At 73.0% G+C, this 56,039-nt stretch carries 54 protein-coding genes and 1 tRNA gene (2 of these 55 cut by a window edge); 35 read left to right on the forward strand and 20 right to left on the reverse strand.

Annotation, left to right across the window (positions count from 1 at the left end; genetic code table 11):
• Positions 1-74: the beginning of an MMPL family transporter gene (locus tag LQ940_RS02355; protein ID WP_231240778.1), read on the reverse strand. It extends 2,017 nt beyond the left edge of the window; 74 of the gene's 2,091 nt are visible here — the first part of the coding sequence; its start codon is at positions 72-74; its stop codon lies off the left edge, out of view.
• 137 nt (positions 75-211) lie between these two features.
• On the opposite strand from LQ940_RS02355, the gene LQ940_RS02360 reads away from it, so the two are divergent.
• From LQ940_RS02360 to LQ940_RS02370, 3 genes are read left to right on the forward strand one after another with little or no spacing between them, the layout of a single operon-like run.
• Positions 212-1,147 carry a proline dehydrogenase family protein gene (locus tag LQ940_RS02360; protein WP_231240777.1) on the forward strand — a complete coding sequence of 312 codons (936 nt, stop codon included), beginning with the start codon at positions 212-214 and terminating at the stop codon, positions 1,145-1,147.
• A gap of 9 nt (positions 1,148-1,156) precedes the next feature.
• The gene (proC, locus tag LQ940_RS02365) at positions 1,157-1,960 is read left to right on the forward strand and encodes a pyrroline-5-carboxylate reductase (protein WP_231240776.1); all 804 of its coding nucleotides are present in this window, start codon (positions 1,157-1,159) and stop codon (positions 1,958-1,960) included.
• A complete protein-coding gene (locus LQ940_RS02370) occupies positions 1,957-2,511 on the forward strand; it encodes a hypothetical protein (protein WP_231240775.1) in 555 nt (184 codons plus the stop codon). Before proC ends, LQ940_RS02370 begins: the two co-directional genes overlap by 4 nt.
• Here LQ940_RS02370 and trpS read toward each other — a convergent pair.
• Positions 2,508-3,518: a tryptophan--tRNA ligase gene (gene trpS / locus LQ940_RS02375; protein ID WP_231240774.1), complete on the reverse strand. Its 1,011-nt coding sequence runs from the start codon at positions 3,516-3,518 to the stop codon at positions 2,508-2,510. The two genes, LQ940_RS02370 and trpS, sit on opposite strands and share 4 nt — an antisense overlap.
• A 185-nt stretch (positions 3,519-3,703) precedes the next feature.
• On the opposite strand from trpS, the gene LQ940_RS02380 reads away from it, so the two are divergent.
• The 5 genes from LQ940_RS02380 (at position 3,704) to LQ940_RS02400 (ending at position 7,715) form a co-directional block, all read left to right on the forward strand.
• Positions 3,704-4,897, forward strand: a complete 1,194-nt coding sequence (locus LQ940_RS02380) for an acetoin utilization protein AcuC (RefSeq protein ID WP_231240773.1) — start codon at positions 3,704-3,706, stop codon at positions 4,895-4,897.
• 160 nt (positions 4,898-5,057) lie between these two features.
• Entirely contained in the window at positions 5,058-5,264 is a 207-nt protein-coding gene (locus LQ940_RS02385; RefSeq protein WP_231240772.1) for a helix-turn-helix domain-containing protein, read from the forward strand.
• A 127-nt stretch (positions 5,265-5,391) separates the two neighbouring features.
• Positions 5,392-5,493, forward strand: a complete 102-nt coding sequence (locus LQ940_RS02390; RefSeq protein WP_008356322.1) for a 30S ribosomal protein bS22 — start codon at positions 5,392-5,394, stop codon at positions 5,491-5,493.
• A 28-nt stretch (positions 5,494-5,521) separates the two neighbouring features.
• On the forward strand, positions 5,522-6,583 hold the full coding sequence (locus LQ940_RS02395) for an SDR family oxidoreductase (protein ID WP_231240771.1): 1,062 nt from the start codon (positions 5,522-5,524) through the stop codon (positions 6,581-6,583).
• On the forward strand, positions 6,576-7,715 hold the full coding sequence (locus LQ940_RS02400) for a lysophospholipid acyltransferase family protein (RefSeq protein ID WP_231240770.1): 1,140 nt from the start codon (positions 6,576-6,578) through the stop codon (positions 7,713-7,715). The genes LQ940_RS02395 and LQ940_RS02400 overlap by 8 nt, the downstream gene beginning before the upstream one ends.
• Positions 7,716-7,725: 10 nt before the next feature.
• On the opposite strand, the gene LQ940_RS02405 is transcribed toward LQ940_RS02400, so the two are convergent.
• The 4 genes from LQ940_RS02405 to LQ940_RS02420 all read right to left on the reverse strand — a co-directional run bounded on the left by LQ940_RS02405 (position 7,726) and on the right by LQ940_RS02420 (position 12,247).
• Complete coding sequence (locus tag LQ940_RS02405; RefSeq protein WP_231245224.1) at positions 7,726-8,940, reverse strand: IS110 family transposase; 1,215 nt, start codon at positions 8,938-8,940, stop codon at positions 7,726-7,728.
• 250 nt (positions 8,941-9,190) lie between these two features.
• Positions 9,191-10,348 carry a DUF5667 domain-containing protein gene (locus tag LQ940_RS02410; RefSeq protein ID WP_231245074.1) on the reverse strand — a complete coding sequence of 386 codons (1,158 nt, stop codon included), beginning with the start codon at positions 10,346-10,348 and terminating at the stop codon, positions 9,191-9,193.
• Positions 10,349-10,499: 151 nt separating this feature from the next.
• Positions 10,500-11,252 carry a sigma-70 family RNA polymerase sigma factor gene (locus tag LQ940_RS02415; protein ID WP_231245075.1) on the reverse strand — a complete coding sequence of 251 codons (753 nt, stop codon included), beginning with the start codon at positions 11,250-11,252 and terminating at the stop codon, positions 10,500-10,502.
• 113 nt (positions 11,253-11,365) lie between these two features.
• Positions 11,366-12,247 carry an HAD family hydrolase gene (locus LQ940_RS02420; RefSeq protein WP_231245076.1) on the reverse strand — a complete coding sequence of 294 codons (882 nt, stop codon included), beginning with the start codon at positions 12,245-12,247 and terminating at the stop codon, positions 11,366-11,368.
• A gap of 123 nt (positions 12,248-12,370) precedes the next feature.
• On the opposite strand from LQ940_RS02420, the gene LQ940_RS02425 reads away from it, so the two are divergent.
• The 7 genes from LQ940_RS02425 (at position 12,371) to hemB (ending at position 20,066) form a co-directional block, all read left to right on the forward strand.
• On the forward strand, positions 12,371-13,999 hold the full coding sequence (locus tag LQ940_RS02425; protein WP_231245077.1) for a class I adenylate-forming enzyme family protein: 1,629 nt from the start codon (positions 12,371-12,373) through the stop codon (positions 13,997-13,999).
• A gap of 1 nt (position 14,000) precedes the next feature.
• Positions 14,001-14,240 carry a glutaredoxin family protein gene (locus LQ940_RS02430; RefSeq protein WP_231245078.1) on the forward strand — a complete coding sequence of 80 codons (240 nt, stop codon included), beginning with the start codon at positions 14,001-14,003 and terminating at the stop codon, positions 14,238-14,240.
• Between the two features lie 156 nt (positions 14,241-14,396).
• Entirely contained in the window at positions 14,397-15,077 is a 681-nt protein-coding gene (locus LQ940_RS02435) for a redox-sensing transcriptional repressor Rex (RefSeq protein ID WP_231245079.1), read from the forward strand.
• Positions 15,078-15,087: 10 nt separating this feature from the next.
• The gene (locus tag LQ940_RS02440; RefSeq protein WP_231245080.1) at positions 15,088-16,380 is read left to right on the forward strand and encodes a glutamyl-tRNA reductase; all 1,293 of its coding nucleotides are present in this window, start codon (positions 15,088-15,090) and stop codon (positions 16,378-16,380) included.
• Positions 16,377-17,342 carry a hydroxymethylbilane synthase gene (gene hemC / locus LQ940_RS02445; protein WP_231245081.1) on the forward strand — a complete coding sequence of 322 codons (966 nt, stop codon included), beginning with the start codon at positions 16,377-16,379 and terminating at the stop codon, positions 17,340-17,342. Before LQ940_RS02440 ends, hemC begins: the two co-directional genes overlap by 4 nt.
• Positions 17,339-19,045, forward strand: a complete 1,707-nt coding sequence (locus tag LQ940_RS02450; protein WP_231245082.1) for a uroporphyrinogen-III synthase — start codon at positions 17,339-17,341, stop codon at positions 19,043-19,045. Before hemC ends, LQ940_RS02450 begins: the two co-directional genes overlap by 4 nt.
• Before the next feature lie 25 nt (positions 19,046-19,070).
• Positions 19,071-20,066 (forward strand): porphobilinogen synthase, encoded by a 996-nt coding sequence (hemB, locus tag LQ940_RS02455; protein WP_231245083.1) that lies wholly within the window; start codon positions 19,071-19,073, stop codon positions 20,064-20,066.
• Here the strand turns inward: hemB and LQ940_RS02460 are convergent, their stop codons facing one another.
• Positions 20,067-20,672 (reverse strand): 5-formyltetrahydrofolate cyclo-ligase, encoded by a 606-nt coding sequence (locus LQ940_RS02460; protein ID WP_231245084.1) that lies wholly within the window; start codon positions 20,670-20,672, stop codon positions 20,067-20,069. It lies immediately after the preceding gene.
• A gap of 23 nt (positions 20,673-20,695) precedes the next feature.
• On the opposite strand from LQ940_RS02460, the gene LQ940_RS02465 reads away from it, so the two are divergent.
• The 7 genes from LQ940_RS02465 to LQ940_RS02495 all read left to right on the forward strand — a co-directional run bounded on the left by LQ940_RS02465 (position 20,696) and on the right by LQ940_RS02495 (position 26,059).
• Complete coding sequence (locus LQ940_RS02465; RefSeq protein ID WP_231245085.1) at positions 20,696-22,084, forward strand: UTP--glucose-1-phosphate uridylyltransferase; 1,389 nt, start codon at positions 20,696-20,698, stop codon at positions 22,082-22,084.
• Positions 22,077-23,321: a molybdotransferase-like divisome protein Glp gene (gene glp, locus LQ940_RS02470; protein WP_231245086.1), complete on the forward strand. Its 1,245-nt coding sequence runs from the start codon at positions 22,077-22,079 to the stop codon at positions 23,319-23,321. Before LQ940_RS02465 ends, glp begins: the two co-directional genes overlap by 8 nt.
• A complete protein-coding gene (gene moaC / locus LQ940_RS02475; RefSeq protein ID WP_231245087.1) occupies positions 23,314-23,799 on the forward strand; it encodes a cyclic pyranopterin monophosphate synthase MoaC in 486 nt (161 codons plus the stop codon). The genes glp and moaC overlap by 8 nt, the downstream gene beginning before the upstream one ends.
• Positions 23,796-24,272: a MogA/MoaB family molybdenum cofactor biosynthesis protein gene (locus LQ940_RS02480; protein WP_231245108.1), complete on the forward strand. Its 477-nt coding sequence runs from the start codon at positions 23,796-23,798 to the stop codon at positions 24,270-24,272. The genes moaC and LQ940_RS02480 overlap by 4 nt, the downstream gene beginning before the upstream one ends.
• On the forward strand, positions 24,262-24,885 hold the full coding sequence (locus LQ940_RS02485) for a GNAT family N-acetyltransferase (RefSeq protein ID WP_231245088.1): 624 nt from the start codon (positions 24,262-24,264) through the stop codon (positions 24,883-24,885). The genes LQ940_RS02480 and LQ940_RS02485 overlap by 11 nt, the downstream gene beginning before the upstream one ends.
• Positions 24,886-25,090: 205 nt before the next feature.
• Positions 25,091-25,915: a divisome protein SepX/GlpR gene (gene sepX / locus LQ940_RS02490; RefSeq protein WP_231245089.1), complete on the forward strand. Its 825-nt coding sequence runs from the start codon at positions 25,091-25,093 to the stop codon at positions 25,913-25,915.
• Between the two features lie 71 nt (positions 25,916-25,986).
• Positions 25,987-26,059 (forward strand) — tRNA-Ala (locus LQ940_RS02495).
• Between the two features lie 108 nt (positions 26,060-26,167).
• Here LQ940_RS02495 and LQ940_RS02500 read toward each other — a convergent pair.
• Positions 26,168-26,575 carry a winged helix-turn-helix transcriptional regulator gene (locus tag LQ940_RS02500; protein ID WP_231245090.1) on the reverse strand — a complete coding sequence of 136 codons (408 nt, stop codon included), beginning with the start codon at positions 26,573-26,575 and terminating at the stop codon, positions 26,168-26,170.
• Between the two features lie 96 nt (positions 26,576-26,671).
• Here LQ940_RS02500 and LQ940_RS02505 point away from each other — a divergent pair, with 96 nt between their 5' ends.
• Both LQ940_RS02505 and LQ940_RS02510 read left to right on the forward strand, forming a co-directional pair.
• Positions 26,672-27,082, forward strand: a complete 411-nt coding sequence (locus LQ940_RS02505) for a RidA family protein (protein ID WP_231245091.1) — start codon at positions 26,672-26,674, stop codon at positions 27,080-27,082.
• Between the two features lie 304 nt (positions 27,083-27,386).
• Positions 27,387-27,938: a TetR/AcrR family transcriptional regulator gene (locus LQ940_RS02510; protein ID WP_231245109.1), complete on the forward strand. Its 552-nt coding sequence runs from the start codon at positions 27,387-27,389 to the stop codon at positions 27,936-27,938.
• A gap of 181 nt (positions 27,939-28,119) precedes the next feature.
• Here LQ940_RS02510 and LQ940_RS02515 read toward each other — a convergent pair whose 3' ends face one another.
• Complete coding sequence (locus LQ940_RS02515) at positions 28,120-29,796, reverse strand: FAD-binding protein (protein WP_231245092.1); 1,677 nt, start codon at positions 29,794-29,796, stop codon at positions 28,120-28,122.
• Between the two features lie 493 nt (positions 29,797-30,289).
• Here LQ940_RS02515 and LQ940_RS02520 point away from each other — a divergent pair, with 493 nt between their 5' ends.
• Positions 30,290-31,123: a protein phosphatase 2C domain-containing protein gene (locus LQ940_RS02520; protein WP_231245093.1), complete on the forward strand. Its 834-nt coding sequence runs from the start codon at positions 30,290-30,292 to the stop codon at positions 31,121-31,123.
• A 151-nt stretch (positions 31,124-31,274) separates the two neighbouring features.
• Here the strand turns inward: LQ940_RS02520 and LQ940_RS02525 are convergent, their stop codons facing one another.
• Positions 31,275-32,948, reverse strand: a complete 1,674-nt coding sequence (locus tag LQ940_RS02525) for a glycosyltransferase family 61 protein (protein WP_231245094.1) — start codon at positions 32,946-32,948, stop codon at positions 31,275-31,277.
• Between the two features lie 130 nt (positions 32,949-33,078).
• Here LQ940_RS02525 and LQ940_RS02530 point away from each other — a divergent pair, with 130 nt between their 5' ends.
• Complete coding sequence (locus LQ940_RS02530; protein ID WP_231245095.1) at positions 33,079-33,837, forward strand: SDR family NAD(P)-dependent oxidoreductase; 759 nt, start codon at positions 33,079-33,081, stop codon at positions 33,835-33,837.
• Here the strand turns inward: LQ940_RS02530 and LQ940_RS02535 are convergent.
• The gene (locus LQ940_RS02535; protein WP_231245096.1) at positions 33,825-34,673 is read right to left on the reverse strand and encodes a glycosyltransferase family 2 protein; all 849 of its coding nucleotides are present in this window, start codon (positions 34,671-34,673) and stop codon (positions 33,825-33,827) included. The two genes, LQ940_RS02530 and LQ940_RS02535, sit on opposite strands and share 13 nt — an antisense overlap.
• Positions 34,670-35,638: a glycosyltransferase gene (locus tag LQ940_RS02540; protein ID WP_231245097.1), complete on the reverse strand. Its 969-nt coding sequence runs from the start codon at positions 35,636-35,638 to the stop codon at positions 34,670-34,672. The genes LQ940_RS02535 and LQ940_RS02540 overlap by 4 nt, the downstream gene beginning before the upstream one ends.
• Before the next feature lie 122 nt (positions 35,639-35,760).
• On the opposite strand from LQ940_RS02540, the gene LQ940_RS02550 reads away from it, so the two are divergent.
• From LQ940_RS02550 to LQ940_RS02580, 7 genes are read left to right on the forward strand one after another with little or no spacing between them, the layout of a single operon-like run.
• Complete coding sequence (locus LQ940_RS02550; protein WP_269217227.1) at positions 35,761-37,401, forward strand: carbamoyltransferase family protein; 1,641 nt, start codon at positions 35,761-35,763, stop codon at positions 37,399-37,401.
• The gene (locus LQ940_RS02555) at positions 37,398-38,906 is read left to right on the forward strand and encodes an HAD-IIIA family hydrolase (protein WP_231245098.1); all 1,509 of its coding nucleotides are present in this window, start codon (positions 37,398-37,400) and stop codon (positions 38,904-38,906) included. The genes LQ940_RS02550 and LQ940_RS02555 overlap by 4 nt, the downstream gene beginning before the upstream one ends.
• Complete coding sequence (locus LQ940_RS02560; protein ID WP_231245099.1) at positions 38,903-39,928, forward strand: glycosyltransferase family 9 protein; 1,026 nt, start codon at positions 38,903-38,905, stop codon at positions 39,926-39,928. Before LQ940_RS02555 ends, LQ940_RS02560 begins: the two co-directional genes overlap by 4 nt.
• A gap of 16 nt (positions 39,929-39,944) precedes the next feature.
• Positions 39,945-41,156, forward strand: a complete 1,212-nt coding sequence (locus LQ940_RS02565; RefSeq protein ID WP_231245100.1) for a glycosyltransferase — start codon at positions 39,945-39,947, stop codon at positions 41,154-41,156.
• A complete protein-coding gene (locus LQ940_RS02570) occupies positions 41,153-41,806 on the forward strand; it encodes a D-sedoheptulose-7-phosphate isomerase (protein ID WP_231245101.1) in 654 nt (217 codons plus the stop codon). The genes LQ940_RS02565 and LQ940_RS02570 overlap by 4 nt, the downstream gene beginning before the upstream one ends.
• 1 nt (position 41,807) lies before the next feature.
• The gene (locus LQ940_RS02575) at positions 41,808-43,187 is read left to right on the forward strand and encodes a PfkB family carbohydrate kinase (protein WP_231245102.1); all 1,380 of its coding nucleotides are present in this window, start codon (positions 41,808-41,810) and stop codon (positions 43,185-43,187) included.
• Positions 43,184-44,134 carry a glycosyltransferase family 9 protein gene (locus tag LQ940_RS02580; RefSeq protein ID WP_231245103.1) on the forward strand — a complete coding sequence of 317 codons (951 nt, stop codon included), beginning with the start codon at positions 43,184-43,186 and terminating at the stop codon, positions 44,132-44,134. Before LQ940_RS02575 ends, LQ940_RS02580 begins: the two co-directional genes overlap by 4 nt.
• Here the strand turns inward: LQ940_RS02580 and LQ940_RS02585 are convergent.
• From LQ940_RS02585 to LQ940_RS02595, 3 genes are all read right to left on the reverse strand, one after another.
• Positions 44,070-45,068, reverse strand: coding sequence for an NAD-dependent epimerase/dehydratase family protein (locus LQ940_RS02585; RefSeq protein WP_231245104.1), 999 nt, complete (start codon positions 45,066-45,068; stop codon positions 44,070-44,072). The genes LQ940_RS02580 and LQ940_RS02585 overlap by 65 nt on opposite strands.
• Before the next feature lie 79 nt (positions 45,069-45,147).
• The gene (locus tag LQ940_RS02590) at positions 45,148-47,097 is read right to left on the reverse strand and encodes a sensor histidine kinase (RefSeq protein WP_231245105.1); all 1,950 of its coding nucleotides are present in this window, start codon (positions 47,095-47,097) and stop codon (positions 45,148-45,150) included.
• A gap of 57 nt (positions 47,098-47,154) precedes the next feature.
• A complete protein-coding gene (locus LQ940_RS02595; RefSeq protein WP_231245106.1) occupies positions 47,155-47,472 on the reverse strand; it encodes a DUF4235 domain-containing protein in 318 nt (105 codons plus the stop codon).
• Positions 47,473-47,577: 105 nt separating this feature from the next.
• On the opposite strand from LQ940_RS02595, the gene LQ940_RS02600 reads away from it, so the two are divergent.
• Positions 47,578-50,928: a BTAD domain-containing putative transcriptional regulator gene (locus tag LQ940_RS02600; RefSeq protein WP_231245107.1), complete on the forward strand. Its 3,351-nt coding sequence runs from the start codon at positions 47,578-47,580 to the stop codon at positions 50,926-50,928.
• Positions 50,929-50,938: 10 nt separating this feature from the next.
• On the opposite strand, the gene LQ940_RS02605 is transcribed toward LQ940_RS02600, so the two are convergent.
• The 5 genes from LQ940_RS02605 to LQ940_RS02625 form a co-directional block, all read right to left on the reverse strand.
• Entirely contained in the window at positions 50,939-52,153 is a 1,215-nt protein-coding gene (locus LQ940_RS02605; protein ID WP_231245224.1) for an IS110 family transposase, read from the reverse strand.
• A gap of 249 nt (positions 52,154-52,402) precedes the next feature.
• Positions 52,403-53,122, reverse strand: a complete 720-nt coding sequence (locus LQ940_RS02610; RefSeq protein WP_231244791.1) for a hemerythrin domain-containing protein — start codon at positions 53,120-53,122, stop codon at positions 52,403-52,405.
• A complete protein-coding gene (locus LQ940_RS02615) occupies positions 53,119-53,598 on the reverse strand; it encodes an SRPBCC family protein (RefSeq protein WP_231244792.1) in 480 nt (159 codons plus the stop codon). The genes LQ940_RS02610 and LQ940_RS02615 overlap by 4 nt, the downstream gene beginning before the upstream one ends.
• 189 nt (positions 53,599-53,787) lie before the next feature.
• The gene (locus LQ940_RS02620; protein ID WP_231244793.1) at positions 53,788-54,192 is read right to left on the reverse strand and encodes a pyridoxamine 5'-phosphate oxidase family protein; all 405 of its coding nucleotides are present in this window, start codon (positions 54,190-54,192) and stop codon (positions 53,788-53,790) included.
• A gap of 24 nt (positions 54,193-54,216) precedes the next feature.
• On the reverse strand, positions 54,217-55,845 hold the full coding sequence (locus LQ940_RS02625) for a dolichyl-phosphate-mannose--protein mannosyltransferase (protein ID WP_231244794.1): 1,629 nt from the start codon (positions 55,843-55,845) through the stop codon (positions 54,217-54,219).
• A gap of 48 nt (positions 55,846-55,893) precedes the next feature.
• Here LQ940_RS02625 and rsmI point away from each other — a divergent pair, with 48 nt between their 5' ends.
• A protein-coding gene (gene rsmI, locus LQ940_RS02630; RefSeq protein WP_231244795.1) for a 16S rRNA (cytidine(1402)-2'-O)-methyltransferase crosses the window boundary here: on the forward strand, positions 55,894-56,039 show its beginning. The gene runs 718 nt beyond the window's last position; only the first 146 of its 864 coding nucleotides appear in the window; the start codon lies at positions 55,894-55,896; its stop codon lies off the right edge, out of view.

Below are 56,039 nucleotides of genomic sequence, written 5' to 3' on the forward strand. Positions count from 1 at the left end.
AGGACGAAGAAGAAGAGGCCCGCGAGGGCATGGCGAGGACGCGTGATGAGCCGGTGCAGCAGGGTCTTGGACATGACACCGAGTCTTCGCCGACGCGAGGCGGCACGCGTCGTGCCGGGGGATGCTCTCTTCCGACGGCGTACGCCGGGCGGTGTACGCCGCCAGCAGGCGGAGCGGGCCGACAGACGTGGCCTGAACTAGCCTGGGCAGCATGTCCCTGCTTCGCCAGCCGATCCTGCTCCTGTCGCGCAGCGCCCAGGTGAAGAGGCTCGTCACCACCCTGCCGGTGACCTCCGGCATCGTCACCGGCTACGTCCCCGGCGAGACCTCCGACACCGCGGTCACGGCCAGCCGCGCCCTCATCGACGGGGGCCTCGACGTCACCCTCGACTTCCTCGGCGAGGACACCCTCGACGCCCAGCAGGCCGAGGCCACGGTGGCGGCGTACGTCGAGGTCCTCAAGGCCCTGAGCGTCGCCGGGCTGACCCGGCACGCCGAGGTGTCGGTCAAGCTCTCCGCCATCGGGCAGGCCCTGCCCGACCACGGTCACAAGATCGCGCTGGAGAACGCGCGCACCATCTGCCGCGCCGCCCGCAACGCCGGCACCACGGTGACCCTCGACATGGAGGACCACACCACCACCGACTCGACGCTGGCCGTCCTGCGCGACCTGCGCAAGGACTTCCCGGAGACCGGTGCCGTGCTGCAGGCCTACCTGCACCGCACCGAGGACGACTGCCGCTCGCTGGCCTACGAGGGCTCGCGGGTGCGGCTGTGCAAGGGCGCCTACCACGAGCCCGAGTCGGTGGCCTTCCAGGACAAGCTCGACGTCGACAAGTCCTACGTGCGCTGCCTGAAGATCCTGCTCGCCGGCGACGGCTATCCGATGGTCGCCACCCACGACCCGCGCATGGTCGAGATCGCCTCGTCGCTGGCGAGCCGCTACGGCCGGGCCCAGCAGACCTACGAGTTCCAGATGCTCTACGGCATCCGCCCGGGCGAGCAGCGCCGGCTGGCCGCCAGCGGCGAGAAGGTCCGGGTCTACGTGCCCTACGGCGGCGAGTGGTACGGCTACCTGATGCGCCGCCTCGCGGAGCGGCCGCAGAACCTGTCATTCTTCGCCAAGTCCCTGATCTCCAAGAGCTAGGTCCCCACGATGTCGCAGACCGCCATCCTCGGCGCCGGTGTGATGGGCGAGACCCTGCTCTCCGGCCTCGTCCGCGCCGGCCGCCGCGTCGACCACCTGCTCGTCGGCGAGAAGCGCGCCGAGCGCGCCCGCGAGCTCGAGGAGCGCTACGGCGTCGCCGTCGTCAGCAACGTCGAGGCGGCTGCCAAGGCCGACACCCTCGCCCTGGTGGTCAAGCCGCAGGACATGGGCGACCTGCTGGACGAGATCGCCGGCGTCATCCGACCGGGCCAGCTCGTGGTCTCGCTCGCGGCCGGCATCACCACCGCGTTCCTCGAGTCGCGCCTGCCCGAGGGCACCGCCGTGGTCCGGGTCATGCCCAACACCCCGGCGCTGGTCGACGAGGGCATGGCCGCGATCTCGCCCGGCTCGCACTGCGACGACTCGCACCTCGCCGAGGTCGAGTCGCTGATGGCCTCGGTGGGCAAGGTGCTCAGGATCCCGGAGCGCCAGCAGGACGCCGTGACCGCGATCTCCGGATCGGGCCCGGCCTACATCTTCTTCGTGGTCGAGTCGATGATCGAGGCCGGCGTCCACCTCGGGCTGCCCCGCGCGACGGCCTCCGAGCTGGTCATCCAGACCCTGGTCGGCTCCGCCAAGATGCTGCGCGAGACGGGCACTCACCCCACCGTGCTGCGCGAGCAGGTCACCTCGCCCGCCGGCACCACCGCCGCCGCCCTGCGCGAGCTCGAGATCCACAAGGTCCGCGCCGCGTTCCTGGCCGCCATGGAGGCTGCCCGCGACCGCTCGCGCGAGCTCGCCGAGGGAAGTTGACCCGGCTCCCGGACGTCTGGGGCGCCACCTCCGAGGAGGTACGGCGCGACTATCCCGCGGACGGGTTGCTGACCGGCCGGACGCGCGCGATGACGCGGGCGGTGCCGGTGGCGGCGCCGCCGGCGCTCGCCTACCGCTGGCTGTGCCAGATCGCGGTCGCGCCGTACTCCTACGACCTGATCGACAACCGCGGACGCCGCAGCCCGCGGACGCTGTCGCCGGGTGCCGACGTCCTCGAGGTCGGCCAGCTCATGCAGATCTTCCGTCTGACCTCCTTCGAGCCCGGCCACCACTGGACCGGCGTCACCACGCCTGCGGCGGCCCGGCTCTTCGGGCCGGTGGCGGTGACGTACGCCGCGGAGCCGGCCGCCCAGGAGCCACCCGAGGCGGGCAGGAGCCGCATGGTCTGCCGGCTCGTGTGCGAGGTCGAGGGCGCCGTCGCGCGTCTGCGCGCTCCGCTCCTGGCGTGGGGTGACCTGGTGATGATGCGCAAGGAGCTGCTGACGCTGAAGCGCCTGGCCGAGCGGGACGCGAGCCGCGCCCCCTCCTAGGCCGGTCCTAGCCCCATCGCCGCCTCCGCCGCGGCGAGGACCGGCGCGGTGACGTCGCGGCAGCGGGCGGCGCCGGCGGCGTAGACGGCACCGACGTGGGCGGGGTCGGCGGCGAGCTCGTGGTAGCGCTGCTGGATCGGCTCGAGCTCGGCGACGACGGCGTCGGTGACGGCCTGCTTCAGCGCGCCGTACGTCGCCAGCGCCTCGGGCGAGCCGCCGCACGCGACGAGGATCTCCAGCAGGTTGGTCACCCCGGGCTTGGTGGCGCGGTCCGCCCGCACCGCCGCCGGGCCGGTCTCCCCGTCGGTCACCGCCCGCGCGACCTTGCGTCGTACGACGTCGGGCGGGTCGAGCAGGTGGATCACGCCGGCGCCGTCGCTGCCGGTCTTGCCCATCTTGGCCGTGGGGTCGGCGAGGTCCATGACCCGCGCGCCCGCGGGCGGCGTGGTGATCTCGGGGATCGTGAAGACCGGCCCGTAGGTCGCGTTGAAGCGCATCGCGAGGTCGCGGGTGAGCTCGAGGTGCTGGCGCTGGTCGTCGCCCACCGGCACCTGGGTGGGCCGGTAGAGCAGGATGTCGGCCGCCATCAGCGCCGGGTAGGTGAGCAGCGAGGTCCGCGTCGAGCCCGTCCCTCGTCCCTTCTCCTTGAACTGGATCATCCGGTTCAGCTCGCCGGTCGTGGCGACGCACTCCAGCAGGTAGCCGAGCTGGGCGTGGGCCGGCACCCGGCTCTGCACGAACAGCGTGCTGGCGTCGAGCCCGGCCGCGAGCAGCAGCGTCGCCTGCTCGCGCACGAGCTCACGCAGCCGGGCCGGGTCGTGCGTGACGGTCAGGGCGTGCAGGTCGGCGACGCCGTAGAAGCAGTCGGCCTCGTGCTGGGCGGCGGCCATGGGCCGCAGGGCCCCGAGCAGGTTGCCCAGCGTGAGACGGCCGGTCGGCTTGAGCAGCGAGAGCCTGCGCGTCGCGGCGCGGGAGTGGGCGGCGGGGGCGAGGGAGATGGTGGTCATGGGGGTGCTCCTGGGATGAGTGCCCGCAGGAGACCGGGACGTGCCTGAAATGCACGACGGCCGCCCGCAGGCGGCCGATGAAGGGTGTGCTTCGGAGGGTCCGCCGGTCAGGCGGACCACCACTGGGTGGGTCGGGTGTGCAGCACGAGACCCACCCTAGCCGGAGCGGCGAGTAGGTTGCAGCCATGACTTCGGCGGCAGACTGCGCGGGGCCGGCCACGGTGGTGTTCGACGAGACGCTCACGGCGTACGACTTCGGGCAGGGACACCCGATGTCGCCCTTGCGCGTCGACCTGACGATGCGGCTCGCGCGCGAGCTGGGCGTCCTGGACCGGGAGCTGCGCGTCGTGCCGGCCCCGATGGCCGACGACACCCTGCTCGCGACCGTCCACGACCAGTCGCTCATCGACGCGGTCATCCGGATGAGCGAGGAGCCGGGCGTCGACGAGGCCCACGGCCTGGGCAGCGAGGACAACCCGGTCTTCCGTGGCATGCACGAGGCCGCGGCGCACGTGGTGGGCGCGACCCACGAGGCCTGTCGGCAGGTCTGGTCGGGGGAGTCGCTGCACAGCGCGAGCATCGCCGGCGGCCTGCACCACGCGATGGCCGACCGCGCCAGCGGCTTCTGCATCTACAACGACGTCGCGGTCGGCATCCAGTCGCTGCTCGACAAGGGCGCCGAGCGGGTCGCCTACGTCGACATCGACGTGCACCACGGCGACGGCGTCGAGCGGATCTTCTGGGACGACCCGCGGGTGCTCACCATCTCCCTGCACGAGACCGGCCAGATGCTCTTCCCCGGCACCGGCTTCCCGGTCGACCTCGGCGGCGCCGACGCGCACGGCACGGCGGTCAACGTCGCGCTGCCGCCGGGCACGAGCGACGCCGGCTGGCTGCGGGCGTTCCATGCCGTGGTCCCGCCGCTGCTGAGGGCCTTCGATCCCGAGATCCTGGTGACCCAGCACGGCTGCGACTCCCACGCCGACGATCCGCTCGCCCACATGATGCTGAGCGTGGACGGCCAGCGGGCCGCCTACCTCGCGCTGCACGAGCTCGCGCACGAGGTGGCCGACGGGCGCTGGGTGGCGACCGGCGGGGGCGGCTACGCACTGGTGGAGGTCGTGCCGCGCGCCTGGACCCACCTGCTCGCGATCGTGGGAGGGCACCCGCTGGACCCCGAGACCGAGACTCCGGCCGCCTGGCGCGAGTACGTCCACGAGCGCCTGGGCCGCACCGCACCGCGCCGCCTGACCGACGGGCGGACCCCGGCGTACCGCCGTTGGGAGGACGGGTACGACCCCGACACCTGGCTGGACCGGGCCATCCACGGCACCCGTATGGAGGCCTTTCCGCTGCACGGATTGGACCCGATGCCCTGACTCGTCGCCGGCGGCGGTCAAGTCGACACGCCGAGGTTTGGAAGTTTCATTGGTGTATCTCTTCCCCATCCGTCACTTCTGGCCCTATCCTCACCACGACGCGCCCGTGTGATCATCGGTGGGGAAGCCGATGCCGGTCGCCACAGAAAGTTGGTGTGCCATGGCGACGAACTCGCCCGGGGATCGCTCCGAGTCCAGGTTCCTGACCATCGCCGAGGTCGCCGCGATGATGCGGGTCTCCAAGATGACCGTCTACCGCCTCGTGCACGGAGGGGACCTGCCCGCGCTGCGCGTCGGGCGCTCCTTCCGCGTCCGCGAGGAGGACGTGGACGAGTACCTGCGCAAGAGCTTCTTCGACGCCGGCTGAGCGGCCACGGGCGCCGCTGCGTCCGCCCGGTGAGGGCGGATTCTTGCTGGCCGCACCCACGCCGATAGGCTGGCGGGGCCTCCAGGCGACTCCTGGAGCGACTGATCAACCTGGAGAGGTTCTATTCGTGGGTTCTGTCATCAAGAAGCGGCGCAAGCGTATGGCGAAGAAGAAGCACCGCAAGCTGCTCAAGAAGACGCGCGTACAGCGTCGCAAGCTCGGCAAGTAAGCCGGTCGGTCGGGTTCCGAACGCCTCCATGGCCGGCGCCGGCAGGGTCGTTCTCGTCACCGGGGTCTCTCGCGACCTCGGCCGGAAGGCCGCGCGCGCCATCGCGGAGGAGCCCGACGTCTCGCGCGTCATCGGCGTCGATGTCGTCCCCCCGCGGGGCGACATGGGAGACGTGTCGTTCGTGCGCGCCGACATCCGCAACCCCGTCATCGCCAAGGTCATCGCCAAGGAGGACGTCGACACCGTCGTCCACATGAGCGTGATCTCGACCCCCGGCAGCGCCGGAGGTCGCAACACGATGAAGGAGCTGAACGTCATCGGGACGATGCAGCTCCTGGCGGCGTGCCAGAAGGCGCCGGGGCTGCGGCACCTCGTGGTGAAGTCGACGACCACGGTCTACGGCGCGAGCAACCGCGACCCCGCGATGTTCACCGAGGACATGGAGCCGCGCCGCGCCCCGCGCAACGGCTACGCCAAGGACGTCGCCGAGATCGAGGGCTACGTCCGCGGCCTGGCCCGTCGCCGGCCGGACCTGAGGGTGACGCTGCTGCGCTGCGCCAACGTCATCGGGCCGCACGTGTCGAGCCCGCTGACGTCGTACTTCCGGCTGCCGGTGCTGCCGACGGTCCTCGGCTACGACGCCCGCATGCAGTTCCTGCACCAGGACGACCTGCTCTCGGTCCTGCGCCACTGCGTGGTGCGCGACATCGACGGCACCTTCAACATCGCCGGTGACGGGATCCTGATGCTCTCCCAGGCCGCGCGCCGCCTGCAGCGGCCGACCGTGCCGATGCCGGGCTTCGCTGTGGGGGGCGTCGGCTCGTTCCTGCGCTCGGCCCGCGTCGCGGACTTCTCGCCCGAGCAGCTCTCCTTCCTCACCTACGGCCGTGGCGTCGACACCACGCGGATGCGCGAGGTCCTGGGCTTCGAGCCCCGCTTCACCACCGCCGAGGCGTTGGCCGACTTCGGTCGCGGGCTGCCCATCACGGGGGGCCACGCGGAGAAGGTGCTCTCCGCGGTCGCCCGCCAGCTGCCGGACCCGCAGCGACCGGAGACCGCCGTCGGCCCGGGAGGTGCGCGCCATGGGTGACGCCGAGATCATCCCGATCGGGACCCGCGGCCGCCCCGGGCGCGGCACCGGCACCCAGCCCAGCTCCGCCGCGCGCGGGCTGGCCCCCCAGCGCAAGCCGACGGCCAAGAAGGCTCCGGCCGCAGCCCCGAGCACTGCCGAGGCCCCGACGCAACCTGATCCTGCTCCGGCCGCCGCCGCGACGGCGGACGCGACCGCTGGGCTGGCCGCGCGCACCGAGGAGCGGCACCCGCTCGCCGGCGTGCCGGCGAGTGACTGGCTGGCCGCCTTCCGCGCCGCCGCGATCGAGGTGTTCGGCGACCAGTGGGAGCTGCAGCTCGCGCGGTTCCTGGCGTTCCTGCGCCGCCGGGTCACCGGCGAGTACGTCGTCGACGAGTACGGCTTCGATCAGGAGATCACGCAGCAGTTCTTCATGGCCGCCCTGCGCCCGATCGCCGAGAAGTGGTTCCGCATCGAGGTCCGCGGGATCGACAACATCCCGGACGAGGGCGGGGCGCTGGTGGTCTCCAACCACTCCGGCACCATCCCGGTCGACGGTCTGATGACGATGGTCTCCATCCACGACCACACCGGCCGGTTCCTGCGCCCGCTCGGCGCCGACCTGGTCTTCCAGACCCCGGTCGTCAGCAGCCTCGCCCGCAAGGGCGGCGCCACCTTGGCCTGCAGCGAGGACGCCGAGCGGATGCTGCGCGGCGGCGAGCTGGTCGGCGTCTGGCCGGAGGGCTTCAAGGGCATCGGCAAGCCGTACGCCGAGCGCTACAAGCTGCAGCGCTTCGGCCGGGGCGGCTTCGTCTCCGCGGCCCTGCGCACCGGCGTCCCGATCGTCCCCCTCGCGGTGGTGGGCGCGGAGGAGATCTACCCGCTGGTGGGCAACCTCCCCGGGCTGGCGCGGATCCTGGGGATCCCCTACCTGCCCATCACCCCGTTCTTCCCGCTGCTCGGCCCCCTGGGCCTGGTGCCGCTCCCCTCGAAGTGGCTGCTGGAGTTCGGCGAGCCGATCCGCACCGACGAGTACGAGGGCAGTGCGTCGGAGGACCCGATGCTGGTCTTCAACGTCACCGACCAGGTGCGCGAGACGATCCAGCAGACGCTCTACACGCTGCTCATGCAGCGCGAGTCCGTCTTCCGCTGACAGCCCTATGTCAAGCAGCCTCCTTGGTGATGAGGCTGAGCCGGCCGTGTAGGTCGGGGTTGTAGGGCACTTGGTCGTGCCAGCAGCGCCAGAGGATCCTGGTCCAGGCTTGGGCCAGGATCCTTGCCGCGTGGGGGTGGCGGCAGCCGCGCTGGCGGGCGCGGTCGTAGGTATCGCGGGCCCAGGCGTTGGCGCGCGGGGTGTCTTGAGCCCAGTCGATGAGCGCGGCGCGGAGAGTCTTGTTGCAGCCGCGTCGGTAGGCGACGTTGAGGTGTTTGCCGGACTGTCTGGTTGAGGGTGCGACCCCGGCGGCTGCGGCGAGCGCGGCGGCATCTGGGAAGCGGGCGCGGCAGTCGCCAATCTCGGCCAGGAGGGTTGCGGCGCGCACGGTTCCAGCGCGTGGGAGGGACTGGAAGATCGGGCCGTCGGGGTGCGCGAGGAGCGCTTCCTTGATCCGGGTCTCGAGGATCGATTGCTGTTCGCGGAGCTTGCTGAGCAGGTCGACCAGGGTGAGTACGACGAGTTCGCTGGCTTCGGCTGCTGGGCCGCTCACGCGTCCGGTGGCTGCGTTGCGCAGGTGGTCGACGAGATCGGCGGCGCTCTGGCGACCGCAGTAGCCATTGGCCTTGAGCCAGTGCGCCATTCGAAGCTGGGACAGCCACGCGGCCTTGGCTTCGGTCGGGAACCGGCGCAAGAACGCCAGGCTGATACCGATGTCGAGCTGGCTGAACAGTCCGATCGCTCCGGGGAAGTTGTGCTGCAACACCGCCAACAGCTGGTTATGCACCGCAATCCGGTGATCGATCAAGTCGTGACGCGAACGCACCAGCATCCGCAACGCGATCGTCTCCTCGGTATCGGGTTGTACAACCGCCCAGCGTGCGGTGTCGGTGCGTAAGGCGTCGGCCAGGACAAACGCGTCGAACCGGTCGTCCTTGTTGCCTGCACTGCCGTAGCGCGCACGTAGCGACTTCACTTGACGCGCCGAGATCACCACGACCTCGAATCCGTCGCGGATCAGATGCTCGACCACCGGCCCGTCGCCACGTTCGATCCCGACCTGGGCCACGCCGTGACGGCGCAGCAAGGTCGTGATCTTGCCCAGTCCCGGCTTCGAGTGCGGGAGCGTGACTTCCTCGATGCGCTGCCCATCGTCATCGACGATGCACAACGCGTGGTGCTGCCAGGACCAGTCGATCCCAGCGAAAGTGGGCGTAGCCTCCATGATTAGTGCTCCTTCCGTATAGCCCACGGAATCAGCACTCCGGCCCCGGGACGTGACGGCCGGTTGGTCACTGCGGCACTCGCGGTGCAAAGCCCTATGGCCGGTCTGCACGTCCCGGGCCACCAGGCCCTGCAACTGTCAGCCAGGTCCTCACCAAGGCGGGACTGCGTCAGTTCGGCAGTGACCTAGCAGCACCGGGGTGCAGACAAGGCATACGCCTGTCTGAGACCTACGGTCCACCAGTGACCCGTCAGGGGAACAGTGGACCGGTCAGGTCGCCGGTCACGTCCTCGAGATCCTCGACCAGCTCGTCGAGGGTGGTGGGGACGCCGCTCGGCGGCCTGGCGCCGTTCTTGATGCCGTCGGTGAGCTCCTCCAGCGGGTTGGGCGGGGCGCTCGGGGCCGGAGTCGGCGCGGCGGGGGCGCCCGGCCCGGCGGGGGACGCGGGAGCGGCGGGACCGCCGTCGGTCGCGCCGGCGGCCGGACCCGCCCTCTCGTCGCCGCTGCCGTCCTTGCCGCCGTCCTTGCCGCCGCCGTCGTCACCGGGTCGCTCCTCGCCACCCCGGCCGGGAGTCACCGGCGGGTCGCCGATGATCGCCTGGGCGACCTGCTCGAAGGTGTTGAGCACGCTCTGCGGCAGGCGGGCGGCGTCGGAGCAGGTCGGGCAGGCGTAGAGGGCCTGCTCGTCGATCTGCCCGATCACCTGCACGGCCTGGATGAGGGCGCCCCGGGCCTCGTCGGGGATGACGCCCTGGAGGGTCTCCAGCTCGGCGAGGCTGTCGGCCGCGAAGTCCCGCAGCTCGGCGATCGTGGACTCCTCGCCGGTGGTCTCGTAGACGGTGATCAGCAGGTCGGAGGCGGCGCCGGCCTGCTCGGAGAACGCCAGCAGGGTCTGCGAGATCGCCTCGTCGTCGCCGCGGCCCTGCGTCAGCTCGTCCACCTCGTCGAGGCGGCCGGCGGCGTTGTGCAGGAGCCTCGAGCCCCGGTCGCCCTCGTCGGACTGGACACCGGCCCGGGCGTTCTCGATCGCCCGCTTGAGGGGGTAGAGGGTGTCGCCGGGAAGCGCGGTCTGGGCGGCCACGGCCATGGAGGTCGTGGCACCGACGATCGCGAAACCGCCGATCGCGACGGCGAGGCGGCGCTCGCGTGGCGTACGGCGGGGGGCGACGGTGAGCCGGGCGCGCAGCTCGGCGTCCGTGGCCGGGGCGAGCGCCGTCTCGGCCGCGGCCATCAGGCGCTCCCGCAGGTCACTCACGAAGGCCGGGCGGGCCTCGACGGGGGCGACCGAGCGCATGGCGTCCACGACCTCGAGCAGATCGGCGTCGCGCGCATCCTTCGGCTCGCTGGTCGAGTCGACCAGCGAGCTGAACTCCTCGGCGCGTCGTCGCGCCGTGAATGCGGTGATCATCGGTTCCGTCCTGGAGTCCTGCCCGGCGGGGAGATGGTGCGTCTTGGCACCTCGCTCAACGATGCGATCGGCGCCTGGGTTACGGCGATGCCAGGGCGAAGCGGCGTGGTGCTCGCCACCAGGTGCGAGGGGCCGGTCCGGGCCCTCCGCATCAGCCCCTGATCCCTTCCGGCATCAGCTTCGCCAGGTTGCGCACGCCCCTCAGCTGCAGCTGCTTGACGGCGCCGTCGCTGCGGCCGAGCACGGCGGCGGTCTCGGCGATGCTCATCCCCTGCAGGAAGCGCATCACCAGGCAGTCGCGCTGCTCGTCGGGCAGCCGGGTCAGGGCCTTGAGCAGGATCTCGTTGGTCAGGCTCGCGAGCACCGTCAGCTCGGGACCCTCGGTGCTGTCGTCGTGGGCCCCCATGTCCTCGGTCGTCATCTCCAGGCGCGTCCGACCAGCCTTGAAGTGGTCGGTGGCGAGGTTGCGGGCGATGGTCATCAGCCAGGCCCCGAAGTCCTTGCCCTGCCAGCGGAAGTTGGTCATGCTCCGCAGCGCCCGGAAGAACGTCTCCGAGGTCAGGTCCTCGGCCAGGGTGCTCGAGCGGGTGCGGTAGAAGAGGAAGCGGTAGACCGAGGCCTGGTAGTGGTCGTAGAGCATCCCGAACGCGTCGGCGTCGCCCTTGCGCGCGAGCTCCACCAGCGCGATCAGCCGGGTGCGATCCGCCTCGTCCTGCTCCGAGGACGCGGCGAGGTCGCCGTCGCCGTAACCGCCCGCTCCGGGGGAGGTGTCGCCGGTGAGCGCCTCGCTGAGCAGGAGCCCGGCCGGCAGCGGGCCACCGGACGCGGCGAGGGCGAGCTGGCGCGCGACCGCGACGCGCAGGCCCTCCAGGCCACGCGCAACGTCACGACCGTACGACGGCATGCGAACCGCATCCCTCCCGTGGAGGCTTCCCCCCAGCCCTACCGGATAGTAGGTCAGCACCCGTCCCGGTGGGAACAGTCAGCGAGAACCCGTCGCGGGGCCCGGCCGGGCCCTCAGTGGCGCTTGCGCAGCGCGACCGCGGCCGCGACGCTGCCCGTCGCCGCGCCGGCCACGGCGCCCACGACCAGTCCGGCGCGCGCCGCCTTGCGCCCGGTGCGGTAGTCGCGCACCCGCCAGCCCTGGGCCCGTGCGTGCGCGCGCAGCCGGGCGTCGGGGTTGATCGCGACCGGGTCGCCGACCAGGCTCAGCATCGGCAGGTCGTTGAAGGAGTCGGAGTACGCCGAGCAGGCGGCCAGGTCGAGGCCCTCGCGCGACGCCAGGGCCTTGATCGCCTCGGCCTTGGCGGGCCCGTGCAGCAGGTCGCCGACCAGCAGCCCGGTGTAGACGCCCTCCACGTGCTCGGAGACGGTGCCCATCGCACCGGTGAGGCCCAGCCGGCGCGCGATGATCGTGGCGATCTCGATCGGCGCCGCGGTCACCAGCCAGACGCGCTGGCCCTGGTCCAGGTGCATCTGCGCGAGGGCCCGCGTGCCCGGCCAGATGCGGTGCGCCATCGCCTCGTCGAAGATCTCCTCCCCGAGCTCCTCGAGCTCGGCGACCGTGTGGCCGGCGATGAAGCTGAGCGCGGAGTTGCGGGCCTGGGCGACGTGCTCGGGGTCCTCGACGCCGACGAGCCGGAAGTACGCCTGCTTCCAGGCGGCTCCGAGGATCTCGCGCGTGGTGAAGAAGTCGCGCCGGTGCAGCCCGCGCGCGAGGTGGAAGATGCTGGCCCCCTGCATCACCGTGTTGTCGACGTCGAAGAACGCCGCCGACGTGAGGTCCGAGGGCATCACCAGGGCCGTCTCCACCTCTGCCGCAGCCGCCGCCGCCTCACCCGCGAGCGTCGAGCGCTGCTGGAGGTCGAGGTGGTGTCGCGAGCGGTCCTGGTGCGGCATCGGCACACAGTAGCGTCGGCGCCTGCGGTGGTGGAGGCCGCAAGAGTGCCGAAGCAGTGACGGCGCACCCACGTCGGTCGACGACTCTCCTCGGGGAGAGCCGGGGTGTGGAAGGATCGGCGCATGTCCAGTGCAGACGCAGCTCTGGGGGTGACGGACGTCGCCGAGCTCGTCACGCTCGCGGCCGAGGAGAGCCCGGACAAGCTCGCCGTCGTGGAGGCGGCGGGTCGCAGCCTGACCTGGGCTCAGCTCGACGACGAGGTCGGGCGCGTCGCCACCGGGCTCGGGGCCGCAGGCATCGTGGCGGGGATGCGGGTGATGCTCGTGATGGGCAACCGGATCGAGTTCCTGACGACGTACCTCGGGACCCTGCGCGCGCAGGCCGTGGCGGTGCCGGTCAACCCGCTCTCGACGCCCAGCGAGCTCGCCCGGATGCTGGCCGACTCGGGCTCGCGGATGGTGGCGGCCGACGGCGGGACGGTCACGGCGGTGCGCGAGGCCGTGGCACTGCTGCAGCGCGCGATCGACGGCGACACCGAGGGCATGGGCGAGGTGGAGCCCGACCTGCTGGCGCGCGCCGTGGTGCCGCGGGTCGTGGTGGTCGGCTCGACCCTGCTGCCCGGCGAGCGGGGCTACGACCAGCTGCGCGCCGACACCGCACGACCGGTGCCGGCGCTGCAGGACCCCGAGAAGCTGGCCGCGCTGCTCTACACCAGCGGTACGTCGGGCCGCCCGCGCGCCGCGATGCTCACCCACCGCGCCCTGGTCGCCAACATCGAGCAGGCCGCGGCCATGCGGCCGGCGATGATCCACGGTGACGACGTGGTGCTGGGCGTGCTGCCGATGTTCCACGTCTACGGGCTCAACGCGGTGCTCGGGGGCGTCCTGCGCCACCGCGCCAAGCTGGTGCTGGCCGAGCGCTTCGACCCCCAGGGCACCCTGGACCTGATCGAGGACGAGGCGTGCAGCGTGGTGCCCGTGGCGCCGCCGGTCTTCGCCTACTGGCGCGACGTCGAGGCGCTCGAGGAGCGGCTCGGCCCGGTCCGCCTGATCCTGTCCGGCTCCGCCCCGCTGTCGAGTGCGGTGATCGAGGAGTTCAGCGGGCGCACCGGCATCCCGATCCACCAGGGCTACGGCCTCACCGAGGCCGCCCCGATCGTCACCAGCACGCTGCGCTCCGAGCGGCTGCAGAACGGCTCGGTCGGTGCGGCTCTCGACGGCATCGAGATCCGCCTCGTCGACGAGGCCGGCGCCGTGCCGCTCGGCGACGACCCGGGGGAGATCCAGATCCGCGGCGCCAACCTGTTCAGCGGCTACTGGCCCGACGGTGCCGACGGCCCCGACGACGAGGGCTGGTGGTCGACGGGCGACGTGGGCTTCCTCGACGCCAGTGGGGACCTGTTCCTGGTCGACCGGCTCAAGGAGCTGGTGATCGTGTCCGGTTTCAACGTCTACCCGGTCGAGGTCGAGGAGGTCGTCGGCGAGGTCGCCGGAGTCACCGAGGTCGCGGTGATCGGCGTCGAGGACGCCGACACCGGTGAGGCGGTCGTCGCCTACGTCGTGGCGCCCGGCCTCGACGCGGCGCAGGTCGAGGCCGACGTACGCGAGCACTGCGCGACGCGGCTGGCCCGGTTCAAGCAGCCGAGCCGGATCGAGGTCGTCGACGAGCTGCCGCTCACGGTGACGGGCAAGGTCCAGAAGGGCCGGCTGCGCGGTCTCGAGCGGCGCCGCGCGCTGGGCATCCTGGAGTGACGTGACGGCCCGGATCACCCTCTACGGCCGACCCGGCTGCCACCTGTGCGACGAGGCGCGGGCGGTGATCGAGAAGGTGTGCGCCGACACCGGGGAGCAGTACGTCGAGGTGTCGATCGACGACGACCCCGAGCTGCAGCGACGGTTCACCGAGGAGGTCCCGGTGACCTTCGTGGACGGTCGGCAGCACGACTTCTGGCGCGTCGACGAAGCGCGGCTGCGCGCGGCCCTCGCTCGCTGAGGACCCCCGCGAGCGTGGGTCTTCTCACATGTGGTAATTGCGCCGCTGCGCTCGTTTTGTTCTCGCGTTCACAAACTCCTACAGTGATCGAGCCGCATGCCCGACCGCCTGCGAGGCGGCTCCCAGACGTGGTGTGCGACTGGAAAGTGGACCGCTGTGACCGCACGGACAACGAGTGTCAGGACCAATGGCACCAGTGACAGTGCCCGGGAGATCCCCGAGGCCACCGTCGCCCGCCTGCCCGTCTACCTCCGCGCTCTGACGAGCCTGGTCGAGGCCGGCACCCGCACCTGCTCCAGCGAGGACCTCGCGACCGCGGCCGGCGTCAACAGCGCCAAGCTGCGCAAGGACCTGTCCTACCTGGGGAGCTACGGCACCCGTGGGGTCGGCTACGACGTCGACTACCTGCGCTACCAGATCGCCCGCGAGATCGGCGTGACCCAGGACTGGCCGGTCGTCATCGTCGGCATCGGCAACCTCGGCCACGCGCTGGCCAACTACTCCGGCTTCCGCAGCCGCGGCTTCCGGGTCGTGGCGCTGCTCGACGCCGACCCGGAGCGTCACGACGAGGTCGTCGCCGGCGTCGACGTACGCCCGTTCGACGACCTCGAGGGGATCGTCACCGAGCAGGGCGTGGCGATCGGCGTCATCGCGACGCCCGCGCCGGCCGCGCAGGACGTCGCCGACCGCATGGTCGCCTGCGGCATCACCAGCATCCTGAACTTCGCGCCGTCCGTGCTGTCGGTGCCCGCCGGGGTGGACGTGCGCAAGGTGGACCTCTCCATCGAGCTGCAGATCCTCGCCTACCACGAGCAGCGCAAGGCCCAGACCGCATGAGGGGGACAGCGTGAGCATCCTGGTCGTGGGGATCTCCCACAACTCCGCACCGGTCCATCTGCTCGAGAAGGTGGCGCTGGACGCCGACGGCGTCGTCAAGCTGATCAGCGACGCCGTGGCCAGCGAGCACGTCGCCGAGGCGACGGTGATCTCGACGTGCAACCGGATCGAGATCTACAGCGACGTCGACCGCTTCCACGGCAGCGTCGAGGAGCTCTCGCGGCTGCTCGTCGAGCGGGCCGGGGAGAGCGTCGAGGCGATGCTGCCGCACCTGTACGTCCACTACGACGACGGCGCGGTCTCCCATCTCTTCCAGGTCGCGGCCGGCCTGGACTCCATGGCCGTCGGCGAGGGCCAGATCCTCGGCCAGACCCGCGAGGCGCTGCGGCTCGGCCAGGAGCTCGGCACCGTGGGCTCCGCGCTCAACGTGCTCTTCCAGCAGGCGCTGCGGGTCGGCAAGCGCTCCCGCGCCGAGACCGGCATCGACCTGGTCGCCCCCTCCCTGGTCACGGCGGCGCTCGAGCGCTCCGCCCAGGCCGTCGGCGACGTCGCGGGCAAGCGGGTGCTGGTCGTCGGCGCCGGCGCGATGGCCGGGCTCGCCACCGCCACCGTCTCGCGCCTGGGCGCCGAGGAGGTCACGGTGGCCAACCGCACGCTGCCGCGCACCGACCGGCTGGTGGCGGAGTACGGCGTGCGCGCCGCGCCGCTGAGCGACCTGACCGACGAGATCGGCCGCGCAGACATCGTCATCACCTGCGCCGGTGCGACCGGGGTGCTGGTCACGCGCGAGATGGTCGCCGCCGCCAACCCGGCCGGGCGCCCGCTGTCGATCATCGACGTGGCCCTCCCGCACGACGTCGACCCGTCGGTCGCCGACCTGGCGGGCGTGACGCTGGTCGGCCTGGCCGAGCTCGCCGCGGTCCTGCACGAGTCCGACGCCGGACGCGAGGTGCTCGAGGTCCGGCGCATCGTCGCGCAGGAGGTGGCCTCGTTCGTCGCCGCGCGGCGCCAGGCCAGCGTGACCCCGACCGTGGTCGCACTCCGCTCCATGGCCACCTCCGTGGTGGACGCCGAGATGAGTCGGCTGGTCGGCCGGCTGCCCGAGCTCGACGACGCGGCCCGGCTCGAGATCCTGCACACCGTGCGCCGCGTCGCCGACAAGCTGCTCCACGAGCCCACGGTGCGGGTCAAGGAGCTGGCCAACGAGCAGGGCGCGATCTCCTACGCCGCCGCGCTGGCCGAGCTCTTCGCGCTGGACCCCGAGGCCGTCGAGGCCGTCACCCGACCGGAGGGCCTCGCATGAGCGCCCCCCGGACGCCCTTGCGGGTCGGCACTCGCGCCTCGCTGCTCGCCACGACCCAGGCCGGCCACGTCGCCGAGCTGATCCGCACCACGCTGGGCCGCGAGGCCGTGCTGGTCGAGATCAACACCGAGGGCGACCGCACGCAGGCCGCCGGCACCTCGCTGGAGACGATGGGCGGCACCGGCGTGTTCGTCAGTGCGCTGCGCGACGCGCTGCTCGCCGACGAGGTCGATGTGGCGGTGCACTCGCTCAAGGACCTCCCCACCTACCCGGCCGAGGGCATCACCCTGGCCGCCGTACCGACTCGTGAGGACCCGCGCGACGTCGTCGTGGCGCGCGACGGCCTCACCCTGGGCGAGCTGCCGGTCGGCAGCCGGGTCGGCACGGGCTCTCCGCGGCGGGCCGCACAGCTGCACGCCCTCGGCCTCGGTTTGGACGTGGTCGGCGTTCGTGGCAACGTCGACACCCGGATCGGCAAGGTCCGCTCGGGTGAGTACGACGCCGTCGTGCTGGCCCGCGCGGGACTCGCCAGGATCGGCCGACTCGAGGAGGCGACCGAGGTGCTCGACCCGTTGCAGATGCTCCCCGCCCCCGGGCAGGGTGCGCTCGCGATCGAGTGCCGGTCCGAGGGTGACCTCGCCGGGGAGCTCGCGCGGCTGCAGGATGCGGCGACCCGGGCGGCGGTGGATGCCGAACGTGCCGTGCTCGCCACGCTCGAGGGCGGGTGCTCGGCGCCGATCGGGGCACTGGCGGAGGTCGCCGAAGGAGACGAAGGGGACGAGATCTGGGTGCGAGCGATCGCACTCTCACTGGACGGGGGCCTGTCGGTTCGGATGTCCGCATCCGGCGCCCCCGCTGACGCGACCAGCGTCGGCAACCGGCTGGCGAGCGAGATGCTCGCCGACGGAGCAGGTCAACTGAATCAACCGGCAGAACCATCAGCAGAGGTGCAGAACGCATGACGCGAGGCAAGACCACCCCCCAGGGCACCACCCAGGGTTCCCAGCCGGCCGCTCCCCGCGGTTGGGTGTCGTTCGTCGGCAGCGGCCCGGGCGACCCGGACCTGCTGACGGTGCGCGCCGTCGACCTGATCAGGCAGGCGGACGTGATCGTGACGGAGGCACCCGAGCACGCCCCGCTGGTCCGGACCCTGCTCGGGCTCCCCGAGCCGGCCGAGGCCGAGCCGGAGGAGGGCGCCGAGCCCACCCCGGTCGAGGGACCCGAGCTCGTCGACGGCGGCTTCGGTGAGGACGGCCAGCCGCTGACCCACGCCGCCCGCGCCAAGGTCATCGTGCGGTACGCCAAGAAGGGCCACCGCGTCGTACGGCTCCTCGCCGGAGACCCGTTCCTCTACGCCTCCGGCCCCGAGGAGGCCCAGGCCGTCGCCAAGGCCGGCTTCGGCTTCGAGGTCGTGCCCGGCGTGTCCTCGGTCGGCGCGGTCCCGGCGTACGCCGGCATCCCGCTGACCACCAAGGACCACCGCGAGATCTCCGTCATCACCTGCGGCGACAAGATCGACTGGTCGGCCCACGCGAGCGACCGCACCCTGGTGCTGCTGTCGGCCGTCGGCCAGATCGGCGACATCGCCAAGGCCCTGATGCTCGCCGGCCGCTCGCCGCAGACGCCGGTCGCCATGACCCGCGTCGGCACGACCACCGCCCAGGAGACCGTCACCTCGACGCTCGAGCACATCGCGGCCGACGCCCGTGCCGCGCGCATGACGCCCCCCGCGATCACCGTCGTCGGCAAGGTCGTCGACCTGCGCGAGACGCTGTCGTGGTTCGAGAGCAAGCCGCTGTTCGGCTGGCGGGTGCTCGTGCCCCGCACCAAGGAGCAGGCCGGCTCGCTGTCGACGCGCGTGCGCGGCTACGGCGCCGTGCCCGAGGAGGTCCCGACGATCTCGGTGGAGCCCCCGCGCAACCCGCTGCAGATGGACAAGGCCGTGCGCGGCCTGGTCGAGGGCCGCTACGAGTGGATCGCCTTCACCTCCGTCAACGCGGTCAAGGCCGTGCGCGAGAAGTTCGAGGAGTACGGCCTGGACGCCCGCGCCTTCTCCGGGCTCAAGATCGCCGCGGTCGGCGACAAGACCGCTCAGGCGATCGCCGACTGGGGACTGCGCGCCGACCTGCTGCCGTCGGGTGAGCAGTCGGCCGCCGGCCTGCTGGCCGACTGGCCGGAGTACGACGATGTGCTGGACCCCATCAACCGGGTGTTCCTGCCGCGCGCCGACATCGCGACCGAGAACCTCGTCGCCGGCCTGGTCGACCTCGGCTGGGAGTGCGACGACGTCACCGCCTACCGCACCGTGCGCGCCACGCCTCCGCCGGCGCCGACGCGCGACGCGATCAAGACCGGCAAGTTCGACGCGGTCGTCTTCACCTCGTCCTCGACGGTGCGCAACCTGGTCGGCATCGCCGGCAAGCCGCACCCCTCGACGATCATCGCCGTGATCGGGCCCGCCACGGCCAAGACCGCGGAGGAGCACGGCCTGCGCGTCGACGTCCTGTCGCCCAGGCCCGATGTCGAGGCGCTCGTCGACGCGCTCGCCGACTTCGGCGCCGCCCGCCGCGACGCGATGATCGAGGCCGGCGACCCCGTGACCAAGCCGTCCTCGCGCAAGGCGTCCTCGCGGCGCCGTACCCGCGAGGCCGGAACGGCGCCGTAACGAGCAGGGAGCAGGGAGGCGGCGCATGACTGAGCACGAGATGACCCTCGGCGGCCCGGTCGTGCGACCGCGCCGGCTGCGGACGACGCCCGCGCTGCGCCGGCTGGTCGCGGAGACCGAGGTCCGGCCGCGCCAGCTGGTCCTGCCGGTCTTCGTGCGCGAGGGGCTGGCCGAGCCGCAGCCGATCTCCTCGATGCCCGGGGTCGTGCAGCACTCGCGCGACAGCCTCAAGGCGGCGGCGACGCAGGCCGCGGAGCTGGGCCTGGGTGGCGTGATGCTGTTCGGGATCCCCGAGACCAAGGACCCGGTCGGCTCCGGCGCGGTCGACCCCGACGGCATCCTCAACGTCGCGATCGCCGACGTCGTGGCCGAGGTCGGCGATGCGCTCACCGTGATGAGCGACCTGTGCCTCGACGAGTTCACCGACCACGGCCACTGCGGACTGGTGACCCCCGACGGCCGCGTCGACAACGACGCGACCCTCGCGGTCTACGCCGAGATGGGCCTCGCCCACGCCGCGGCCGGTGTCCACATGGTCGGCCCCAGCGGGATGATGGACGGCCAGGTCGGTGTCGTCCGGGCCGCGCTCGACGGTGCCGGCCACCAGGACGTGTCGATCCTGGCCTACTCCGCCAAGTACGCCTCCGCCTTCTACGGCCCCTTCCGCGAGGCGGTCGACTCCTCGCTGCAGGGCGACCGCCGTACCTACCAGCAGGACTCCGCCAACGCCCGCGAAGGCGTGCGTGAGGCCCTGCTCGACGTCGAGCAGGGCGCCGACATCGTCATGGTCAAGCCGGCCCTGGCCTACCTCGACGTGGTGCGGCGCGTGCGGGACGCGGTCGACGTGCCGGTCGCGGCCTACAACATCTCGGGCGAGTACGCGATGGTCGAGGCCGCCGCGGCCCAGGGCTGGATCGAGCGCGAGCCGGCGATCCTGGAGACCCTCGGGTCCATCCACCGCGCGGGCGCCGACGTGATCCTCACCTACTGGGCCTCCGAGGCCGCCCGGCTGCTGCGCTGATCAGAACCGCACTAGCCCCGCGGGCGAGACCGCAGCGGTGACGGCGCGGTCGTGCGCCTCGACGGGGACCTCGCGGCCCACCTCGTCGTCGTAGAGGAGCACGCAGGTGAACGTGCCGGCCGGGACCCGGGCGAGCGCCCGGTCGTAGGAGCCGCCGCCGCGCCCCAGGCGCAGGCCCGTGTCCGAGACCGCCAGCCCCGGCACCAGCACCGCGTCCGGTGTCGCGATCGCGTCGACCCCGAGCCTCGGGCCGGCGGGCTCGAGCATGCCGTAGCGCGCGGGCATCAGCGCGGCGTCCCCCGCGTACGCCGCCCAGTCCAGGTCGCCGTCGGGCAGCAGCACCGGCAGCAGGATCCGCGTGCCCGCGGCATGCAGCGCGTCGAGCAGGGGCGACGTGCCGGGCTCGGTGCCGACGGCGACGTACGCCGCGACGGTGGCCGCGCGCCGTACCTCCTCGGCGGCCAGCAGGTGCGCCGCGATCCCGTGCGCCGCCTGGCCGATCTCGACCAGGGGGCGGCGGTTGCGGGCGGTCGTCAGCTGGTCGCGAAGGGCGGTCTTGGCGAGAGGTCCCCCCAGCGGCGGTGGACTGGGTTGCGGGGTCTGCACCGGGCAAGCCTACGATCGGTGGTATGGGTAGCAAGGGGCTTCAGAGGGCGCGGGCCAAGATGGTCGAGGCCGGCGTGGACGAGGTGGCGATTGAGACGTTCGCCCACTACTTCCGGCTGCTCGAGCACGGCGAGACCGGCATGATCCCGGAGTCGAGCATCGACCCCGTCGACATGCCGGCACTGAGCGACGTCGAGGTCGACGAGGAGGCCGGCGCGGAGGCGGTGCGGCGCACCGCCGTCATCAAGCTCAACGGCGGTCTCGGCACCTCGATGGGCATGGACCGCGCCAAGTCCCTGCTGTGCGTGCGCCGCGGGCTGTCCTTCCTCGACATCATCGCCCGCCAGGTGCTGCACCTGCGCCAGGAGTACGACGCCACGCTCCCGCTGATCCTCATGAACTCGTTCCGCACCTCGGACGACACCCTGGCCGCGCTGGCCCGCTACGAGGACCTCCCGGTCGAGGGGCTGCCGCTGGAGTTCCTGCAGAACAAGGAGCCCAAGCTGCTGGAGAAGGACCTCTCGCCGGTGTCCTACCCCAAGGACCCCGACCTCGAGTGGTGTCCGCCCGGACATGGCGACGTCTACACCGCCCTGCGCGGCACCGGGCTGCTCGACCGGCTGATCGAGCAGGGCTTCAAGTACGTCTTCGTCTCCAACTCCGACAACCTCGGCGCCGTGCCCGACGCACGGGTGGCCGGCTGGTTCGCCGGCACCGGCGCGCCGTTCGCCATCGAGGCCGTCCGGCGCACCGCCTCCGACCGCAAGGGCGGCCACTTCGCGCGGCGCAAGCAGGACGGCCGCATCGTCCTGCGCGAGACCGCGCAGACGCCGCCGGAGGACGCCGAGGCCCTGGCCGACCTCGACCGGCACCGCTTCTGCTCCACCAACAACCTGTGGTTCGACCTGGCCGCGATGAAGCAGGCGCTCGACGTCCGCCAGGGCATCCTCGGGCTGCCGCTCATCCGCAACGTCAAGAACGTCGACCCCGGCGACCCGAGCACCCCCAAGGTCGTCCAGATCGAGACCGCCATGGGCGCGGCGATCGAGGTCTTCGAGGGGGCGCAGCTGATCGAGGTCGGGCGCGACCGGTTCGTGCCGGTCAAGACCACCAACGACCTGCTGGTGCTGCGCTCCGACGTCTACGAGATCGGGCAGGACTTCGTGCTCGACCAGGTCGCCGGCGACCTGCCGTTCGTCGACCTCGACACCCACTTCTACAAGCTGGTCCGCGAGTTCGACAAGCGCTTCCCCGAGGGCGCGCCGTCGATGCGCAAGGCCTCCTCCCTCAAGGTCGAGGGCGACTGGACCTTCGGCAAGGGCGTGCAGGTCGTCGGTGACGTTGAGCTCGAGGCCACCAAGGCCGAGCGGGTCGCCCCCGACACCGTCCTGAGCGGTACGGCGGATGCCTGACGGACTCGTCTCCGTCGACGAGTTCCTCGCGCGCGTCCTGGCCGATCTGCGCCCGGCCGCGCCGGTCGCCGCGCCGCTGCTCGACGCCCTCGGCCTGGTCTGCGCCGAGGACGTCACCGCCCCGCTGTCGCTGCCCCGCTTCGACAACTCCGCCATGGACGGCTACGCCGTGCGCCGCGAGGACGTCGCGACCGCGACGCCGGACGCGCCCGTCGAGCTGCCCGTCGTGGGTCAGATCGGCGCCGGCCAGGCCGGGCCCAGCCGGATCCTCGCGGGCGAGGTCGCCAAGATCATGACGGGTGCCCCGGTGCCCGAGGGCGCCGACGCCGTGGTGCCCTACGAGTGGACCGACCGCGGCGCCTCGACGGTGCGGGTCAGCCAGGCACCGGCCCCGGGTCAGCACATCCGCCCGGCCGGCGGGGACGTCACCGAGGGCGACCACCTGATCTCGGCGGGCACCCGGCTCGGCCCGCGCCACCTCGGCCTGCTCGCGTCGGTGGGACGCCCCACGGTGTCGGTGCGCCCGCGGCCCCGCGTGGCGGTGCTGTCCACCGGCTCCGAGCTGCGCGACCCCGGCGAGGAGCTCGGCCCGGACTCCATCTACGACGGCAACTCCTACCTGCTGGCCGCGTCCGCGCGGCGCTTCGGCGCGACCGACGTACGCGTCGGGACGGTGCCCGACGACGAGGACGCGTTCCTCGCCCTGCTGCACGAGACCGCCGCGACCGCGGACGTGATCGTGACCAGCGGCGGCGTCTCGCAGGGCGACTTCGACATCGTGAAGTCGGCGCTGCGCTCGCTCGGCACGGTGTGGTTCGGCGGCGTCGCCATGCAGCCCGGCAAGCCACAGGGCTTCGGCGTCGTGGGGGAGCGGCGGGTCCCGATCTTCACGCTGCCGGGCAACCCGGTGTCGTCCTACATCTCCTTCGAGCTGTTTGTGCGCCCGGCGCTGCGCACGCTGATGGGGCTCGCGCCGGCGGTCGAGCCCATGACGACCGCGACCCTGGACGGCTCGGTGTCGTCGCTGTCGGGCAAGCGGCAGTTCCTGCGCGGGCGCTACGCCCGCGGCGCGGACGGCGCGACGGTCACCGTCCGGCCCATCGGCGGCACCGGCTCCCACCTCGTGGGAGACCTCGCCGCGTCCAACGCGCTCATCGTCGTGCCCGAGGAGCTCACCGCGCTCGAGTCGGGCACCCAGGTGCAGGTCGTCCTGCTGGATCGAGGAGCCCATGAGTGAGCCGCGCAGCGAGCCCCGGCTGACCCACGTCGACGACACCGGCGCGGCGCACATGGTCGACGTCTCCGGCAAGGACGTCACCGCCCGCGAGGCCACCGCGTCGGGGCGGGTGCTGGTCTCCGCGGAGGTCGTCGCGCTGCTGCGGGGCGAGGGGATGCCCAAGGGCGACACCCTGGCCGTCGCCCGGCTGGCGGGGATCATGGGCGCCAAGCAGACGCCCTCCCTGATCCCGCTGTGCCACCCGCTGGCGCTGTCGTCGGTGTCGGTCAACCTCACCGTCACCGACGACTCCGTGGACATCGCCGCGACGGTCCGCACCACGGACCGCACCGGCGTGGAGATGGAGGCGCTGACCGCGGTCTCGGTCGCCGCGCTGACCGTCATCGACATGGTCAAGGCCGTCGACAAGGCCGCGGTGATCACCGACGTGCGGGTCGAGGCCAAGTCCGGCGGGAGGTCGGGGGAGTGGACGCGGTGAGCCTGCCGGCCGCGGTGGTCGTCGCGTCCAACCGCGCCGCCGCCGGCGTCTACGAGGACACCACCGGTCCGCTGATCGTGGACTTCCTTGAGTCGCTGGGGTTCGCCGTCGGCGATCCGGCGGTCGTGCCGGACGGCGACCCGGTGGGGGCCGCGATCGCCGCGGCGGTCGACGCCGGCGCGCGCGTCGTGCTGACCACCGGCGGCACCGGCCTCACGCCGACCGACCGCACCCCCGAGGCGACCCGCCCGCTGCTCGACCGTGAGGTGCCCGGCATCGCCGAGGCGATCCGGTCCGCCGGCGTGGCCGCCGGCGTCCCGACCGCCGTACTGTCACGGGGGCTGGCGGGCATCGCCGGCTCCGCGCTCGTGGTCAACCTGCCGGGATCGCGCGGCGGCGTGAAGGACGGGCTCGAGGTGCTGCGGCCGATCCTGCGGCACGCCGTCGAGCAGGTCGTCGGCAGTGACCACTAGCGCCTGGCCGGCCCGCCTGAGCGAGGGCACGGACCCCCTCATCACCCTGCGGCCCCTGGCCTACGGTGACGTGGACGCCTGGCGCTCGGCCCGCCAGCGCAACGCCGCGTGGCTGGCACCGTGGGACGCCACCGCGCCGCCGGGCTCGTCGGCCCGGGTCTCGTCGTTCCGCTCGCTCGTCCGCCGGCTCAAGCGCCAGGCCCGTCAGGGGATCACCTACCCCTTCGCCCTGGAGGTCGACGGCCGCTTCGCCGGCCAGGTCACGGTCAACAACATCGTGCGCGGCTCCGCGCAGTTCGCGTCGGTGGGCTACTGGCTGGACCAGGAGTTCGCCGGCCGCGGCGTCATGCCGCGCGCCGTCGCGATGGTCATCGACCACTGCTTCACCGCCGCGGGCCTGCACCGGATCGAGATCGCGATCCGCCCGGAGAACTCCAACTCGCTGCGCGTCGTGGAGAAGCTCGGCCTGCACGAGGTCGGCTTCGCCCCCCGCTTCCTGCACATCGACGGCCAGTGGCGCGACCACCGGATCTACGCCGTCACCCTCGAGGAGGTCCCCGGCGGCATGCTCGCCCGCCTCCGAGGTGGGCGCTCGGGTCGCGAGGGCGGGTAGGGGGAGGAGTTTCACCGGGTGCCCGGTGAAACTCACGGCTCCCGTATGAAACTTCGTACGGGAGGCGCCAGATTCACCGGGTGCCCGGTGAATCTCGCGGATACCGCGCCCGCAGGCCCCCGGACCACACAAGCAACACCAGCAATTTGCGACACACGGGTAGACATCCGCCCCAGTACGGGGTAGCGAACCTAACCTCGGACTCGTGGACCTGAGCGCACTCATCTTCGTCGCCCTGGCAGTGGCCTGGGCCGTGTACCTGATCCCGAAGGCGCTCAAGCACCACGACGACGCCGGCCGCAGCCGGTCCGTCGAGCGCTTCTCACACACGATGCGGGTCTTGGCGCGGCGCGAGCCGACCAGCGGCAAGAGTGCGCGCCTCGTCGTGACGCCCGGGCGGCCCGCCTCCACGGCGCGGCCCGTGGTCGAGGTGCCCGTCGACGTGCGCGACACGGTGCCGGCCGTCGAGGCCGAGGTCGCTGCACCGACCCCTGCCGAGCGCCGGGCGCGCCGTGCCGCAGCCGCCCGCGCGGCCAATCGCCGCCTGCGCGTCGTCAGCCTGATCGGCCTGGCCAACCTCGTCGTGATCGCGCTCGCGGTCGGGGCGGTCGTCCCGTGGCCCTACGTCGGCATCCCGGTCGCGGTGCTCGCCCTCTGGCTGGTCGCGTGCCGGCTCATGGTCAAGCGCGAGCGCGCGGTCGACGCCCCGATCATCCGCGTCCCCGTTGTGCTCCCCGAGCAGCCGGCCGAGGGGCCGATCACCGAGGAGATCGACGTCGTCGCCGACGAGCCCCCGGCCGCGCGCGACCCCGACGCGTGGGACCCGGTGCCCGTCACGCTCCCGACGTACGTCTCCAAGGAGCAGGCCACCCGCCGCTCGGTCCGCACCATCGACCTCGACTCGACGGGCGTCTGGACCTCCGGCCGTACGGAGGCCGACAGCGCCCTCGCTCGCGAGGCCGAGGAGGCGGAGCGCTCGGCCAAGACCGCGCGCCAGGACGACGAGCGCCGCCGCGCATCCGGCTCCTGACCGATTCGGTGCCCTCCTGGGGCTGGTGATAGCGTTTCGTCCGCGCCGTCGGTGATCCCGTACGGCGTGATGGGGCTGTGGCGCAGTTGGTAGCGCGTCTCGTTCGCAATGAGAAGGTCAGGGGTTCGAATCCCCTCAGCTCCACCGAAGTCGCTGGTCAGAGGCCATGCGCGGATCCTGAGACAGGAGAAGCGCATGGCCTCTCACCTTGTGTCGGCACCAACGCGGCGCACCGTCGCCGTGAGCGAGCGCCTATGCCTCGTCGAATCTCGTGCGTGCGGCTTCGACGGCACGCATGTGGGTGGCGCTCCAGAGCAGCAGGGCGTCCACAGGGTCGCGCATCGTCTTGCCGAGGCCGGTGATGCGGTACTCCACGGCCACCGGGCGTGAGTGCAGCACCCGGCGTTCGACGATCCCGTTGCGTTCGAGTCGACGCAGGGTCGCGGTGAGCGACTTGTTGGTCACGGACGGGATGGCGCGGCGCAGCTCATTGAAGCGCGAGGGACGCTCGCACAGCGTCTCCAGCACGTGAAGAGACCACTTGTCCAACACCTGATCGAGCAACTCGCGATGAGGGGCGGTGATCTCCAGCGGGCCGCTCTGGGGCCCGGGCGCCCCGCGGTCGGTTCGGTGGGCAGGGTGGGGAGCGGTTTCCGGCATGACACCTAGTCTCGTTGAAGTTCCCTGCGGTGACCAGATATCAATGTGATACCGCCGGTCGACGCTGATCGGATCCCCACGAACAGGGAGCACCTCGTGTCCGTCCAGCTGATCAGCCCTCCGAGCCTCATGCAGCCCGTCCCGTACCACCACGTGGCGATCGCGACCGGCGCTCGCCAGGTCCACGTCGCGGGCCAGGTCGCCCGGGACAAAGACGGTTCGCCGGTCGCACCGGGGGACCTCGCCGGCCAGGTCGCGCAGGTCCTGCGCAACACCGCGGTGGGGCTAGGGGCCGCGGGCGCGGGGTTCTCCGACGTCGTCCGGCTCACCTTCTACGTGACCCAGTGGTCTCCGGATCGGATCGAGGCGTTCATGGCCGGCGTCGCGCAGGTCAGTGAGGAGCTGGGCCTGCCGAACCCGCTGCCGCCCGCTTCGCTGATCGGTGTCGCGTACCTGTTCGAGCCGGACGTGCTCGTCGAGCTCGAGGCCGTCGCCGTCCTCGACTGAGGAGCTCGACGGGCCCCGAGCTGGTGGCGTCGAACCAGTCGGGGGTGCGAGTGTCGAGCTCCGCGGCTTCGCCGGGTGTCAGGATGCGGAACGACGTTCTTCTGCAGCAGTGCGAAGAAGCTCTCCATTTAGCCGACGATCCGGATGGAGTAGACGTTCTTGATCGCGCAGACGCACAGCTTCCCCTGACCAGTGCGGTGCTCCGTGACGTCGGTCGACGGCATCGCGAAGCTCCAGGATGTCCTACGCGCGTAAGGTGCCCGCACAGAGGTAAGCCACTGTGGCAATAGCAGGAGGAGTGGCGATGAAGACCGTTGACCGACCGAGTCAGGACGTCCGAGCGGTGCGCAGCCGTTCCGCCCTGATGGCCGCGGCGCGCGAGCTCGTCGTCGACGATCCAGAGGCCGCGATCACGGTCTCGGCCCTCTGTCGCCGCGCCGAGGTCAGCCGCCCGACCTTCTACCAGCACTTCTCCTCACCCGACGAGCTCCTCGCCGCGATGATCCGCGCCCGCTTCGACGACCTGTTCGCCTCGAACGCCGAGGTCGACCGCGCCGACACGCCGACAGTCATCCGGCGCCTCCTGGCCGAGATCTGGCGGGATGCGCGCATCTACGACGTCCTGCTGGAGGGACGCCCGGCCTTCAATCAGGTTCGCTCCGCCCTGGAGCGATGGCTCATGGAGCGGCTCGCTGAGCGCTATCCCGGCACCCGCCCCAGCGACCTCGCCTTCGCGACGGGCGGCAGCGTGCGCCTCATCGTGGACGCCCTGTCGCGCGGGGATGGGGAGTCCTCGCTGGATCAGACGGCAGCTGACATGTGGCGTCTGGTGCGCCTGACTCTGGGGCTGTCGTGATGTCCGTCCAGGCCGAGCCGGTAGTGCCGGGGGAGCCTACTGGCCGTCCCTGGACCGGCCACCAGGCGCCCGCCGCAACGATGGCCCCGGGGGAGTCCCGGGGCCATCGTCGCGTCACACGGGCGCGCCATCGTCGCGTCACACGGGCGCGCCTCGGCGTCTCAGCTGGCGGCGCAGCAGATCACTGCGCGGCGAGGATGTCGTCGACCGCGGCGTGGCCGAGTGTCATTCCCTGCGCGATCGTGGCGCCCGGTCCCGGGTAAACACCCCCGAAGACGTTGCCTGCGGCGTTGCCGATCGCGTAGAGGTTCGCCATCTTCTGGCCATCGGTCTTGTACACGCGGGCCTTCTCGTCTGCTCGAAGACCGCCGCAGGTGCCGAGGTCGCCGGGGACGACCTTCATGGCGTAGTAGGGGCCCTTCTTGACGAGCGGGCGCAGGTTCGGGTTGGGCGTGTTCGTCGGGTCGCCGTAGTAGCGGTCGTACGCGGTCTTGCCACGACCAAAGTCGTCGTCCTGGCCCTGGGCAGCGAGCACGTTGAACCTCGCCACACCCGCCGGCAGATCGGCGACGTCGATCGTCTGGCCGAGCTCCTCGATGGTGTTGGCCTGGAATGCGATCTTTGCGTCGAACCATTCCTTCGGAATGCCCATCCCCGGCATCTTGACCCCGCCCATGACGTAGGACTTGACGAACTTGTCGTCGAAGATGAGCCAGGCGGGAAGGTGGGGCGGTTCGCCGTCGTCGAGACCGAGCATCGCCTCGCCTGCCCGCATGTAGTCCGTCGACTCGTTGAAGAAGCGGTGGCCGGACCCATCGACGATGAGCGTGCCGGGCAAGGAGCGCTCTGCCAGCGCCATCATCGGCGGCTGCTCGGGGTCGGGGCTCTTCAGGCCCGGGAACCACCAGCTCTTGTCCAGGAGGGTCAGGTCGAGTCCGTGCTTCTTGGCCAGGTCGATCGTGTCCCCGACGTTGCCCTTGGCGCCGAACTGCCAGCCGGCCTCGATGGCTTCGGACTGGTACTCGTGGCGCTTGTCGAGATCCCGGTCGAAGCCGCCTGCGGCGAGGATGACGGCGCGATTGGCCTTGATCCTCTGCTGCTTGCCGTTGCGCTCGACGACGATGCCGATGACCTTGTCTCCCTCGAGCACGAGGTCGACGAGCGGCGTGGAGTTCCAGAGGTGGACGCCGGCCTTGCGAGCGGCAACGAGGAGGCTGGCGGCGAGTGCCTGGCCCCCGGCTGCGTAGTCACGCTTGATGGCCAGGCCGCCGATGCCCTGGGCGACGCGGCGCGCGATGCGCCAGCTGGCCTTGTCCGGCCGCTTCACCATGAGGTTCATCCACTTGAAGTCAGAGCCGGTGATGGGCATCGGGATGGGGGCGGCGATGCCGCTGGCCTGGAGCCGCTCCCGGTCGTCCCCGAGCTTGTTGAGGTTGTAGGGGGCCGGCTCGACAGAGCGGCCCGTCGACGAGCCTCCCGGCTCGTCGGAGAAGTAGTCGGCGTACTCGCGCATGTGGATGAGCTTGACGTCGGTGTTCGCGAGGATCGCGTCGACCGTCTTCGGGGCATAGTCCAGGTGGGTCTGCCAGCGCGCCTCGGGCGCCTCTTCCCCGACCACGGTGCGCAGATAGGTCTCGGCGCGGCTGCGGGTGTCCTCCGCGCCTGACTTCCGAACGATGCGGTTGCCCGGCATCCACATGCCCCCGCCAGAGAGGGCCATCGACCCGCCGAACAGCTTGTCCTTCTCGACGACAAGGGTGGACAGCCCCTGCTTCGCGGCCAGGATGGACGAGAAGAGTCCCGTCCCGCTCCCGACGACGACGACGTCGTAGTTGTGGTCCCAGGAATGCTCCGGCATTTTCGCGGTCCTATCTTTGAGGTTGGTTCGCTCTGCGAAGGGCGCTGACGCGCTGCGCGAGCCGGTCAGCAGGTAGTGCGCTACCTGACGCGATCAGTGCACCGAGACTGGAGACGCGGACATCCCGTCGGCCACCGGCAGGATCGTTCTCGTGATGAACGACGCCGCATCGACGTGCCGGAGGGCCGGCGGCACGGCCAACTCAACCGGCTCTGCCCTGTCGGTTCACAATCTCTCTTACAACTGTAAGAGAATAGCAGGGAGGTCGCGCCGTGCGTCTGCACCCCTGCACGAGCGACCTGGCGCCTGATCCTCGGCGTTCGCGCCGATAGCCCCCGCCTACCCCCGCGAACCGTCTTCGCTCGTACGTCGGCGACGCCGACCGACGCCTTCACGATCATCGCCGCCATCGACCTGACGACCGTCGTCCACCGTCATCAGCCCAATCGGCGACCGGAGTGCTCAGGCCGGATTCCGGATTAGTGTCCCGTGGATGAGGTTCGTGAGTGCCACCAGTCCCGGTCACGGTCGGCCCAATGAGGACTTCGTCGGCGATGTGCCGGGCGCCGCGGTCTTGCTCGACGGCGCTGGCATCCGCGGCAGCGAAGCGATCTGTCGCCATGGGGTGGCGTGGTACTCCCACCGTCTCGGCGCGACCCTGCTCGCGAGGCTGGGCCGCGATGGCGAGACCAGCCTCGTCGCGGCGTTGGCCGACTCGATCGACGAGGTCGCCGGACGGCATCGCCACACCTGCGATATCGCGAACCCGAGCAGCCCGCAGTCGACTGTGTCGATAGTCCGACTCACGGGCGACCGCGCGGACGTCTTGGTGCTGGGCGACGTGTATGTCGTTCTCGACATGGTCGATGCTCTCCCGCAGGTGGTCACCGACACCCGCGAGGTCAGCGTGCGCCGCGAGTGCACGGCCGCCCTGCACGGGGTCCCCGCAGGGACCCGGGAGTATGAGCAGAGGAAGCAGTCGGTCATCGACGCGCTACGCGCTCGGCGCAATCAGCCTGGCGGATACTGGATCGCCAAGGACGATCCGCGCGCCGCGATGGAGGCGGTGACCGGCAGCGTGCCCATCGAGCAGCTCCGGGGCGCCGCGCTCCTCAGCAATGGAGCCGGGCGGATCGTGGACCCCTATCAGCTCTGCGAGTGGCCGACCGTTCTCCAGGTGATCCGCGCGCATGGCCCCCACGAGATCCTGCGACGCATCCGCGAAGCAGAGGCTGTGGGCGCCGGCTCACGTGAGGGCGTTGGCGAGCCTGACGACGCGACCATCGCCTACTGCGACCTGGTCGGACGTGTGTCCATCCGCGCGTGACCAACCTGGTGCGCACCCGTGACGGTGATCGGCCGCCATCCCGGCCGCCACGGCGAGCCGGGCGCGGCGACGCCCGCGAGGTAGCGACCGGGCGTCAGGCCGCCGACCTCGAAGCGCCCCTTTGGCGTCGGTGAAGGCGGTCGCGACGAGGTCACGCGCCGAGCTCGCCCAGCAGGCGACGCAGGGGGGCGCCGCATGCCTCGAAGTCAAAGGACCAGGTCGACCGGAACGCCTGGCGCGTCCACCCGTCCTGGGGATGCGCCACGTCGGCCGGGCTCCAGAAGTAGTGGAGGCGGGCCTGGTGGGCAGCGGCGAAGAGATGCTCGTTGCGGGCGTCGTAGGAGCTCTGGTTGAGCACGATCACGTCCTCCACCCGGTGGGCGTAGGCGAGGTTGAACATGCCCGTGCCGCCGAAGCCGGCCACCACACGTGCGCTCGAGAAGACGGCGCACTGCTCGGCGGTCGTCATGCCCGCAGGGTTCACGATCTCGAAGCCGGCGGCGGAGAGCATGGCCTCCACGTCGTCGACGTTGTGGCAGGCGCGGGCGCCACCGCGGCGGGTCACGAAGATCCTGCGGGCAGCACCCGACGCGGGTGGGTCGAAGCCGGCACGAAGCCGCTCCCAGACCCCGGCGATGTCCGGGTGGACGTGGAAGGGCTGGTGGTTGTGCCACATCGGGGTGGCCGCGATCAGCGATCCCACGCGGACGGCGCCCGCGACGGGGACGATGTCGTCCGCCGCGACGCCGAAGGCCTGCAGCACGCTGAAGTCGGGGTACTCCCGCGGCCTGCCGAGGTGACGACGAGGCACGCGGAAGAGCAGCTTGAGCTCCGGCTCGGAGGCCTTCGCGATCGGCCAGCCCCAGAGCTTCGAGATGCCCTCGGTCATCAGGTGCCCGTAGTGCCCGCTGTTGACGTAGTCGAAGTGGAAGTAGGAGCCCTCGAGCTCGGTGTGGTCGTGCGGCGCGACGGGTCTGCGCAGGCGGACGTAGTCGTGTCCGACGTCGTGCAGCCGGGGATGCATGAGCCTCGGTGCGTCGTACCACCGGAAGGAGTCGGGCAGCACGACGCTCTCAGCGAGAGCCAGCGCGCCGTCGTGGAGGCGGATGTCGCCCTCGTAGCGCCGCAGGTACAGCGCGGGGGAGTCGAGGACCGACTCGGGCAGCGGGGCGCGCGTGGCGGGTCCGTACGACGACACGGGGAACTCGGCCCCTCCCGTGGTGGCGGGCAGGATCGCCAGCTCGACCGCCGTGGTCCCCGTGGCGCGCCTGGTGACGAGCTCGGTGGCGTCCTTGTGGCGAGCCTTGAGGAGATGGTCGACGCCGACCGACACCCCCACCACAGCTCGGCCGAGCAGGACCCCGCTCGCCGCCGTGGCCAGGTCCTTGCCGCCCCTGCTGAGGCCGGTCAGCTCGTGGCGGGGTCTGCCGATCTGCGCGTCGATCCCCTCCAGCCAGGTGACGAGGCTGCGCCGTCCGGGCCGGAGGGCCTGGCGGTCGACGAGGTAGGCGCCGCCCGCGCGCACGCTCCCGACCGCGAGCGGCAGCAGGTCGATGTGCCTGCCGGGCCGAGCCGGCGCGAGGTTGACGACGACGTCGACCGGCGCCCGCCAGCGCAGGTCCGTGGTGAACGCGGCGCGCGCGCCCTTCACCCTCACCACCGAGACCCGGTCGTCCCCGAAGACCTTCCGCACCGACCGGACCCGCGCCGAGCGCTCGTCGCGCGTCAGGACGACGACCTGGCCCGCCGTGGTCCCGGAGCGGTGCAGCAGCTGCTTGAGGTCGTGCCGGAACCTGTGCTCAGAGCCGAGCTGCCTGATCCCCACTGGGTCCCCCGATGCGGTCCGGCAAGCAACTCTGCGTCACACCTGCGTGCCTGGCAAGGCCCACGGCTCGCTCGCGGCGGCGGTACGCCGGGCGGCACATGAGCCGTCCCGACGCGGGTACCAGCCGCGCATGGACACGACGAGCCAGGACCTGACCGGACGCGTCGCGCTGGTGACCGGCGGGGGGAGCGGCCTGGGGGCCGCGATCTGCCGCCACCTCGCCGGCCGCGGCGCTCAGGTGCTGGTGGCCGACGTCAACGAGGACGGCGCCCGGCGTACGGCGGACGAGATCGCCGGCAGCGGCGCCCCGGGCAAGGCGGAGGCGGTGGTGCTGGACATCACCGACCCCGCGGCCGTCGACGCGGCGATCGAGGAGGCCTCGCGGGCCCACGGCGCCGCGTTCGACTGCCTGGTCAACAACGCGGGGACCGACCGGGGCGCGGACCTGGTCGACGTGGACGACGACCAGTGGCACGGGGTGTTCGCGGTCAACGTGCACGGCCCGATGTACCTCAGCCGCGCCTTCGTGCGACACCTGCAGCGCGTCGCGGACGAGGGCGTCCTCGGGGACATCGTCTGCGTGGTCTCGATCTCCGCGCTCACCGTGGGTGCGGGCGCGGGGGCCTACAACTCCTCGAAGGCGGCGCTGCTCAAGCTGACCGAGGTGATGCAGACCGAGGCGCGCGAGCGTGGGTGGCCGGCGCGCGTCAGCGCCATCAACCCCGCGGCCATGGCGACGCCGATGATGGACCAGTGGGGGCTGCCCCCCGAGAAGATGATGGACCCCGCCGTGGTGGCCGGGCTCGTGGGCACGGCCATCTCCCTGCCGCCCGACGTGGTGCTCCAGAGCCTCGTCGTCACGACCCGGGTGGAGGCCTACCCCCGCTGACCGACCCGCTCGTCCTCGAGCATCCGGCGCCGGTCCTCGACCCGGCGCGGCAGCAGGCAGCGGCGGCGCAGCGCCCCAGGGAGGCGGGGCACGGCGTCCGCAAGAGCGGCGGAGCCGGTGCGCGAGCCCGCGAGCTCGCGGGTCAGGTCCCGGACCTGCGCCCACGGCCGGCGCATGACCGCGGTGAGGAGCCGGTTGCGAGCGATCCGCACGCGCCGGGCCTGCGGATCGTCGCGCCTGGGCGACGGGTGGTGATGGGCGACGACGTCCTCGACGTACGCGAGTCCCCAGCACGCCGCGGCGAGGTCGAGCGCCAGCCGCTCCTCCTCGCCGGCGAAGAAGACGACCTCGTCGAAGCCGCCTGCGTCCAGGAACGCCGAGCGCCGCACCACGGCGCCACAGGCCACGAAGCCCAGGACGGGCGGCCCGGGCAGGTCCACCGCGCGCGGCAGCGGCGACGCGGCCATCTCGCGGCACACCGGGTCCAGCTCTCCGGTCTCGCCCACGAGGAGGCGCGCGGCCAGCACGGCCAGCCGGGGTGAGCGGTCGAAGTGGGCGGCGGCCCGGTCCAGGGAACCTGGCGCCCACCAGGAGTCGTCGTCGGAGAACGCGACGTACGGCGTGTCCGCCGCCTCGACGCCGACGTTGCGCGCCGCCGCCCCGTGGTTGCGGTCCAGCTCGATGACGCCGATGTGAGGGAACCGCTCGCGCACCCGACGTGCGGTGCCGTCGTCGGAGCCGTTGTCCACGAGCAGCACCGGGCCGGCGTGGCGCGGCAGCGTGCGCTCGAGGTCGGACCACCGGTTGCGCGTGACCACGACGGTGGTGACGCTCATCGCCCGACCTCGCCCTCGAGGAGGACGTCCCAGTCGTCGAGGAACCGCTTGAGCCCGTAGTGGTCAAGCGCGTGGCGCCGCGCGGCCGCGCCGGTACTCGCGGCGAGGGCCGGGTCGGCGACGAACGCCGCGGCCGCCGCGGCGACCTGATCCGGGCGGGTGGCCACGACCCCGGTGTGCGGGGGCACGGCGAGCACCGCCTCGGTCGTCGCCAGGGCGACCACGGGCATCCCGAGGTGCATGGCCTCCAGCAGCGAGAGGCCCAGCGACGTCCAGCGGGCGGTGTGCACGTAGACGCGCCTCCGCGCGAGCTCGTCGTGCATCCGGTCCTGCGGCAGGTCCTCGTAGACGCTCAGTTGATGCGGTGGCAGTCCGGTGGCCGCCGGGAGCAGGTCGACCCGCATGCCGAAGACGTCCACCCCGGAGGTCCGCGCCAGCAGCGGGACCAGGTCGGTGCCGACGGAGCGGCCGCGGCGCACGGGGTCGTTGATCGCGACCGCGGCCCGGGCGATCTCGCCGGTGTAGCGGTGGCCGGGGTCCACGATGCCGTGGTCGACGACCACCGTCCGCGCGCTCCCGCAGTCCCAGAACAGCTGGTTGAAGCCGGTCACGTGGGCGAGCAGGATCTGGTCCTGGTCGGCCAGGGGATGCCGGGTGTCCGGTACGTCGCCGGCGGGGGTGTTGTGCTCCACGTAGACCGCCGGCAGGTCGCGCCCCGGCCGTCGACCCAGCCACCGCTCGGCGAGGTCGAGCTCGTGCGGGCGCTGCAGCACGACCAGGTCGACGTCCAGGTCGCGCAGGTCCTCCGCGGCGACCTCCCGCACGCTCGCCGGCCAGTCCCAGGTGCGGGCGCGGCCGAGCCCGTCGGGGCCGCGGTCCGCGGTGACGGGGACGACGTACTCGTGGGGGCCCTGGACGAACGACGTCGTCCATGACCCGTGGACGTGCCACAGGAGGATCCGCACCCCGCGCCAGTGCCCGGGGTCGCCGGCTTCATGCCCGAGGCGGGCACCACTTCACCCTTTCGGGTGCCGTTTGGGGCGACGGCTCAGGGGAACCGCCTCTGTCTGCTGCGAGAGGAGACGACGTGAAGGTGCTGGGTGTCAACGCCCTCTTCCACGACCCGGCCGCCGCCCTCGTCGTCGACGGACAGACGGTCGCCGCCGCGGAGGAGGAGCGCTTCTCCCGGCGCAAGCACGGCCATCGTCCGGTGCCGTTCGCCGCCTGGGAGCTGCCCGAGCAGGCCGCGCGCTGGTGCCTCGAGCAGGCGGGTGTGGACGTGTCCGACCTGGACGCGGTCACCTACTCCTTCGACCCGACGCTGGCCCGCCCGGCCGAGACGCTCGGCCTGCACGACCCGTGGGACCACCTGCGCCAGACCTACGCCCGCCAGGCGCCCCAGTTCCTCGCCAGCTCCCTGCCCGGGCTCGACCCCGCCGCCGTCCGGTTCGTTCGGCACCACGTGGCCCACGCGGCCTCCGGCGCGCTGGCCTCGCCGTACCGGGACGCCGACGTGCTCGTGCTCGACGGGCGTGGGGAGTGCGCCAGCCACCTGGCCGGCCGCTACGAGGGAGGCCGGCTCACCGTGCACGCCACCCAGGAGCTGCCCCACTCGCTCGGCCTGCTCTACGAGGAGCTGACCGAGCACCTCGGCTTCCTCCGCTCCTCCGACGAGTTCAAGGTCATGGCGATGGCGTCCTACGGCACGCCGCGGTTCCACGACGAGATCCGGGCCCGCGTCCGCACGGACGACCGCGGTGGCTTCGCGACCGACCCGATCGCCTGGCACACGATGGCCAAGCCGCTGCGCCCGGGCGAGGAGTGGGACCAGGACCACGCCGACCTGGCCGCCTCGGTGCAGGCACGCCTGGAGGAGGTCCTGCTGGAGCTGGCCCAGTGGCTGCGCAGGCGCACCGGCGGGGATCGTCTCACCCTGGCCGGTGGCGTCGCGCTCAACTGCGTCGCCAACACCCGTCTGCACGCTGAGAGCGGGTACGACGAGGTGTGGGTGCAGCCCGCGGCCGGCGACGCCGGGACCGCGCTGGGCAGCGCCCTGCACGTGGCCGCCGAGGAGGGCGACGAGATCCGGCCGATGCCGGGTGCGGACCTCGGTCGCGGCTGGAGCGACGAGGAGATCGAGGCGTACCTGCGCACCGCGCAGGTGGACTTCGAGCGCCCCGCCGACGTGGCCGTGGAGGTCGCGGAGTGCCTGGCGGCGGACGGAGTGGTCGCGTGGTTCCAGGGCCGCAGCGAGTACGGCCCCCGCGCGCTGGGGCACCGCTCGCTGCTGGCGCACCCGGGTCGCTCGGCCAACCTCGAGCGCCTCAACGACGTGAAGGGCCGCGAGCAGTTCCGCCCGGTCGCGCCGATGGTCCTGACCGAGGGTGCCTCCCGGATCTTCAGCCGCGGCCCGCTGCCGTCGCCGTACATGCTCTTCGTGCACGACGTGGCGCCGCAGTGGCGCGAGCGGATCCCGGCCGTCGTCCACGTCGACGGCACCGCTCGGGTGCAGACGGTGGACCGTGACGACGAGCCCCTGGTGGCTCGGATGCTCGAGGCCTTCGAGCAGCGGACCGGGCTGCCCGTGGTCATCAACACCAGCCTCAACACCGCCGGGCGGCCGATGGTCGACGACCCGCGCGACGCCCTCGAGTGCTTCGGGTCCGCCCCCGTCTCGCTGCTCGCCATCGGCCCCTTCGTCGTCCGCCGACGACCACCGGGGCGATGACCCCGTCGACCACCACCGTCGTCGTACCGACGGTGGGCCGCCCCACGCTGGCCGTGTTCTTCTCGGCACTCGCCCGACAGAGCCGACCCGTCACGGCGCCGGTGATCCTGGTCGACGACCGCCCCTCCGGCCCCGACCTGGCCCAGTGGCTCGCGCAGGAGGTCCCGCACCACGGTCTCGACGTCCGGGTGCTGCGCGCGGGCGGCGGCGGACCGGCGCGCGCCCGCAACATCGGCTGGCGGCACGCGCGCTCGCGCTGGGTCTCCTTCCTCGACGACGACGTCGTGCCCGACCGGGACTGGTACGAGACCCTCGCCGACGACCTGGCGCGGGCCGAGGCGCGCGACTGCGTGGGCAGCACCGGCCGGGTGCGCGTGCCGCTGTCCGGGCACCGGCCGCCGACCGACTGGGAGCGCAGCACCGCCGGCCTGGAGACCGCCCGCTGGATCACCGCCGACCTCAGCTACCGCCGCGACGCGCTCTCGGAGGTGGGTGGGTTCGACGAGCGGTTCCCGCGCGCCTTCCGCGAGGACGCGGACCTGGCGCTGCGCCTGGGCGGGGAGCGGCGGATACTCGACGGAGCCCGGTGGATCACCCATCCGGTGCGGCCGGCCGACGACTGGGCCAGCCTGCGACAGCAGGCCGGCAACGCCGACGACCTCCTGATGCGGGCGGTCCACGGTCGTGACTGGCACCGCCGCGCGGGCGCGCCGGTGGGTCGTCGACCCCGGCATCTGGCCGTCAGCGCCGCGGCCGCCGTCGCGCTGGCCGGTCTGGTCGCCCGGCGTCGCGCGGTCGCGCTCGCCGGACTGGCCGCCTGGACGGCCGGCACGGCCGAGCTCGCGTGGGCCCGGATCGCGCCGGGGCCCCGCGACACTGACGAGGTACGGCGCATGGTGCTGACCAGCGCCGCGATCCCACTCGCCGCGACGTACCACTCCGCGCGCGGCGCCCTGCGCCACCGTGGCGCTCGGCCCTGGCGCGGCCTGCCGGAGCTGGTGCTCCTCGACCGCGACGGCACCCTGGTCCACGACGTGCCCTACAACGGCGACCCCGCGCTGGTGCGCCCCGTCGACGGCGTCCGCGAGAGCCTCGACCGGCTCCGGGCGGAGGGGGTCCGCCTCGCCGTCGTCACGAACCAGTCGGGGGTCGCCTCGGGGCGCCTCACCCGCGAGCAGGTGGACGCGGTCAACGCCCGGGTCGAGGAGCTGCTCGGACCCTTCGACGTCGTCGAGGTCTGTCCGCACGGCCCCGCCGACGGCTGCGGCTGCCGCAAGCCGGCGCCCGGGATGCTCAAGCGCGCCTGCGCGGAGACCGGGGTGGACCCCGGCCGCGCGGTGATGATCGGCGACATCGGCGCCGACGTCGAGGCCGCCTCGGCGGCGGGCGTCTCGGCCGTTCTCGTGCCGACCCCGGCGACTAGAGCCGAGGAGGTCGCCGCGGCGCGCCGCGTCGCCCCGTCCTTCGCGGCGGCCGTCTCGAGCATCATGGCGGGCGAGTGGTGAGCCGGGTCCTCGCCGTACGACTCGACAGCCTGGGCGACGTGCTCGTCACCGGGCCGGCGGTCCGGGCGCTGGCCGGCGCCGCGGAGCACCTGACCCTGCTCTGCGGCCCCCGGGGCCGCGCCGCCGCCGAGCTGCTCCCGGGCGTCGACGAGGTCCTCTGCTGGCGCGCGCCGTGGGTCGACCCCGACCCCGAGCCGGTGCGCCCCGAGCACGTCGAGGACCTGCGGGCGGCGCTGGCCGCGCGCCGGTTCGACCGGGCCGTCGTCTTCACCTCCTTCCACCAGTCGCCGCTGCCGACGGCGCTCGTGCTGCGCCTGGCCGGGATCGCGTGGGTCGGGGCGATCTGCGAGGACTACCCCGGCTCCCTCCTCGACGTGCGCCACCGCCTTCCCGACGACCTGCCCGAGCCGGAGCGCGCCCTGTCGCTGGCCGCCGCGTGCGGCGCCCCGCTGCCGCCCGGCGACGACGGCCGGCTGGCCGTGCGGGGGGTGGCGGCCCAGGCGGCGCCGGTGCCCGAGCCGCCGTACGTCGTGCTGCACCCCGGCACGTCGGTCCCGGCGCGGGCCTGGCCGCCGGACCGGTTCCGCGAGACGTGCCGGCGCCTGGTGGACGACGGGCACCGGGTCGTCGTCACCGGCGCCCCGGGCGAGCGCGGCCTCACGGCTCGCGTCGCCGGCGCCAGCGGCGCCCTCGACCTCGGCGGGCGCACCAACCTGGTGGGCCTGGCCTCGGTCCTCGCCCACGCCCGGGCCGTGGTGGTCGGCAACACCGGCCCCGCGCACCTCGCGGCGGCCGTGGGCACCCCGGTGGTCTCGCTGTTCGCGCCGACGGTCCCCGCGGTGCGCTGGGCGCCGTACGGCGTGCCCCGGGTGCTGCTCGGCGACCAGACCGCGCCCTGCCGCGACTCGCGTGCCACGGCCTGCCCCGTGCCGGGCCATCCCTGTCTCGCATCCGTCACCCCCGACGACGTGCTCTCCGCGGTGGTGGCCCTCAGCGCCCCACCCGTCGCGGAGCCGGCATGAGGAGAAGGAGGACACCATGAGGATCGCCCTGGTCTCCGAGCACGCGAGCCCGCTGGCCGCCCTGGGCGGGGTCGACGCCGGTGGGCAGAACGTCTACGTCGCGGCCCTCGCCGCCGGGCTCGCCGGGTCGGGCCACGACGTCACCGTCTACACACGCCGCGACAGTCCCGGCGGCCCGGCGCGGGTCGAGGTGGCCGGCGGGTACGCCGTCGAGCGGGTCCTGGCGGGCCCGCCCACGGAGGTGCCCAAGGACGACCTGCTGCCCTACATGGACGCCTTCGGCGACCAGCTGCGCGCGCGGTGGCTCAACGAGCCGGTCGACCTGGTGCACGCCCACTTCTGGATGAGCGGGCTGGCCTCGCTGCGCGCCACCCGCGGTCTCGAGGTCCCGGTGGTCCAGACCTTCCACGCCCTCGGCTCGGTCAAGCGACGCGAGCAGGGCCCCGCCGACACCAGCCCCGCCTCGCGCATTGACCACGAGCGTCGGCTGTGCCGCGAGGCGACGCACGTGGTCGCCACCTGCACCGACGAGGTGGAGGAGCTGCGGTCCCTGGGCCTGGAGTCGGGACGGGCCAGCGTGATCCCGTGCGGGGTGGACGTACGCCGCTTCCGCCCGGGGCCCCGTGGCGAGCGCGGGGACCGGCACCGGCTACTGGTCATCGGGCGCCTGGTGGAGCGCAAGGGCGTCGGGAACGCCATCGAGGCGCTGGCGAGGATCCCCGACGCCGAGCTCCAGATCGCCGGCGGGCCGCGTGCCGACGCGCTGGACGCCGATCCCGAGGTGCACCGGCTGCGCCGCCTGGCTCGCCGCCTGGGCGTGGCGGACCGGGTCCGCTTCCTCGGCAGCGTCGACGCCTCGGACGTACCCGACCTGATCCGCGCCAGCGACGCGGTCGTCGCCGTGCCGTGGTACGAGCCGTTCGGCATCGTGCCGCTGGAGGCCATGGCCTGCGCTCGGCCGGTGGTGGGCACGGCCGTCGGCGGGTTGCTCGACACTGTGGTCCCGGGCCACACCGGCGAGCTGGTCGCGCCCCGGCGACCGCACGAGCTGGCCCGCGTGCTGCGCGAGCTCCTCGACGACCCGGCACGACGGGCCGCCTACGGCCGTGCCGGCCGGCGCCGCGCCGTCGAGCTCTACGACTGGCGTCAGGTCGTGGCCCGCGCCGAGGCGGTCTACCACGCACTCGCGGGCACGACCGTCCGCCCGACCACGGAGGTGCTCCGATGACCGCGACGAACCGACGCCCGCGGCACACGCCGTGCGACCACGAGCACCTGCACGAGCTCACGCTGGCCCTCGACCGGTTCGCCCCCTGCGTGGACCTCGTCGACGACTGGGGCGTGCGGCTGGCCCGGGTGCTGGCCGGGGGCGGTCGCCTGCTGGCGGCCGGCAACGGCGGCAGCGCGGCCCAGGCCCAGCACCTGACGGCGGAGCTGGTGGGCCGCTACCGCGAGGACCGGCCGCCGTTCTCGGCGATCTGCCTGAGCGCCGAGACGTCGAGCCTCACCGCCATCTGCAACGACTACCCGGCCAGCGAGCTGTTCGCCCGCCAGGTGGAGGCGCACGGCCGCCCGGGCGACGTGCTCGTCCTGATGTCCACGAGCGGCCGGAGCGAGAACCTCGTCGCTGCCGCCCGCCGTGGGGTCGCCGCGGGCCTGGAGGTCTGGTCGATGACAGGGGCGCTCCCCAACCCCCTGGCCGAGCACTCGACCGAGAGCTGCGCGGTGGACGCGCCCTACACCGCCACCGTGCAGGAGCTGCACCTCGTCGCCCTCCACATCCTCTGCGCGGCCCTCGACCGCACCCTGGAGGTAGGGGTCTCGCGCACCCGCAGGAGCCCCGCCGAGCTCGCCGCCGCCCGCGGCCTGGGGGCCTGACGTGGCGGGCCCCCTGGTCGTCCTCGGCGACTCCCTGCTCGATGCCGACCTGTCCGGCACGGCGAGCCGGCTCACCCCGGACGCCCCGGTGCCGGTGCTCGACCGGCTGGAGGAGGTACGCCGCCCCGGCGGCGCGGCACTCGCCGCCGCGATGGCGGCCCGCTCGGGCCACGACGTCGTCCTGGTGACCGCCCTCGCCGACGACGCGGACGCCGCGGCGCTGGCCGAGCTGGTGGCCGAAGCCGGGGTCCGCCTGGTGCCGGTCGGCCACGACGGCGCCACCGTGGTCAAGCGCCGGGTGCGTGCCCGCGGTCAGAGCCTGCTCCGGTTGGACAGCGGGATCGCCGGCACGCCGGCCGACCTGGGGCCCGACGCGCTCGAGGCACTGGCCGGCGCCGGTGCCGTGCTGGTCTCCGACTACGGCCACGGGCTCACCGGCAGCGACACCGTACGGCGCGCGGTCGCCGCCGCGGCTCGCCGGGCGCCGGTGGTGTGGGACCCACACCCGCGCGGCTCGGCCCCCGTCGCGGGCTGCCGTCTGGTGACGCCCAACCGGGACGAGGCCTCCCTCCTGGCCGGCCGGTCCGGCCTCCTCACCGAGGGACGCACCGGGCTCGCCGCGATCGCCGACGAGGCCGCCGCGCTGGTCCGGGCCTGGGCGGCCCATGCGGTCGCGGTGACCCTCGGGCCCGACGGCGCCCTGCTCTCGCACGGCGAGACCTCGCCGTCGGTGGTCCCCGCGCCGGCCGTGCGCGCCGGCGACACCTGCGGTGCCGGGGACCGCTTCGCGAGCGCCGCCGCGGTGGCGCTGGCCCGCGGTGCGGTGACGCTCGAGGCCGTCCAGGAGGCCGTGCTGGCGGCGGCCGACTTCGTCGCCGGCGGGGGCGCCGCCGGACTCGCGGTCTCCGGTTCGTCCGCACCCGCGCCCGATCCCCTGGCCGCGGTCCGGTCGGCGGGCGGCACGGTCGTCGCGACCGGCGGCTGCTTCGACCTGCTGCACGCCGGCCACGTCGCCACCCTCGAGGCCGCCCGTGCCCTGGGGGACTGCCTCGTGGTCTGCCTCAACTCCGACGACTCCGTCCGCCGGCTCAAGGGCCCCGGGCGGCCGCTGGTCCCTCAGCAGGACCGCGCCCGGGTCCTGGCGGCGCTCGCGCCGGTCGACGCGGTCCTCGTCTTCGAGGAGGACACCCCGGCGCAGGTTTTGCGCGGCCTGCGCCCCGACGTCTGGGTGAAGGGGGGCGACTACGCCGGTGCCGAGCTGCCGGAGGCCGCGCTGCTGCGGGAGTGGGGTGGGGTCTCGGTCGTCGTGCCGTACCTCGACGGCCGGTCGACCACCCGCCTGGTCTCCACCGCCGCGGCCCGGGCGGCGGAGCGGTCGTGAGCCCGCGGGTCCTGGCGCTGCGCGCGCTCGGGCTCGGCGACTTCCTGACCGGCGTCCCGGCGCTGCGCGGGCTGCGCCGCGCGCTGCCCGGCCACACCATGGTGCTGGCCGCGCCCGAGGCGCTGCGACCTCTGGCGGAGCTCAGCGGCGCCGTCGACCGGCTGCTGCCCACCGGGGAGCTGGAGCAGATCGCCTGGCCGGGCGCACCGCCGGAGGTGGCGGTGGACCTGCACGGCAACGGGCCGGAGACCAAGCGACTGCTGGAGGTCCTGCACCCGCGGCGGCTGGTGGCCTTCGCCGGCCCCGTTGGCGACGGAACCCGGCTGGCGGGACCGCGGTGGGATCCCGACGAGCACGAGGTGCGCCGCTGGTGCCGGCTGGTGGATGCCGCGTTCGGGGGGCACGCCGACCCGGAGGACCTGCTGCTCGCGGCCCCGAGCCGCCCCCCGGCGGCCGTGGGGGCCGCCGTGGTCCACCCGGGAGCCGCCTCGGCGAGCCGGCGCTGGCCGGCCGAGCGGTTCGCCGCGGTGGCGCGGCACCTGGCTCGGTCGGGGGAGCGGCCGGTGGTCACCGGCTCTCCCGCAGAGGCGGCCCTCATCGAGCGGGTGGTGGCCCTGGCCGGCCTGCCGCCGGAGGCGGCCCTGGGCCCGACCGACCTCGCCGGTCTGGCCGCCCTGGTCGCGCACGCCCGGGTGGTCGTGTGCGGTGACACGGGCGTCGCGCACCTGGCGTCGGCGTACCGCACGCCCTCGGTGGTGATCTTCGGGCCCACGCCACCGAGCCGCTGGGGGCCGCCCGCCTCGGGGCCGCACACGGTGCTCTGGCGCGGGAGTGGGGTCGGCGACCCGCACGGCTCCCGGCCCGACCCGGCCCTGCTGCGAGTCAGCGTGCCGGAGGTGCTGACGTCGCTGGACGGCGCCTTGTCCCGGACGACAGCTGCTGGGTGACCCACTCCACCGTCCGCTTGAGGCCCACGTCGTTGGGCGTCATCGGGCTCCAGCCCAGCCGCTCCCGGGCGACGGTCAGGTCGGGTCGGCGCAGGCGGGGGTCGTCCTCGGGCAGCTCGATGAACCGGATCTGCGAGGACGACCCGGTGAGCGTCAGCACGGTGTGCGCCAGCTCGAGCATCGTGGTCTCGTCGTCGTTGCCGATGTTGACCGGCCCCTGGAGGCCGGACAAGGCCAGGCGCAGCAGCCCCTCCACGGTGTCCTCGACGTAGCAGAGCGACCTCGACTGGCGGCCGTCCCCCGCGACCGTGAGCGGCTCCCCGTCGAGCGCCTGCTGCACGAAGGTCGGCACCACGCGGCCGTCGGCCACCGCCATGCGGGGACCGTAGGTGTTGAAGATCCGGGCGATCACGGTGTCGACGCCGCGGTGTCGCCGGTACGCCGCGGTCGTGGCCTCGGAGAAGCGCTTGGCCTCGTCGTAGACGCTGCGCGGGCCGATCGGGTTGACGTTGCCCCAGTAGTCCTCGGGCTGGGGGTGTCGCGCCGGGTCGCCGTAGACCTCCGAGGTGGACGCGAGCAGGAATCTCGCGCCGTGCTCCGCCGCCAGCTCGAGCGCGTTCGTGGTGCCGACGCTGCCCACGCGCAGCGTCTCGAGCGGCAGCCGGAGGTAGTGCAGCGGCGACGCCGGAGACGCCAGGTGGAAGACGAGGTCGACGGGACTGGTGACCGGCACGCAGTCGCAGACGTCGGCCACCACCAGGTGGAAGCCGGCGCGCTCCCTCAGGTGGGCCACGTTGTCGCGGTGGCCGGTCAGCAGCGAGTCGACACAGACCACCTCGGCGCCCTCGGAGAGCAGCCGCTCACACAGCCAGGACCCCACGAAGCCCGCACCGCCCGTGACCACCGCTCGCGCTCCCACCAGCCCCTGGCTCACCCGCGCGTCCTTCCGTCGCTCGACCGATCCGCGCCAGTACCCCTCCGCCGCGCGACGACACCTGCCGCGGGGCGGCGGGCTAGGCGGTGGTGCGGCTGAGCGGGAGACGCACCGTGAAGGTGCTGCCCCGGCCCAGGTGGGAGTCGAGGAGGATCGAGCCGCCGTGGCGCTGGACGATCCGGCGCACGATGCTCAGCCCCAGGCCGGTGCCCGGCAGCGCGAGGGCGTCGGGGTTGGTGGAGCGGAAGAACTCCGTGAACAGCTCCTCCTGGTCGCGCAGGCTGATGCCGTAGCCGGTGTCCTGCACCACCAGCCGCACGAAGCGCTCGGTGCGCGCGGTCGTGACGGTGACGGCCCCGCCGGGCGGCGTGTACTTCACCGCGTTGCCGACCAGGTTCAGCGCGACCCGCTCCAGCTCGTCCCGGTCGCCGCTGATCAGCAGCGGGCCCGCGTGCGGCGTCAGTGCCAGGGCGATCCCCTTGTCCGTGGCCGTGGGGCGGAAGGCCGAGACCGCGTCGAGGGCGGCCTGGTGCAGGTCGACGACCCCGGCCGCGGTGGTGGTGTCGGTGTCGGTGAGCTTCTTCAGCGTCAGCAGGTCGTCGATGAGCGCCATGACCCGCTCGAGGTTGCGGCCGATGACCCGGAAGCTGTTCGACGGTGCGGAGGCCGGGTCGTCCTCGATCAGCTCGAGGTGGCCGGTGATGGCGGTGAGCGGCGTACGCAGCTCGTGCGAGACCGTGGAGATCAGGTCGCTCTTGTAATGGTCGAGCGCCTCCAGCTGGCCGACCAGGACGTGCTCACGCTCGAGCAGCCGGGCGTTCAGCACGGCCTGCCCCAGGTTGCGGGCGATCTGCCCGGCCGCCTGCACCTCGTACGGCGAGAACTCGGGGCCGCCCGTGCGGCGCAGCAGGACCAGGTAGCCCAGACAGTCGTTGCCCGCGCCGAGCGGTGCCAGCAGGATCGTCTGCGCGTCCAGCGGCCTGACGTACTCCACCAGCACGTGCTGCTGGGGGTCCTCGGGGTCCTCGCGGAGCGGACGGCGCGGGACCCATCCGGCCCTGCCGTCCGCCACCTGCGTGCGGTCCTGGGCGTCCAGGCTGGGCCCGGCGGGTGCCGTGGTGCGCTCGGTGACCACCGGCTCCGTGGCGTGCTCGGTCGCCCCGATCCTCGCGCCACCCCCCTCGATCCGGACCAGGGACACCCGCCTGCGGGCCCAGGCCTCCTTGGCCGTGCGGGTGACCAGCCCCAGCAGCGCGTCCGAGCCGGCCGCCATGGAGTCGGGGTAGCGCGCGCCCGTGCCCGAGAGCCGCTCGCCGTCGGCGAACGCGCGCAGCCAGAGGTTGTCGGCCCCGAGTGCCTCGGCGATCGGCTGCACGCTGCTCTCGACGATGTGGGTGACCTCGAGCGAGCGGGTCGCGTTGCTGTGGATCGCCTCGACGGCGCCGGCCAGCCTCACCTGCTCCTCCAGCTCGGTGGCGCGACGCGCGTTGTGCAGCGCGATGCCGGCGAGGTCGGAGTACATCTCCAGCAGCTCGCGGCGCGACTGGTCGGGGCGTCTGCCGTCCACGGGCACGTCGACCGAGAGCAGCCCCAGGAGCTCGCCCTCGGGGGAGCGCAGCGGTGAGCGCAGGGTGTCCTCCGGGCGCCAGCGCTCCGGGTCCAGCGGGGCGCTCGCGCCGGACTCCGCGGCGGGGAGCCAGCCGGTCGAGACATCCCCCAGGCGCCCGGCGGGGATGAAGAGCAGGGAGCCCCACTGGTCGGCCACGGTCAGCTCGTCCTCCATCGAGGAGAGCGGCACCTCCATGCCGAGGAGCTGCTCGCGGGCCTCGGCGCTGCCGGAGACAGCGGCGACGTGGAAGGTCAGGTCGCGCGTGAGGTAGCTGATCGCCGCGACCTCGAACCCGACCGCCTGGGCCACGCCCTCGACGACCGCGTCCAGCACCGAGTGGACGTCGGCGCCGCCGTTGATACGGCGCATGATCTGGTAGATCGGTCGCAGATCTCCGACCTGTGCGCGAACCGGACCCACGCTCACCTCCCGACGGGAGGCAAGTCTCGCAGGTCCGTGGGCCGGCTCACGCGAGGGTCATGACACCGGTGTGGGTGCGTCCGGGTCCTGGCCGTCCTTGCGCAGGCCCGGTGGCAGGTGACCGGTCTGCTTGGCGTAGACCTGCGCGGCCTGGCGGGTCGCGAACATCCGGGCGAGCGCGATCAGCGTGCCGCTGACCGCGGCCCACGCGACCGCCTCCCACACGTTCACGTCCGGGTCCGCCGGGTTCGCCGGTGGGTTCTTGCCGGTGGCCGCCTTCCAGGACGCGTTGAGCCCCTTCTTGGCCATGGCGGCGGCGCCCAGGGCCGAGACGAGCGAGACGGCGGTGAAGATCTTGGAGCTGTCGGAGGCCATGAGTCGCGGTACCCACTCCGGTCGGCTCCATCCGGCAGCGGATGCAGGGGCCGGCATCCGCCTCATCCCTATGCGTCTGATATCGCCGTTCCATAGGCTGGCCGCGTGCGCACCGCCGTCCTGGGACCCGTCGAGGTCCACGCCGGCGACCGGATCGTCGACCTCGGCACGCGGCGCCAGCGCGCCATCGTCGCCGGGCTCGCCCTCGCCGACGGGACGCCTGTGGCCAGCGAGACGCTGATCGCCCGGGTCTGGGGGGCCGATCCGCCGCCGGGGGCGCTCGCCACGCTGCACGGGTACGTCGCCGGGCTGCGCCGCAGCCTCGAGCCGGACCGGGCGCCGCGCGAGTCGCCCCGGGTGCTGGTGACCGTGGAGAGCGGCTACGCGCTGCGGACGCCGCGCGAGGGGCGCGACGACCACGCGGTGGAGCGCGCGGTCGCCGAGGCTCGCGCGCTCCTGCGCGCCGTACCCGACCACCTGCGCCCGCGCACCGATGCCGCCGGCGCCGCGGCGGTCACCGAGGCCCTTGTCGGACTGGACCACGTCGTCGGCCTGTGGCGCGGGGAGCCGTACCCCGAGCTCGGCGAGGACCCCGCGGCCGAGGCCGAGCGGGCTCGCCTGAGAGACCTGAATGCGTCGGCCCAGGAGCTGCGCGTGGTGGCGCGGATGGCCCTCGGTCGCCATGTCGAGGTGGTGCCGGAGCTCGCGGCGAAGACCACCGAGCACCCGCTCCACGAACGGTGGTGGGCGCTGCTCGCCGTGGCGCTCGCCCGCAGTGGTCGGCAGGCCGAGGCCCTGCAGTCGCTGCAGTCGCTGCGTGCGCTCCTGGCCGACGAGCTGGGCGTCGACCCGAGCCCGCCGGTCCGCGAGCTGCACACGGCCATCCTGCGGCAGGACCCCTCCCTGGGCTGGTCCCGTGCGCCCTCGTCGGCGCTTCCGGTCCGCGGCGCCGGGCCGCCGATGGAGGCCCGCCCGTCGCACTTCCGCGAGTCACCGCCGGTGCCGCGCTGGCCTCTGGCCGGCCGGTCCGAGGAGACCCACCGCCTGGGCGAGGTCGTCACCGACGTGATCGCCGGCCGCCCGCACGTCGTCCTGCTCACGGGGGAGGCGGGCGTCGGCAAGTCCCGGCTCGCGCTCGAGCTCTCGCTGAGTGCGTTCGAGCAGGGCTTCACGGTCGCCGTCGGACAGTGCTCGGCGGACGGCCCACCACCGCTGTGGCCGTGGCGGGTCATCGCGCGGAGCCTGGCCGACCAGCTGGCCGACGCCCCCGAGGTCGTCGGTCTGCTCGACACCGCACCCGCCGACGACTTCGCCACGTGGGACGCGGTCGCCGGGGCGCTGTGCGACGCGGCCAGCGCGCACCCACTGCTCCTGGTGCTGGAGGACGTCCAGTGGGCCGACGAGCCGACCCGACGGCTGCTGGTGCACCTGCAGTCCGTCGTGCGTCACCAGCGCCTGTGCGTGGTCGTCACCGCGCGCTTGGACGGCGCCACGGATCGGGTGGTGGGTGACCTCGCGGCCGCGCTGGCGCGGGGGCAGACCACGCGCCTCGACCTGGACGGGCTGGATGTCGACGCCGCGGGCGACCTCGTCGCCGCGGTCGCCGGGAGCGTCCACCGGGACACCGTGCGCGACCTGTGGGAGCGCGCCGCCGGCAACCCGTTCTTCCTCACCGAGCTGGCACTGTCCGGCGGCGCACTGTCGGGATCGCTCTCGGACGTGGTCCTGAGCCGCGTGCGGGCACTGCCCGACGACACGGTCCGGCTGCTCGAGGCGGCCTCGGTCATCGACATCGTCGTCGACCTCGACCTGCTCAGCCTGATGACCGGGCGCAGCGACACCGAGACCGCGCAGCTGCTGGCCCCGGCTCTGGCAACCGGCCTGGTGGTCGACGAGGGCCGGGTCAACGCGGCGTACCGCTTCTCCCACGGGGTCGTGCGCGAGGCGGTCCACGCGCACCAGCCCCAGCACACCCGGGCCGCGTGGCACCGGGCGGTGAGCCAGGTGCTCGAGCGCCGCTCCGGGCTGCGGCGCCCCGACCAGCGCGCGGCGCTGGCGCACCACTGGGAGCTCGCGGGCTACGGCTGGGTCGGCGAGGCCTGGCGCTCGGTGCTCGTGGCCGCCGAGCAGGCGCGGCTGGACGGCGCCTACGACGAGGAGGCCCGCCTGCTGCGCCGCGCCGTCGGGTGGCAGGAGCTCGACATCGGCAGCGGCGACGGCGAGCGCTTCGAGCTGCTCATCCTCCTCGCGGAGGCGTGCCGCTGGAGCGCGGACTGGCAGGGCGTCTCGGACGCCGTGGACGAGGCCGTGGTCGTGGCCGAGCGACTGGGGGACCCGAGGCTGGCGGCCCGGGCCGCGATCTCGACGATGGAGGGCGCCCTGTGGCAGGTGCGCCCCTACGGCACGGTGCACCACCCCATCGTGGAGGCGCTCGAGCGCGCTCTCCTCGCCCTGCCGGCCACGGAGCCCGGCCTGCGCTGCCGGGCGCTGCTGGCGCTGGCGATGGAGCTCTACTACGGCGGCGACCAGGCCCGCATCGACGCTCTGGTCGAGGAGGCACTGGCCATCGCCGACGGCGAGCAGGAGCCCCGGCTGTGCGCCACCGCCTACCTCGGCGCCTTCTCCGCGCGCGCTCGCGCCGACGCCGCAGCCGATCGCGCGCGCTACGTCGTGGTCGCCCGCGAGGCGGCGGATGCCGTCGGGGACGGCCGCCTCCGGCTCCTGGCCGATGCCCTGGGGGCGTCGGTGGCCAGCGAGCTCGGGGACGTGGCGACCGTGCGGGACGCCCTTCCACGGCTGAGTGACCAGTGTCGACGACGGGGGCTGGCCACGGCCGAGGCGTTCCTGCGGGTGCTCGAGGTCCCGTGGCTGACCATGTGGGGCGACCTCGATCAGGCCGATGCCTCGCTGGCCCGGCTCGGCGAGCTCGCGCAGCGGCTGCGGATGCCCAACCTGGCCGACGCGCTCACCGTCACCACCGTGGCCCGCTCCATGCTGGCAGGCGAGTACGAGCAGGTGGCCCAGGCCATGGCCGACTTCGTCGCCGACACCACCATCCCCGCGGGCCCCGTGGCCGTGGTGGTGCTGCTGCGTGCCGGGCAGCGGGACCTGGCCCGGGCGCTGCACGGTCACCAGGGCGTCGACCTGACCGACGCGACGTACGTCGGTCTCGTCAACGCCTGCCTGGCGTGCGAGATCGCCCTCGGGCTTGACGACCGCGAGCTCGCGGCGCGCGCCTACCCGCTCGCGGCGCCCTACGCGGGACGCATGTGCACGGCGGGCAGCGCCGTGCCGATCGGCCCGGTCGACACCTTCCTGGCCTGGGGGGCGAAGGCTCTCGGGAAGGACCAGGCGGCGTCGGCCCACGCCGACGATGCCGTGGTCCTCGCCCGCGCGTGGGGCCTGTCGCGGGTGGAGTCGGAGCTCTTGGAGACGCGGCGGCGCTACACCGTCTGACAGCCCTATGTCAAGCAGCCTCCTTGGTGATGAGGCTGAGCCGGCCGTGTAGGTCGGGGTTGTAGGGCACTTGGTCGTGCCAGCAGCGCCAGAGGATCCTGGTCCAGGCTTGGGCCAGGATCCTTGCCGCGTGGGGGTGGCGGCAGCCGCGCTGGCGGGCGCGGTCGTAGGTATCGCGGGCCCAGGCGTTGGCGCGCGGGGTGTCTTGAGCCCAGTCGATGAGCGCGGCGCGGAGAGTCTTGTTGCAGCCGCGTCGGTAGGCGACGTTGAGGTGTTTGCCGGACTGTCTGGTTGAGGGTGCGACCCCGGCGGCTGCGGCGAGCGCGGCGGCATCTGGGAAGCGGGCGCGGCAGTCGCCAATCTCGGCCAGGAGGGTTGCGGCGCGCACGGTTCCAGCGCGTGGGAGGGACTGGAAGATCGGGCCGTCGGGGTGCGCGAGGAGCGCTTCCTTGATCCGGGTCTCGAGGATCGATTGCTGTTCGCGGAGCTTGCTGAGCAGGTCGACCAGGGTGAGTACGACGAGTTCGCTGGCTTCGGCTGCTGGGCCGCTCACGCGTCCGGTGGCTGCGTTGCGCAGGTGGTCGACGAGATCGGCGGCGCTCTGGCGACCGCAGTAGCCATTGGCCTTGAGCCAGTGCGCCATTCGAAGCTGGGACAGCCACGCGGCCTTGGCTTCGGTCGGGAACCGGCGCAAGAACGCCAGGCTGATACCGATGTCGAGCTGGCTGAACAGTCCGATCGCTCCGGGGAAGTTGTGCTGCAACACCGCCAACAGCTGGTTATGCACCGCAATCCGGTGATCGATCAAGTCGTGACGCGAACGCACCAGCATCCGCAACGCGATCGTCTCCTCGGTATCGGGTTGTACAACCGCCCAGCGTGCGGTGTCGGTGCGTAAGGCGTCGGCCAGGACAAACGCGTCGAACCGGTCGTCCTTGTTGCCTGCACTGCCGTAGCGCGCACGTAGCGACTTCACTTGACGCGCCGAGATCACCACGACCTCGAATCCGTCGCGGATCAGATGCTCGACCACCGGCCCGTCGCCACGTTCGATCCCGACCTGGGCCACGCCGTGACGGCGCAGCAAGGTCGTGATCTTGCCCAGTCCCGGCTTCGAGTGCGGGAGCGTGACTTCCTCGATGCGCTGCCCATCGTCATCGACGATGCACAACGCGTGGTGCTGCCAGGACCAGTCGATCCCAGCGAAAGTGGGCGTAGCCTCCATGATTAGTGCTCCTTCCGTATAGCCCACGGAATCAGCACTCCGGCCCCGGGACGTGACGGCCGGTTGGTCACTGCGGCACTCGCGGTGCAAAGCCCTATGGCCGGTCTGCACGTCCCGGGCCACCAGGCCCTGCAACTGTCAGCCAGGTCCTCACCAAGGCGGGACTGCGTCAGTTCGGCAGTGACCTAGCAGCACCGGGGTGCAGACAAGGCATACGCCTGTCTGAGACCTACGGTCCACCAGTGACCGTCAGGCACCCACCCCCTCGGGGACGAAGGCGAAGGCAGCCCGCTCCAGGCGGTGGAACCGGCCCCGGCCCAACCACAGCACCACCCGGAACGGCGGGCCGGCCGCGGTCAGCAACCCGGACGCCACCTGCGGCGGGAGGCCCTCCAGGCACCAGGGCACCAGGCGAAGCAGGTCGCGCGGCCCCAGCCCGCCGCGGAACTTGGCCCGCTCCACCCGTGCCCACTCGTCACCGGGCACGTAGCGCTGCAGGATCGCGATCGCATCACGCTCCTCGTGGCCGAGGTGGGCGCCGAGCAGCTCGCGGACCTGCTCGAGGTCGGCCACGAGCCCGTGCCGGCCGGTCTCGGACGGCCCGCCGGCCAGCGACTTGAAGCCGCTGCGCACGGCCTCCAGCAGTGGGTCGATCCTGGCGTGCTCGTCCTCCATCGCGTCCAGCACCCGCGCCCCCTCGGCATCCCCGCTCGCGTCGACCCTGCCCCGTAACAAGGGCCAGAGGTGCTCGTCCTCCTTGTGGTGGTGGTCGTGGAGCAGCAGGGCGAACAGGTCCCACCTCTCCAGGAGGGCCTGCCAGGTCCCGGCCTGGGACAGGGGCGTGCGGAGGACGGCCTCGTGGAACCGGGCCAGGTCGCGCCGGAAGCCGTGGTGCAGCGCGTACATCATCGACAGGTCGGCGGGCCCCTCGGGCGCGGCCGCCTGGCCGGGGAGCAGGTGCGCGGTCACGGCCGGACTCGATCGTCGGGTCGGGAGAGGTGCTCGGCGAGCACCCCGGGCAGGGCCAGCAGGTCGGCCCGGTCCGCCCTGCGATAGGAGGGGGTCAGCACCGGCGCGAACGGCCGGAGAGCCCCGACCAGGCGGATGTGCGTGGTCGCCGTGACCTCGCACCGCCCCTCGTCGAGGGGCGAGACCCGGCGGGTGCCCGTCACGAGCACCGCGCCGGATCCGCCGTCGTAGGACGCACTCAGGGGGGAGGTGCGCCCGACGACGGTCCGGGTGCGGAAGGTGAGCCCCGCGAAGCCGAGCTCCTCCCACAGGATCTGGCCGGGGACCGAGCGGCCCGGCGGCGCACAGGTGAAGCGCCGCACCTGGGCGCGCCACTGCGGGTCGTTGCCCCAGTCGAGGACGTAGTCGGCCACGACCTCGGCCGGGAGGGGCACGGTCACGGAGGCCTCGAACCGGGTCACGCGGCCGGCGCTCATCGCCGCACCCGGACGGGCCGTGAGGTGACGGGCAGGGCGGGCGTCGCGGGGGGCGCGGTCAGGGCGGAGGCGCTGCGGGACATGGGTGCTCCAGGAGTGCTCGGGAACGGACGGTCCCGAACTCTGACCGGCCCTGCTGGGATCCCGCTGGGGCCGTCGTCCCAGTGCGCTCCCAGACCCGCTCTGCCCTTAGAGCCGGGCCGACGACACGAACCGCTCGACGTCGACCCGGATCGCCACCCGGGCGGGGTTCTCCCCCGGGACGCGGTAACGGGACGCGTAGCGCTCGCAGGCGCGGGCCACCGACTCCGGGTCGCTGAGCACGGTGCCCTGGCCCTCGAGCGTCGACCACCGCCCGCCGTCGACCTGGCAGGCCGCGAGCACCCCGCCACCGGCGAGGTTGCGCGCCTTGCGCGAGCCGGCGTTGGTGATGATCCACGCGCACCGCTGCTCGGGGTCGAGGGCGACCCCGACCGGCACGACGTGCGGTCGTCCGTCGGCCCGCAGCGTCGTGAGCGTGCACAGGTGGCGCTCGGTCCAGAAGTCCAGCAGGGGCTGCGGGAACGCGTCCCAGCCGGGTCGCCACACGGTCATGGTCGCAGCCTAGGCGCCGGGCGCTCAGATCCAGCGGGCGAACCAGATCCGGTCCAGCCACTCCGATCGGGTGAGCAGCTCATGGGTGTAGATCGGCCAGAACCACGCGAAGTTCACGAGCACCAGCACGAAGAAGGAGCCGGCCAGGACGACGCCGACCGTGCGCCGTGTCGACGGCAGCCGCGACGGCCCGATCAGGCGGCCCATCGCCAGCGTCAGCGCCACCACGATGAACGGCAGCGTCGCGATGGCGTAGAAGAAGAAGATCGGGCGGTCGTCATATCGCAGCCACGGCAGCCAGGTGGACGCCGTGCCCACGATGGCGAAGCCGAAGCGCCAGTCGCGCGCGCCCAGCCACATCGCCCCGGCGTACAGCAGGGCCAGGATCCCGCCCCACCACAGCACCGGCGTCCCGAGCAGCAGGACCTGGCGCAGGCAGGTGCTGCCGGCCGGAGCCTCGCAGCCGCGGGTGCCGGGCTCGATCCCGGTGTCGGCGGCGACACCGACGGGCCGGTTGAGCAGCAGCCAGCCGGCCGGCTTGGAGCCGTAGTCGTGGTCGCTGCAGTTGAGGAAGTGGGTGTGGAAGGTGAACAGGTCCTGGTGGTAGCTCCACAGTGAGCGCAGCGACTGCACGACCTCGCCGGGCCCGGTCGCGTCGGGCTGGGAGGCCGTGGGCCACCGGTCGTCGTTGAGCGTCGGCTCGTCGTCGCAGGTCTCGCCCTCGGCGACGAAGCGGGTGTACTGCGTCGCCGACAGGTGCTCCTCGTACTCGTCGGCGTGGATGAGCCACCCGGTCCAGGTCCCGATGTAGACGACGAAGGCGACCACCACCAGCTGCGCGAACGCCGGGATCCCGTCGACGACGGCCGAGCGCAGCACCGGCCAGCGGACCCCCGAGGCGCGACGGGCGCCCGCGCTCCAGAGCCAGACCAGGATCCCGAACGCCGCCAGCGGCACGGCGGCGGTCCACTTGGTGCCGACGGCCAGCCCGAAGCAGACCCCGCCGAGCACCAGCCACGGCCGGAGGAGCACCGCCCGCACGGGCCCCCACGACTCCGGGCCGACCGGTCCGTCGAGGGCCGCGGCCATGCGGGCGCGGTACCAGTCGCGGTCGACCACCAGGCAGGTGACGGCGCAGAGCAGGAAGAAGGAGAGGAAGATGTCGAGCAGGGCCAGCCGGGACAGCACGAAGTGCAGCCCGTCGAAGCTGAGTAGCAGCCCCGCGACGCAGCCGAGCATCGTCGAGCCGGTCAGCCGGCGTACGAGCCGGCACATCACGAGCACCATGAGGGCGCCGACGACCGCGGCGGAGACCCGCCAGCCGAACGGGTCCATCCCGAACGCCTGCTCGCCCAGCGCGATGATCCACTTGCCGACCTCGGGGTGCACGACCATCGACGGGTCGTCGGTCCAGACCCCCGTCGTCTTGCCGTTCAGGATCAGCTTGTCGGCGTCCTCGACGTAGTCACGGACGTAGCCGTGGTTGAGCATCGACCAGGCGTCCTTGGCGTAGTACGTCTCGTCGAACTCGAACTGCTGCGGCGTGCCGAGGCGCCACAGCCGCAGGAAGAGGGCGAGGAGGGTGACGCCCAGCGCGGCGCCCCACGACACCAGCGGACCCTCGGGGTCGCGACGGCGGGCGAGGAGCGGCACGGGGCAGGACTCTACGTGCCGTGTGCACCCCACTGACATGATCGGCTCGTGACGAGCGACGAGCGTGGACCCGGGGGCCGGGCCGGTGTGCTCGTCCTCGCCGCGACCCCGATCGGGCGGGTCGCCGACGCCCCGCCCCGCCTTGCCGACGAGCTCGCCACCGCCGACGTCGTGGCGGCCGAGGACACCCGCCG

This window comes from Nocardioides sp. cx-173 (assembly GCF_021117365.1).
Lineage (GTDB): Bacteria > Actinomycetota > Actinomycetes > Propionibacteriales > Nocardioidaceae > Nocardioides.

Coding starts and splice junctions, on each gene's coding strand:
- LQ940_RS02510 (WP_231245109.1), top strand. CDS start 27,387: ATGAAGACCGTTGACCGACCGAGTCAGGACGTCCGAGCGGTGCGCAGC.
- LQ940_RS02570 (WP_231245101.1), top strand. CDS start 41,153: ATGACCGCGACGAACCGACGCCCGCGGCACACGCCGTGCGACCACGAG.
- LQ940_RS02500 (WP_231245090.1), bottom strand. CDS start 26,575: ATGCCGGAAACCGCTCCCCACCCTGCCCACCGAACCGACCGCGGGGCG.
- LQ940_RS02520 (WP_231245093.1), top strand. CDS start 30,290: ATGAGGTTCGTGAGTGCCACCAGTCCCGGTCACGGTCGGCCCAATGAG.
- LQ940_RS02605 (WP_231245224.1), bottom strand. CDS start 52,153: ATGGAGGCTACGCCCACTTTCGCTGGGATCGACTGGTCCTGGCAGCAC.
- proC (WP_231240776.1), top strand. CDS start 1,157: ATGTCGCAGACCGCCATCCTCGGCGCCGGTGTGATGGGCGAGACCCTG.
- LQ940_RS02405 (WP_231245224.1), bottom strand. CDS start 8,940: ATGGAGGCTACGCCCACTTTCGCTGGGATCGACTGGTCCTGGCAGCAC.
- LQ940_RS02530 (WP_231245095.1), top strand. CDS start 33,079: ATGGACACGACGAGCCAGGACCTGACCGGACGCGTCGCGCTGGTGACC.
- hemB (WP_231245083.1), top strand. CDS start 19,071: ATGACTGAGCACGAGATGACCCTCGGCGGCCCGGTCGTGCGACCGCGC.
- LQ940_RS02360 (WP_231240777.1), top strand. CDS start 212: ATGTCCCTGCTTCGCCAGCCGATCCTGCTCCTGTCGCGCAGCGCCCAG.
- LQ940_RS02395 (WP_231240771.1), top strand. CDS start 5,522: ATGGCCGGCGCCGGCAGGGTCGTTCTCGTCACCGGGGTCTCTCGCGAC.
- LQ940_RS02620 (WP_231244793.1), bottom strand. CDS start 54,192: ATGACCGTGTGGCGACCCGGCTGGGACGCGTTCCCGCAGCCCCTGCTG.
- LQ940_RS02380 (WP_231240773.1), top strand. CDS start 3,704: ATGACTTCGGCGGCAGACTGCGCGGGGCCGGCCACGGTGGTGTTCGAC.
- LQ940_RS02400 (WP_231240770.1), top strand. CDS start 6,576: ATGGGTGACGCCGAGATCATCCCGATCGGGACCCGCGGCCGCCCCGGG.
- LQ940_RS02420 (WP_231245076.1), bottom strand. CDS start 12,247: ATGCCGCACCAGGACCGCTCGCGACACCACCTCGACCTCCAGCAGCGC.
- LQ940_RS02615 (WP_231244792.1), bottom strand. CDS start 53,598: ATGAGCGCCGGCCGCGTGACCCGGTTCGAGGCCTCCGTGACCGTGCCC.
- LQ940_RS02450 (WP_231245082.1), top strand. CDS start 17,339: ATGACGCGAGGCAAGACCACCCCCCAGGGCACCACCCAGGGTTCCCAG.
- moaC (WP_231245087.1), top strand. CDS start 23,314: ATGAGTGAGCCGCGCAGCGAGCCCCGGCTGACCCACGTCGACGACACC.
- hemC (WP_231245081.1), top strand. CDS start 16,377: ATGAGCGCCCCCCGGACGCCCTTGCGGGTCGGCACTCGCGCCTCGCTG.
- LQ940_RS02425 (WP_231245077.1), top strand. CDS start 12,371: ATGTCCAGTGCAGACGCAGCTCTGGGGGTGACGGACGTCGCCGAGCTC.
- LQ940_RS02595 (WP_231245106.1), bottom strand. CDS start 47,472: ATGGCCTCCGACAGCTCCAAGATCTTCACCGCCGTCTCGCTCGTCTCG.
- glp (WP_231245086.1), top strand. CDS start 22,077: ATGCCTGACGGACTCGTCTCCGTCGACGAGTTCCTCGCGCGCGTCCTG.
- LQ940_RS02415 (WP_231245075.1), bottom strand. CDS start 11,252: ATGCCGTCGTACGGTCGTGACGTTGCGCGTGGCCTGGAGGGCCTGCGC.
- LQ940_RS02515 (WP_231245092.1), bottom strand. CDS start 29,796: ATGCCGGAGCATTCCTGGGACCACAACTACGACGTCGTCGTCGTCGGG.
- LQ940_RS02535 (WP_231245096.1), bottom strand. CDS start 34,673: ATGAGCGTCACCACCGTCGTGGTCACGCGCAACCGGTGGTCCGACCTC.
- LQ940_RS02465 (WP_231245085.1), top strand. CDS start 20,696: ATGGGTAGCAAGGGGCTTCAGAGGGCGCGGGCCAAGATGGTCGAGGCC.
- LQ940_RS02565 (WP_231245100.1), top strand. CDS start 39,945: ATGAGGATCGCCCTGGTCTCCGAGCACGCGAGCCCGCTGGCCGCCCTG.
- LQ940_RS02410 (WP_231245074.1), bottom strand. CDS start 10,348: ATGATCACCGCATTCACGGCGCGACGACGCGCCGAGGAGTTCAGCTCG.
- LQ940_RS02555 (WP_231245098.1), top strand. CDS start 37,398: ATGACCCCGTCGACCACCACCGTCGTCGTACCGACGGTGGGCCGCCCC.
- LQ940_RS02385 (WP_231240772.1), top strand. CDS start 5,058: ATGGCGACGAACTCGCCCGGGGATCGCTCCGAGTCCAGGTTCCTGACC.
- trpS (WP_231240774.1), bottom strand. CDS start 3,518: ATGACCACCATCTCCCTCGCCCCCGCCGCCCACTCCCGCGCCGCGACG.